We start from the raw sequence: 57,671 nt of genomic DNA, 5'->3' as shown, positions 1-57,671 counted from the left end.
GCACCGATGCCGCAACCAACAACGTGGACAGTGCCAGAACATGATTTAACTATCACAAACTACGCTAATGTTTTTTCAAGTGATAGTTTAGATATTGGCGGCCGCTTTTTATTAGATTTCATTCCATCAAAACCTCAATATCAAGACATTATCGATCTAGGCTGTGGTAATGGCGTTATTGGCATTAAAGCTGCACGTTTAAACCCACAAGCGAATGTTACCTGTGTCGATGAAAGTTTTATGGCGGCGGCATCTTGTCGAGAGAATGCACAAATAAACCTTTCCAGCATGGATAAATTTGACGTAATGGTGGCTAACTGCTTAGATAACTTTACGAATCAAAGTGCTGATTTAGTATTGTGCAATCCACCGTTTCATCAAAATAATACTATTACCGACCACATTGCTTGGCAAATGTTTTGTGACGCACAGCGGGTTTTACGTCCAAATGGTGAGTTAATCATTATTGGTAACCGCCAACTAAAATATCACGAAAAGTTAAATCGTATTTTTACTAAAGTAGATACTATTGGTAATAACGATAAATTTGTTGTGTTAAGAGCAACAAAATAAACCCATTATTATTGTCGTTCAAATAGATATTTAAACGGCAATAATGACTGATACTCACAGATAAGCAAAGGGAATGCTTTATGATTAAAAAATACGTTATTCTAGCATCAACATTAATACTCACTGCTTGTGCCGCTTCACAACCGCCACCACCATTGGCATTAACGCCAACAGCTGTATTTACCGCACAACCGTGGGCAAACCATAAAGCAATCAACCTCAGCAGCGCAGATAAAGCACCAAACAGTTATATTGCAGCGATTGATAGTGGCACTGAAAATGTACAAATAATTCAACCCCAAGAGCCTGTTTCAACAACACTACGCCAAGCTCTAGCGCAACAACTCGCAGGGCAAGGGTTTAGTATTACTGACAGCGCAACATCAACCATGGCGATTACCGTTGAAAAAGCCTTAGTTACCGTTAAACAAGGGTTGGTGAAATACAATATGCACAGTGAGTTACAATTACAGCTCACTATCAATACCCCTGACGGTCAGTTTATTAAACGTTACGCTGGCCGTTCTAGCCGTGAAGATGCATTAAAAGCGTCTGATAGTGATATTGCGATCAGCATGAATAAGCTCATGGATTCAGTACTTAATGAAATTGCCCATGACAATGAATTAAATAAATACCTTATGGAGAATGTATAATGTCACGTTTTTTATTAGCACTTTGCTTACTGGTTGCATTACCCGTTAGCGCCGCCACAAAAGTACTGGTTACCACCAATTTAGGCCCATTTACGATTGAATTAAATGAAGCCAAAGCCCCTATAACTACTAAAAACTTTTTACGCTACGTTGATGATGGTAGTTATGTCGGTACTATTTTCCATCGCGTTATTCCTGGTTTTATGGCGCAAGGGGGTGGCTTTGATCAAGCCTTAAAACAACGTCCAAGCTATCCACCGATTAAAAACGAAGCGGATAACGGCTTGCCAAATAATATTGCAACTATTGCAATGGCACGTACTCAAAACCCAAATTCAGCCACACGCCAGTTCTATATCAACCTCGCAAATAATGATTTCTTAAATACTCAAGGTAGCCGAACAGGCTATGCTGTATTTGGTAAGGTAATAAAAGGCTTTCCTGTGGTAGAAAAAATGGCAACGATACCAACAGCCAAAGATCCCCGCACAGGTATGAGTGATATTCCACAGCAGCCGATTATTATTGAAGCGATGAAAGTCATTAAATAATGTGGTTACGTCACCTGTACGTAATCACTCACGTTACAGGTGACATCTATGTTAACACTTGCTTATAATCGTCCAGCGATATCAGAACAAGAACAATATTTGCAACAATTTGTTGTCGATAATGCGCCCGTTTTAGCACTCAAAGCCATTGCAGCTAGCCATGGTGATATTACCTACGCCCAGCTACAAAACTTAGTTAATCATCAACTCGCACAATGGTGGCTACTTCCCCACGACAACCTATTACCAGCCAATCATTATGAAGCCAGTTATTGGTCTTTAGTACAAACAGTCAGTGGGATTAGTGATTACCAATTACTTGGCGATCGTTTTATTCGCCATAAAGTCGCCAGCCTCAGTTGTTATTTACTCAATATAGGGCCATCCCCTAACGTAGCAGCGATAAGTCGCCCCTAGTGTTATTTATTTATATAAATCTGCGATAAAACAGAATTAAATAGTAAAAAATTTGTCTGATAACCATCACGTCGATATTAACATTATTGTTTTTAATAGCAGCCCCTATTTAGAGCTGCTAAGCTTGAATTTTATAGTAAAAAATCTCAAATATTCAGTACGCTAGCGATGGGTATTGGTAGTTGGTTTTCAGAGGAAGATATGGATACAGCAACACCTCAACAACATCCACAAGGCTGGCGCGTTTACGCCAATCCAAAAGCTTTGATCATGTTAGCACTTGGATTTTCATCCGGATTACCGATCTTATTAGTATTTGGTACCTTATCATTTTGGCTACGTGAGGCTGATGTTAGTAAAACCAGTATTGGCTTTTTTAGCTGGGTCGCCTTAGCCTATGGCTTTAAATGGGCATGGTCACCTCTGGTTGATCGGTTTCCATTACCGATTTTTTCACGCTTATTTGGTCGCCGCCGTGGCTGGATGTTATTTTCACAAATTGTGATTATTTTATCGTTGTGCGGTATGGCATTAAGTAATCCGCAAACCGATTTATTCAAGTTTGCCATTTTTGCCATCATGGTCGCTTTTGCCTCTGCAACTCAAGATATCGTCATTGATGCTTTTCGTATTGAACTAGCAACAGAAAGAATGCAAGCGGCGTTATCGGCAACTTACTTAGCCGGTTATCGATTAGCGATGATTATGGCGGGCGCTGGCGCATTAGCCTTTGCAGCATGGTTTGGATCAGACACCGGTTATGATCCTAGTGGCTGGAAAAGTGCCTACTTCATTATGGCTGCAATGATGCTGATTGGTGTAGTGACAACACTTATCGTCAAAGAACCGACCATTGATAATAGCGCTATAAACACCATTGAAAAAGAATATAAACAGCAACTTATCGGCAAAGGCTATAACAAGCATTACGCTAATTTAAGCGCATGGTTTTACACTGCGGTTATTATGCCGTTTCGAGATTTCTTTCAACGCTACGGTAAAAATGCACTACTTATATTACTGTTGATCAGCTGTTACCGTATATCCGATATTGTTATGGGCGTGATGGCCAATGTGTTTTACGTCGATATGGGCTTCACTAAAAATGAAGTAGCTTCCGTTTCAAAAATTTTCGGGGTTATAATGACCATTGCTGGCGCAGGTCTAGGCGGAATTCTCGTCAGTAAATTTGGCACCCTTAAAATATTAGCACTTGGCGCGGTATTGTCAGCGATTACCAATTTACTGTTTATCGTCTTTAGCTATGTTGGTAATAATATCGAAATGCTAACCGTGGTTATATCAGCAGACAACCTTGGCGCGGGCATTGCGACAGCAGCATTTATTACTTTTATGTCAAGCTTAACCAATGTTGCTTTCTCTGCCACTCAATACGCACTCTTTAGCTCGATAATGGTGCTATTCCCTAAATTTATTGCTGGGTTTTCTGGGGTTTATATTGATCACTTTGGCTATAATGTGTTTTTCTTCACCACCGCGTTAATGGGTATTCCGGTACTGATATTAATTCGTCTGTTAGCAAATAATTCTGCACTGAATATTGTTGCTACTCCAACCCACCAGCCTTAACTGCTATTTTATAAAACACCTTCTAAGGAAGTTGGCGACTAATTGCTAACTTCCTTTTCATTCCTGTCTAAAAAATCTGTCTAATATTGCGGCAATCTTAGTCTATTCAAGCAATATAAAGTTCAGATTAGTAATTCATTAATGGATCAAGATCACACTTACCGCTCACTGCAATCGATTACATCAGATCGCGATCACAAATAGCAAAGGATTGCGCAATCGTTTCATTCCCAAACGTGAAATAAAACACTAGAATCAGCGCCAACAAAACGGGGCGGCCAAACTCCCACCATCTAGATCAACATGAGCGAGATATCAAGATGCGCAAATCACTAGTAGCATTAAGCGTTTTAGCAGCAACAGCACTACCTTCGTTAGCTAATGCAGCAGATTACTCTGACAACATCCATAAAAATGATTTCAAGTGGATGCAATTCAACTTAATGTACGCGCTAAAAGAATTACCTCGCCCTGCAGATGCACATTCAGGTCACGACTACTTGGAAATGGAATTTGGCGGTCGCTCAGGAATTTTTGACCTTTATGGCTACGTTGATGTATTTAACCTAACAAATTCTGATAGCAGCGATAAAGCATCTTCACCAGATAAAATGTTCATGAAATTTGCACCACGTATTTCACTTGATGCATTAACTGGTAAAGATTTATCTTTCGGTCCTGTAAAAGAATTGTATGTTGCGACACTATTTAACTATGGTGGTAATAACGGCGGCGTTAATAACTACTTCGTTGGTCTAGGTTCTGACATTGAAATGCCATGGTTAGGTAAAATGGGCTTCAATGTTTACTCATTGTATGACATGAACAAAAAAGATTGGAATGGTTACCAAGTATCAACTAACTGGTTCAAACCTGTTTATACTTTTGAAAATGGCACTTTCATCTCTTACCAAGGTTACCTTGATTACCAATTTGGTATGAAAAAAGAATACGCATCAGCAAGTAATGGTGGTGTAATGTACAACGGTCTTGTATGGCATACAGATCGCTATGCGGTTGGTTACGGCCTAAAAGCTTACTACAATGTATACGGTATTAAAGACTCTGCGGGTCTTAAATCAACAGGTGTTTCACAATACTTCAGCCTATCTTACAAATTCTAAGCTGACGCTATAACACCATAAAAAGGCGCTCTTAGCGCCTTTTTTGATCGTCGCAATTAACCACAATGTTATGATGTCCTAAATTAGGCTAATAACGGATTCAACTGTGAACATAACCTTGGTAGGTGCTGGTGCTATTGGCACATTATGGGCGGTAAAATTAACCCAACAGCAGCATAATGTGCAATTATGGACCAAAGATTCAACGCCAGAAACAACGGTGCATTTTAGTGAATTAAACTCACCAACACTCACTACTGATTACACTTTTAGTTGCAATGACTCGCATGCTCTCACTACCAGTGACATGGTTATCATTACTGTAAAAGCATTTCAAGTTACTGCCGCCCTGACGCCTATATTGCCTTATTTAAATACCAATTGTGTAGTGGTTATCATGCATAATGGCATTGGTAGCCAGCAACAAGTTCAACAGCTGTTACCCCATAATCCAATTATCTATGCCACCACTTCTCAAGCGGCTTTCAAACCCACCCCGACAACGATTCACCATACCGGATTAGGACAAACATGGCTGGGTGCAATTAATCAGCAAGCCCAATCTCAAGCCCATATTGCAGAGATGTTTAACAGTGCATTATCCCCTAGCCAATGGCATACTAATATCTATCAACCACTGTGGCAAAAACTGGCTATTAATTGTGCAATCAACCCATTAACAGCGCTTAACCAATGCCCTAACGGTGACTTAGCCCAAAGCTGTTATCAAGCCCAACTTGACGCTATTTGCATAGAAGTTGCCCAAGTTATGATTGCTGAAGGCGTTAGTACGACGTCACAACAATTACGGCACCAAGTCGATAGCGTTATTGCTGCAACCTCTGCTAATTATTCCTCAATGAATCGTGATATTTTCCATCACCGCTTAACCGAAATCGATTATATTAACGGTTATTTAGTCCAACAAGCTCAACGCCATCACATTGACACTCCAGTCAATAAACAATTGTGGCTGGCGATTAAACACATGGAGTCACAAGACCATGAATGAATTATGTCCTCGTATCGTCGTTTGTATTGCTCCCGGCACAGAAGAAATGGAAGCAATCAACACTATCGCTATTTTAAAACGGGCTCAATTTGATGTAACGGTTGCCAGCGCTGCTGAAGACGGCGCATTAATTGTTGATGGTTCTCGCGGCATTAAGTTGGTGGCAGATACCGCATTGATCGCTATTGCCGATGAACAATTTGATGCAGTGGTATTACCCGGTGGCGTTGCGGGCGCTGAACATTTTCGTGATAGCCCATTGGTGGTCGAGTTTGTTAAACAGCACCACTATGACGGTAAATTAATCGCCGCTATTTGTGCTACGCCTGCGATTATGTTTGCTGCTAATGATATGTTCCCTAACGCATTGATGACTTGTCATCCTGCTTTTCATCACCAAATTCCAGCGGCACAATTACGTCCTAAGCGGGTGGTGTATGACAAACAAGCTCGATTATTGACCAGCCAAGGCCCAGGTACAGCCCAAGAATTTGCATTAGATATTGTTACCCAACTGACTAACAAAGCCACAACAGCCACGATTGCTGAATCAATGGTGGTATGGCCAAACATGCATTACGACGTCATGCCTGAGCGCTAACGTCAGTTTTAAAATAAAGCCGACATAAAAAAAGCCCTCAATTGAAATCATCATATTGAGGGCTTTTTTAGTGCAGCGAATAGCTTAGTGTCGCTTAAAACAATAGCACTACTCGTTTGCTTAAATTAGCGTGGGCGATAGACTTTCACGTTGTCAAAGCCATTCTCTTTCAAGTATAAGGCTTGTAAACGACTCATCACACCGTGTGCACAGTAAAGTAAGTAAGTCTTTTCTTTTGGTAAGTCGCCAAACTGAGTCGCTAGCTTATAGAATGGAATATGCTTCACTTCTACGCCATCTAACTCAAGTGGGTTTTCATCTTCTTCATCTGGGCTACGAATATCAAGCACAATAGCATCCGTTGAGATTTGTTCAACCAGTTCAACTTCAGGCGCTTGTTCTTGGCTCTGCTTTTCGATTTCACGAATATCCATCACTCGTGCCTCGTCTATAACGCGATCCAGAATAGTAAAATCAAACTTCGCTTCTTCAATCTCAAGCTTTGATTTTACAGCTTTAACGGTCGGGCTCTTTGAGATCACACCACAGAATTCAGGCATTGTTGCCGCAAAATCTTCAGTACCAATCTGGCGAGATAAATCGATAATGTCTTCTTTATCCCAGTTAATTAGCGGACGCAGAATTAACGAATCAGTCACGTTATCAATCATGCGCAGGTTAGTCAGTGTTTGGCTAGAAACTTGGCCTAACGCCTCACCTGTCACTAATGCTTGAATACCAAATTTATCAGCAATACGACCCGCAGCACGCATAAACATACGTTTTAGGATCACACCCATTTGGCCATCATCGACTTTTTCTAAGATCTCACCTACAACGGGATCAAAATCAACCGCGATAAATTTAACTTTGGCAGATGAACCGTATTTTTGCCATAAGAAGTGAGCAACTTGCTTAACACCGATCTCATGTACAGGACCACCAAGATTAAAGAAACAGTAATGTACTTTACTGCCGCGTTTAATATGCAGATAGCTTGAAACGCCAGAGTCAAAACCACCTGAAATAAGGCTTAATACGTCTTCTTGTGTTCCTAGAGGGAAGCCACCTAAGCCTTTATGGCGGAATAATACTTGGTTAAGCAAATTATGCTCAATCTCGATATTAACCGTAACATCAGGCTTTTTCAGTCTTACTTTTGCAGATTCAATTGCTTGATTAAGACCGCCGCCGACATAACGTTCAGCTTCAATTGAAGTAAAATCATGTTGGCCAACACGTTTAGCGCGTACACAGAATGTCTTACCTTCAAGGCTCTCACCCACAAGTGCAAGAGTTTGCTCAAAGATATTATGAAGATCTGTAAATTCCGTCTGCTGAACTTCAAGTGTGTGGTGAATACCAGGGGTTTGCGTTAGAGCAGCAAGCACCATGTCACGTTTAGTTTCATCAGGTTCGTTCACTTCTAATGAGAAGCGGCGATTGTAAACACTAACAGACTCAGACTGACGCTTTAAAATAATGCGCAGGTTAGATTCAAGAATTTTGATAAAACGCTTACGTACTGAATCACTTTTAACAAAAATCTCTGGATGTGGTTTAACTATAAATTTCATAACACACTTCGCTTCACTGGGTCTAAAGTACCAAACAGAATAAAGTACCAAACGGAATTAAAGGCGCGAATTATACAGCAAGGTCTCTGTCACTGAAACAAGGATATGATAACAGCAGCACTTATCTTATCGAGTCACACCATTATTATTGGTATTTATATTGATTTACCTTAGTCACAATCTTTGTAACCAGCAAATATAGCCATTAAAAATTCAACGATTATTGTTCATCAGTGCTAATTTCTTCAGAGTAATGAGGCTTACCTTGAACAATTGAAATTTCAACCCGTCGATTACGACTCCGCCCTGCGGCGGTTTTATTATCGGCAATTGGGGCAGTATCAGCCATGCCAACCACTCGCATCCGCTTACGATCAAAGCCTTTTACTTGCTCCATTGCTTGAGCTACAGAAACCGCACGTTGAGATGATATATCCCAATTAGAACGATAGAGTTCAGAATCTAACGCTTGGTTATCAGTATGTCCACTAATACGAATAATACCGGGAACATCGTTAACTAACTCAGTAACCTGCTGAATAAGAGGAATAAATTTTGGTTGCAAAAAAGCCGAACCTTCAGGGAAAGCACCTTTTTCTTTAATTCGAATTACCAGTTGTTGACCAAATGATTCAACCTCGACCGTGTTATCGGTGATTTCTCGCGCCAAAGCTTGGGTTAATACTTGTGCGGCTTGTTGTTGAGCTTGAGTCTGTTGCGGCTGAGGCTGTTTGGTCGCAGTATTATCATTAATACCGCCATCTAATACGATGCTATCTTGACGTGAACCGCCTTCACGCTCAGCAACCCCATCATGAAAATCTAATGAACGTTTCGTAATATCAATTGTTTGCTGCATGATCACTTCAATCGGCGTTGGCTCTGGACGACCCGGACGAAATTCTTGCGCAATAACACTGGTGCCTTTAGGTATATCGTTAACATCCAATACATTTTGAACCCCAAACGCATATTTCATTGATCCTGCAATTTGTTTGAATTTCAGCACATCCATTTCAGAAAATGATAACAACAATACAAAAAAACACATTAATAGTGTCGCCAGATCGGCAAATGTTGCCATCCATGGTGGAGAGCCTTTTTTGTGTGGTGGAGGTAAAGAATCCATGCTTAGCTCTTATTCATCAAAGTTCAATCGACGCTTTTTCTCGTGCAGATAGTTCTTTAAATAACTATCAATCACGCGCGGATTTTGTCCCTCTTGAATAGCTAATACACCATCAAGAATCAGTAATCGGTTCAAGCGCTCTTCGTTTTTACGTAACATCAATTTATCAGCAATCGGTAACGCCACCATATTCGCCAAAATCGAACCATATAACGTAGTTAACAACGCTACTGCCATTGCAGGCCCTATCGATTTAGGATCATCCATATTTGACAGCATCGCCACCAAGCCAATTAGAGTACCGATCATTCCCATTGCCGGTGCGACATCACCAAGTGATGAAAATATGCTTGCACCCTGTTCATGGCGCTCATTGGTTAACGCAATATCTTTACGTAATATCATTCGCACCGTATCGGCATCATGACCGTCAACCAGCAAATCAATACCTTTGCGTAAAAACGGATTCTCTACTTCCATTTCTTCTAAAGCTAAAAACCCCCCTTTGCGGGCAGAATCAGCCATAGTGACAATCTGAGCAATAAGATCATCGGGTTTATCAGTCTTAAATATAAACGCTTTTGCCGCCACTTTCGCAGCCCCAAAAAACTGACTGACATTGTATTTCATCAACACAACAAATAAGCTGCCACCAATAACGATAAATACCGACGAGGTATCGGCAAACATCACCAAATCACCACCGACTAACATTGCCATCAAAATAAAAGCAAATGCACCTAATAACCCAATAAGTGTTGCCAAATCCACGCTGAATCTCCTTCACTGTCATGGTTAATTATTACCTTAACGATCTGACAGCTAATTAACATATAACAAGAATTTATAAGGATAATAGTGAGAGTTCATCAAACAGCAGTACCATACCGCCTTATAAAATTAACTTTGCGAGCTATAGGATAAAAACCATAGTGCTATCTACTGCAAGCTAACTCTTTATCGGCCATGATTAGGTTTCATTGAGGGTTTTATTACCACTTTTGAGTGATTTTTATTGCTTTCAACGATGAAAACTACTGTCTGTGGCACAGATTACTGTGACATAATTTGACCTTAGATAGTCACTACGTTATTTTTCTTGCACTTAGATAAGAGTGAAAATGATATGGCAGCAAAAAAACCAGAGAATATGGCATTCGAAGCCGCACTTGATGAGCTAGATGCCATTGTCAATGAACTAGAATCGGGTGATATTCCATTAGAAGATGCGCTAAAGAAATTTGAGCGTGGTATTTCATTAGCTCGTAACAGTCAGTTAAAGTTAACTCAAGCAGAACAGCGAGTAGAAATTTTATTACGTGCTGATGATAATGCACCACTAACAGACTTTGAGCCAAACCATGACGAATAGTGCATCGCTACCGCAGACGTTAAAAACGCTGCAACAACGCAATAACCAATGCCTCATGGATTGGTTAGCAAAACAACCTTTTTCAGACCAAACCCTGCTAAAAGCAATGAAGCATGGTACTCTGCTGGGCGGAAAGCGCGCGCGTCCTTACCTGACTTACGTGACTGGCGAAATGCTTGGGGTTGATTATGATGATCTCGACACCGCGGCAGCAGCAGTTGAATGTATTCATGCGTATTCATTAATTCATGATGATTTACCTGCAATGGATGACGATGCATTACGCCGTGGTCAACCAACTTGCCATATTGCGTTTGATGAAGCGATGGCTATTTTAGCCGGCGATGCTCTGCAAACATTAGCCTTTGAAATTATTGCCCAAGGCCGATTGAGTCCAGAAGGACATCAACAACGTATCGCGATGGTCAGTGAATTAGCACAAGCTTCTGGTGCTGCTGGCATGTGTCTTGGACAAGCGCTCGATTTAGAAGCTGAAGGTCAACATGTTGGGCTTGAGCAACTAGAATTAATACATAAACACAAAACAGGCGCATTGATCCGTTGTGCCGTTCGCCTAGGTGCACTAGCTGCTGGCGATAAAGGACGTCAAGTTCTGCCTCAGCTAGATAAGTATGCCGACGCTATAGGCCTTGCATTTCAAGTTCAAGATGACATTTTAGATGTAATCAGCGACACTGAAACGTTAGGCAAACCTCAAGGCTCAGATATTGAGCTTGATAAAAGTACCTACCCCGCACTACTTGGGCTAGAAGGCGCACAACAAAAAGCGCAACAACTTTATCAAGAGGCGCTACAAGCGTTAGCAGCGATACCTTACAATACCTATCAATTGGAAGTTTTTGCCCGATATGTTATCGAGCGCAATAACTAAAATCAGTAAAAGCGCCGAACAGTTATGACTTTGGATATCTCAAAATACCCGCATCTCGCATTAGCAAATACGCCAGATGAATTACGATTATTGCCCGCTGAAAGTCTGCCTCAAGTCTGTGATGAGTTACGTACTTATTTACTCAAGACGGTAAGCCAAACCAGCGGCCATTTTGCCTCCGGACTCGGTACAGTCGAACTGACCGTTGCGCTTCACTATGTCTATAATACTCCGTTTGATCATGTGATCTGGGATGTTGGTCATCAGGCTTACCCGCATAAAATCCTAACGGGCCGTCGCGATCAAATGTCAACCATTCGCCAAAAAGACGGGTTGCATCCTTTTCCTTGGCGTGGCGAAAGTGAATACGATGTGCTATCTGTCGGTCATTCATCGACGTCAATCAGTGCCGGTTTAGGTATGGCGATTGCTGCTGAAAAAGAAGCGTTAGGCCGTAAAGTTGTCAGTGTTATTGGCGATGGTGCAATTACCGCAGGTATGGCGTTTGAAGCCATGAACCATGCCGGTGATATACACAGTGATATGTTAGTCATCCTTAATGATAACGAGATGTCAATTTCTGAAAATGTCGGTGGTTTAAGTAATCACTTAGCCCACTTACTGGCAGGGAACTTTTACGCATCCATTCGCGAAGGGGGTAAAAAAGTCCTGTCTAATGCGCCGCCGATTAAAGAAATCGTTAAACGTGCAGAAGAACATATTAAAGGTATGGTTGTTCCAAGCACCATGTTTGAAGAGCTTGGTTTTAATTATATCGGCCCAATTGATGGTCATGATATTGATGAGTTAGTGAAAACACTTAAGAATATGCGTCACCTTAAAGGGCCGCAATTTCTACATATCATGACTAAAAAAGGCAAAGGCTATGCGCCAGCTGAAGCAGATCCAATTAATTACCATGCGGTACCTAAATTTGATCTAAGTGAAAAACCACTGCCTAAAGCTAAAAATGCTAGTCCAACGTTTTCTAAAATCTTTGGCGATTGGCTGTGTGATATGGCTGCCGTTGATGACAAACTGATGGCTATCACACCAGCAATGCGCGAAGGCTCTGGCATGGTACGCTTTTCAAAAGAATACCCAGACCAGTATTTTGATGTCGCAATCGCTGAGCAACATGCTGTTACCTTAGCAAGCGGTATGGCAATTGGTGGCTATCACCCAATTGTGGCGATTTACTCGACCTTTTTACAACGTGGCTATGACCAGTTAATCCATGATGTTGCGATTATGGATTTACCGGTGATGTTTGCTATTGATCGCGCTGGGTTAGTCGGTGCCGATGGTCAAACTCACCAAGGTGCATTTGATATTAGCTTTATGCGCTGTATTCCTAATATGGTAATTATGGCACCAAGCGACGAAAATGAATGTCGCCAAATGCTCTATACAGGTCATCAGCATCAAGGTCCGACAGCGGTACGTTACCCGCGCGGTTGTGGTCTTGGAACTGAGGTTGAAACCACCATGACAGCCCTTGAAATTGGTAAGGGCATCGTCCGTCGCCAAGGTGAAAAAGTGGCTATTTTAAACTTTGGTGCCATGCTAGGTTATAGCTTAGATGCCGCTGAAAATTTAAATGCTACTGTTGCTGACATGCGGTTTGTAAAGCCACTTGATGAAGCATTAATTCTTGAATTAGCCGCTAATCATGATGTGCTCGTCACCGTTGAAGAAAATGCGATTGCTGGCGGTGCTGGTAGTGGCGTGATTGAGTTCCTAATGCAACAGAAATGCATTAAACCAGTGTTAACGATTGGTCTACCTGATCGTTTCATTGAACAAGGCACTCAAGCTGAACTTCACCGTATGCTAGAAATCGATGGTCCAGGTATTGAGAAGCAAATTGTTGAATATCTTGCTAAATAACCACTAATTAGTCGTTATTATCATTAATAAAGATATAAAAAAAGCCATGAATAATAACCGATTCATGGCTTTTTTATTGACTGATTAACCGTAAAGAGGGCTTAAAAACCCAACCAGTAACCAACGAACCACAATGATATCATTGCCATAAATCCAGCTAGCACATCATCAATCATAATACCAAAGCCACCTTCAACATGTTTATCCAACCAGCTGATCGGCCATGGCTTTAGCATGTCAAAAAAGCGGAATAAAATAAAGCCGGCTAAGATCCATTGCCAAGATACCGTTGGCGCAACGGCCATGGTGATCCAAAAACCGACAAATTCATCCCACACGATGCTGCCGTGGTCATGCACTTTCATATCAGTTGAGGTTATATGACAAATACGGATCCCGATAATCGCAGCAACCAATACTGCCACTAAGTACCAACCAAAAGGTAATTGGGCAAGGATAAGGTATAAAGGAATAGCTGCGAGTGTTCCCATGGTGCCGGGAATATATTTAGCCAAACCACTACCAAAACCTGTGGCTAATAAGTGCCAAGGATTGTTCATTTTTAATAAATCTTTTGGATTAGTGCTCACGCGAATACCTTAGTTATCTTTAACAACAAAATGATCCCAACCAAACAGTTGCCATGTCAGTGGTTTACCGAATTGTAATAATGACAAGCCGCTACCTGCCTTTACTTTACCAATACAACTATATTTAACATTAGTATGCGCTAAAGCGGCTTTTAATGCATCTCGATTAGCTGCTGGGGCAGTAAAACATAGCTCATACTCTTCACCACTGGATAATGCCAGCTGCTGTGCTTGTTGGCGATCACCTTTACAAAATGCTAATAATTCAGCAGATAATGGTAATTGCTCGACCTCAATTTCAATGGCGATGTCTGATCGCTCTGCAATATGTTTTACGTCAGCGACCACACCATCAGAAATATCTAAAGCTGCCGAAGCAATACCGCGTAAAGCCTCACCAACACTGACTCGAGGTGACGCTTTAAAATGCCGCTCTATAAGGGTTGCTGCTAAATGAGCATCACAATCTTGTTGGCCTAATATCAAGGCTAATCCTGCAGCACTATCACCAAGGTAACCGGTGACATAGACATCATCCTCAACTTGAGCACCACTGCGGGTTAATGCTTGACCGCGTGGCACCAAGCCTTGCACGGTCAAAGTAATACTCAATGGCCCCTTGGTGGTGTCGCCACCAATTAATTGAATATTATATTGATTGGCAAGCTCAAAAAAACTATGGCAAAAAGGGGCTAACCACGCTTCATCAATAGTGGGCAATGTTAACGCCAATGACACCCATGCTGGGGTTGCGCCCATTGCAGCTAAATCACTTAAATTAGACGCCAACGCTTTATAAGCAACCGCTGCTGGATCAGCGTCAGCTAAAAAATGGGTACCAGCAACCAGTGAATCGGTACTCACTGCGACAGAATAATCAGCAGCTACATTCACGAGTGCACAATCATCACCAATCGCTAAAGCAACATCATCACGTTGCAATTGCTGCTGAGCGAAATAATGTTTAATGATATCAAATTCATTTTTTGCCATAGTTCTCTTTTTCCTCAATAAAAAAAAGCCAGCTAATAAGCTGACTTCTTTCATCGTACTCAACGCAATAAAAAATTACTTATCTTTTTTACGTAGAGATGGTGCAGCTTTATCTAACACACCATTGACGAATTTGTGGCTATCTTCGGCACCGAAGAGTTTCGCTAATTCGATTGCTTCGTTGATCACAACTTTAAATGGTACGTCTTCACGCTTAACCATTTCGTACATTGCAAGACGAAGTAGAGCAAGTTCCATCTGGTCTAGATCCTGAAGAGGACGAGACAAGTATGGGCGCATTTTGCTATCAAGTTCTTGATGGCTTAATACAACACCTGCAAATAAATCGCGGAAATAAGCAACATCAGTGTCTGGCGCTTTACATGCAGGCGCATCAGTTTGATGTTCTTCTTCTTCAAACTTATCGCCTGAAAGGAAATATTGCTCAATATCAGCAACATTACCTTTGGTAAGTTGCCAAGAGTAAACAGCTTGTACAGCAAATTGACGTGCATTACGACGCGCGGCTGGTTTCACAGTAACCCCCATTAGGATTCGATTTGGGACAGGACATTTACCATTTCGAGCGCGCTTAGTGCAGCCTCTGCCCCTTTATTACCAGCCTTGGTACCGGCACGCTCAATGGCTTGTTCTATAGAATCAACAGTCAACACACCAAAAGCAACTGGAGTATTATACTCTAGTGCAACTTGTGCTAGACCCTTGTTACACTCACCAGCAACATAGTCAAAATGAGGTGTACCACCACGAATAACTGAGCCTAATGCTACGATAGCATCATAGCGATCACTCTTCGCAACTTGCTGGGCAACAAGCGGTAATTCATAAGCACCAGGGCAACGAACAACAGTGATATTATCTTCACTAACCTGGCCTTGACGTTTCAGCGCATCTAATGCACCTGAAAGTAAACTTTCGTTAATAAAGCTATTAAAGCGTGCAATTACGATAGCAATTTTTGCGTTTGGTGCCGCGATGGCGCCTTCAATTACCTTCATGGGCCTTCCTGTGACTATGTCTTTCCGGTTTGAGAAACCGCGGGAGTCTAACACACTTTACGATATGTCTGCTATCCACATCCGTCGGTTTCAGAGGATTTGTTACTATTTATTGCGTATTCGTTGATGAACCAACCAATAAGCGCATGATCAATCGTTTGTTATTCGCAAATATATTCAACCACTTCAAGACCAAACCCAGACAGTGAATGGTAGCGTTGCGTGCTTGATGATAATAGGCGCATCTTACCAATACCAAGATCTGATAAGATTTGAGAACCGACACCCACTTGACGTGAAGGATTATATGGACTGACCTTCACTTGTGGACGACCTTCATTTTCAGCGGCAATATTTTTAACTTTATTAATAATACTATCCGTTGAATCTTGCTTGCTCAATACCACCAGTACGCCATTTTCAGCACTGATACGTTGCATTGCTGCAGGCAATGTCCACTGCGTTGCACCTGATTGTAAAATATCTTTAAAGGTATCTTGTAAATGCACTCGCACCAATGTCGATGCATTCGCTTCAATATCACCTTTACATAGCGCGTAATGAATTTGATCATCAATTTTATCGCGGTAAGTGATCATATCAAACTCACCAAATTCAGTATTGAGCTTACACTCACCAACACGCTCAATGGTAGTTTCATGGTGATTACGGTACTCAATAAGATCGGCAATAGTACCCAGCTTTAAGCCGTGCTTTTCAGCAAAAATTTCTAATTGAGGGCGACGTGCCATGGTGCCATCTTCGTTAAGAATCTCAACAATTACACTTGATGGTTCAAGGCCTGCTAAACGGGCAATATCACAACCAGCTTCAGTATGACCAGCACGAGTAAGTACGCCACCTTCTTGTGCCATCAATGGAAAGATATGACCAGGCATCACAATATCAGCAGAAGTCGCATCGGCCGCAACTGCAGCTTGTACGGTACGAGAACGATCAGCAGCTGAAATACCGGTCGTTACACCTGTTGCTGCTTCAATAGAAATAGTAAACGGCGTGCCAAATTGTTCAGTATTATCTTGAACCATCAATGGTAGGCCCAATTTCTGACAACGTGCCTTGCTTAAGGTTAAGCAAATTAAACCACGGCCATACATGGCCATAAAGTTAATCGCTTCTGGGGTGATTTTTTCTGATGCTATGATCAGATCGCCTTCATTTTCGCGATCTTCATCATCCATCAAAATAACCATTTTACCTTGGCGAATATCATCAATGATTTCTTTTGCACTACTTAAAGCCATAATACTACCCTTATTGTTATGTTGCTTTATTACCCATAAAGCAATGCTTAACCGAGAAACCCTGTTCTCGCCAATAAATCCATTGTCACTTGAGGTTGTTTTTCTGCGGCTTTATCACCAAGCATCAATCGTTCAAGGTAACGCGCGATAACATCAACCTCAAGGTTAATTTTACGACCAACACTAAAGTCAGCCATGGTGGTTTCAGCAGCAGTGTGTGGCACGATAGTTAATTTAAATTCATCACCACGCACAGCATTTACTGTCAAGCTAATGCCATCAACCGCCACCGAACCTTTCTCTGAAATATATTTTGCGAGCTGTGGCGGTACTTTGATCCAAAACTCAATCGCACGCCCCACATGCTGGCGCTCAATCACTTCAGCCACAGCATCAACGTGACCAGACACCATATGGCCACCAAAACGGGTGGTCGCTAACATGGCTTTTTCTAAATTAACCACTTGGCCGGCTTTGTAATTCGCAAATGCGGTGCGGTTAAGTGTTTCTAACGAAAGATCAGCGACATAACCTTTACCCGTTAATTTAACCACGGTAAGGCATACACCATTGGTGGCAATACTATCGCCTAACTTAACGTCCGTTAAATCTAAGGTTCCTGAATCAACGGTAACAGCAACATCAGCACCTTTAGGTGTTAGTGCAGATATTTTACCGACAGCTTCTATAATTCCAGTGAACATGCTCAGCCCTTAATTTCACTATTTTATTTATTATTTTGTACGGTTGCCATTATACGAATATCACAATCAATCATACAAACATCAGTAATAGTTAACAACGGCGTTTGTGCCATCGTTGTCAGTCCGCTAATATCAATTAGACCACGACTGTCGCTACCCATTAATTTAGGCGCTTGATATAAAATCAATTTATCCACTAACTGCTGTTGCAATAATGCGCCAGCTAAACGTGCACCAGCTTCGACCCAAATATGATTAATGCCGTATTGCGCCAAGCGCGACATTAATGCCACTAAGTCAAGCTGATGACTGTTAGTTTGAGTTGGAAGTTGCCATTGCTGAACAGAATCAGGCCATGCTTCGGTGCCGATAGACGTGCGAGCTAAGATAGTCTCACCAGGCAGGTGGAAAAGTTGATAATCAGGTGTGAGTCGATTCTGACTGTCAATGATAACCCGTATGGGTTGACGTAATGCCGCTTGAGGATAAGCGTGTTGAACAGCTTGGTCTAATTCACTCCAACGTACATTAAGCGATGGATCATCAGCTATTACGGTAGCACTGGTTGATAAAATCGCACCTGCCTGCGCACGAAAATGTTGCACATCAGCGCGAGCTTTAGGACCTGTGATCCACTTGCTGACGCCATTTGCTAATGCTGTTCGACCATCTAAACTCGCAGCAAGCTTTAATTCAACATATGGCATTTGTAGAGTCATTTGCTTAATAAAGCCAGGATTCAGTGCTTGAGCTTCCGCTGCGAGTACACCAACTTCAACATCGATACCTGCCGCTTGTAACATCGCAATACCACGCCCTGAAACGGCGGGATTAGGATCGACCATCGCACAAACAACCCGTGCAACGTTGGCATTAATTAACGCTTCAGCACAAGCTGGAGTTCGCCCGTAATGGCAGCACGGCTCTAAAGTCACATACACCGTTGCCCCTTGGGCGCGCTGCTGTGCCTGCCGTAATGCAAACACTTCAGCATGAGGCTGTCCTGCCTGATAATGATATCCCTCACCGACGATGTCGTTGCCATTTACTATCACACAGCCAACATTTGGATTAGGGGCGGTGGTATAACGGCCAAGCTTGGCAAGCGCTATGGCTCGCGACATCATTTTTTGATCAGTGTGTGTCATTATTGTTAGTCTTAACGATGCTGAGTGTTAACGTTCTAATTTGGCAATTTCCTCACCAAACTCACGAATATCTTCAAAACTACGATAAACAGAAGCAAACCGGATATAAGCAACTTTATCCAATTCTTTTAACGCTTCCATCACTAAATTACCAATCATCTCCGAAGGCACTTCACGCTCACCTGTCGCTCGAAGACAAGATTTAATACTATTAATTGCCCGTTCAATATCATCAGTACTTACGGGACGTTTCTCTAATGCTCGCTGAATACCGCCGCGTAATTTTTCTTCATTAAACGGATCACGGTTACCATTGGTCTTCACTACGCGAGGCATCACAAGCTCTGCCGTTTCAAACGTAGTATAACGCTCATTACACGCTAAACATTGGCGGCGTCGGCGTACTTGGTGGCCATCGGCAACCAATCGAGAATCGATTACTTTGGTGTCATTTGCACCGCAAAAAGGACAATGCATTTAGCCTCCTACATTCAATCGACTCAGTGTAACCCATTTCATCGCTTTAATAAGACTATCACCCCCTTTTTTCTAATAAATCGGCTTAAAAGTAACAATTATCATTAATAATGGTCGATTTACTTTATTTAAAAAATAAAAAAGGCTCACCTAGAAATAGGCAAGCCTCATCACAACTATTATAACAGCGCTTCAATTACGCTGTTATCGACTCAATTATGCGTATACAGGAAGACGCTTACAGATTTCAAGCACTTTCACTTTAGTGGCTTCAATCACAGCAGTGTCATTAACGTTATCCAACACATCACACATCCAACCAGCTAGTTGACGTGCGTCATCAGCATTAAAACCACGGCGAGTAATAGAAGGCGTACCAACGCGAATACCAGAAGTTACAAACGGGCTACGCGGGTCATTCGGAACGCTATTTTTGTTTACAGTAATGTTTGCTGCACCCAGTGCGGCATCCGCTTCTTTACCTGTAATGCCTTTATCAATTAAATCGACGAGGAATAAGTGGTTTTCAGTGCTACCAGAAACGATCTTGTAACCACGTTTGATAAACTCTTCAACCATGGCTTTGGCGTTGACAACCACATTCGCTTGGTAAACTTTAAACTCAGGTTCCATGGCTTCTTTAAACGCTACCGCTTTCGCTGCGATAACATGCATTAATGGGCCACCTTGACCGCCAGGGAATACTGCAGAGTTGAGCTTTTTGTAAAGCTCTTCACCTTCATTGGATAGAATCAAACCACCACGAGGGCCAGCCAATGTTTTATGGGTAGTCGTGGTAACAACATGCGCATGAGGGACTGGGTTAGGATAAACACCAGCGGCAATCAAACCTGCTACGTGAGCCATATCAACGAATAAATATGCACCTACTTTGTCAGCAATTTCACGCATTTTTTCCCAGTCAACAACTTGAGAATAAGCAGAAAAACCACCAATGATCATTTTTGGTTTATGCTCTAACGCCAATGCTTCCATTTCTTGGTAGTCAATTTGACCACTTTCATCAATACCGTAAGGAATGATGTTGTATAACTTACCAGAGAAGTTTACTGGTGAGCCGTGAGTTAAGTGACCGCCATGTGCCAAGCTCATACCTAATACTGTATCGCCAGCATTCAATAACGCCATGTAAACCGCATTATTTGCTTGAGAGCCTGAGTGCGGCTGAACGTTTGCATACTCAGCACCAAATAACTGACAAGCACGATCAATAGCAAGTTGTTCTGCTTTATCAACAAACTCACAACCACCGTAGTAACGCTTACCAGGGTAACCTTCAGCATATTTATTTGTCAGCTGAGAACCTTGTGCTTCCATTACACGCGGGCTAGTGTAGTTTTCAGAAGCAATCAACTCGATGTGTTCTTCCTGACGGGCTGTTTCTTCCTGAATAGCTGCAAATAGTTCCGCATCATAATCAGCAATGTTCATATCGCGCTTTAACATCTGTATCTCCTGACTCAGCTAAGTTTTATCCTATTTTAAGTAAAAAACGAAAATCCACAAACCTAGACGCCACGTAGACGCAAACGTTTTCGTTTTACTTTTTATCTGCTGACTATCTTACATAAATTGATCTAAATCAGAAAGTCCTAAATGTGCTTTTCTTTGTTGTAAAAAAAATCGATTACTAGACTGACTTCATGCTTCGACAGCTATTTATTAACATAAAATGAAGCCATAAAAAAGGAGCTGCATAATTGCAACTCCTCTTAATGTTTCATCATGATTTACCATCACAAATTAAATAGCATCTTCATCTTCTTCGCCGGTACGAATACGTACCACACGCTCAATATCAAACATGAAGATTTTACCATCGCCAATCTTGCCGGTTTGAGCGGTTTCTACAATGGTGTCGATACATTGTTCTGCAACTTCATCAGTCACTACAATTTCGATTTTCACTTTAGGTAAAAAATCGACCATGTATTCAGCACCACGATAAAGCTCGGTATGGCCTTTTTGTCGACCAAATCCTTTGACTTCCGACACTGTCATGCCCGTGATACCCACTTCAGCTAACGCTTCACGAACATCATCAAGTTTAAATGGCTTAATAATGGCTTCAATTTTTTTCATTGTCATCATCCTTTGCTGAGCAGAAGTTCGGGATCGCAATACTGATCACCGACTTGATTAAATTAGGGTTATTATCACAGATTCAATGCAGTAATTTAATCACATTTAATATTCTTGAATGTAATTAGTTTCCATTCGCCGCAAAAGCAGCAACACGGAATACAGTAATACCAAGCCATTGATTACCATAATAGCAATATCATGATATTTAGCAGGAAAAACATTAGGAATGAAAGGAATTAGACTAAATTGCAAAAATAATGTTACTGCGGGAATATAAAAATAAAGAGGAATAAATCCCCACTTTTCACCTCTAAATAAGCCAACACAAGCAACCACGCCAGAGATCAATACTAATAAAGTAACAATCACAGGCACCATACCCAGTAAATCGTACCTTAACGCATGCACCAATGTCTCAATATGTTGAATCAGACCGATTACCACGAGTACGGCGAGTAACTTCGTCGCACCAATAAGGCGATAATTGCTGGGAATATCCAATCCCATTATTGTTTCATCCTTGTAACGACACCGTGGCCATTTTTACTTATTCGTTATATTAATTATCCCAATGTTTTTTCAAGGTTAATGTGATCAATGTCAACTTCATATTTATTTTATAATTACCGTGGTTACACGATAAAAAAAGCTGCCAAAATTGACAGCTTTTTGATACTAACTAAATGATTGTTAACCGAGATTAACTCGTGCGTTACGGAACATACGCATCCAAGGGCTATTTTCGCTCCAATCATCTGGATGCCAAGAGTTGGCGACAGTACGGAATACTCGCTCTGGGTGCGGCATCATAATGGTGACGCGGCCATCTTGCGTGGTTAAGCCGGTAATACCGTTTGGCGAACCATTAGGGTTAGCAGGGTAGTTTTGAGTCACATTGCCGTAGTTATCAAGGTAACGTAGTGCAATCGTTCCTGACTGCTCAATCGCTGCCAAATGGTCGGCATTACGGACTTCAACTCGACCTTCGCCATGTGAAACCGCGATTGGCATCCGTGAACCTGCCATTTCATTAAAGAACAATGAATCACTCTTTTGTACTTCAACTAAACTAAAGCGCGCTTCAAAACGCTCTGATTCGTTACGCACAAAACGCGGCCATAAATCAGCACCTGGAATCAGCTCATGCAGATTAGACATCATCTGACAACCATTACATACACCTAACGCCAGCGTATCTGGGCGAGTAAAGAATGCAGCAAATTGGTCACGAGCAATATTGTTAAATAACACTGATTTTGCCCAGCCTTCACCCGCACCTAATACATCACCGTAAGAGAAGCCACCACAAGCGACTAAACCATTAAAACCGTCAAGCTGTACCTTACCGCTAAGAATATCACTCATATGAACATCTTTAGCTTCAAAGCCAGCACGATCAAACGCAGCCGCCATTTCAACGTGAGAGTTAACCCCTTGCTCACGTAGAATTGCCATTTGTGGTTTGGCACCAAAATTAATCGCAGGTGCAATAAATGGCGCTGCAACATCTTCATTAATATCAAATGTTAACTGAGTATGTAAGCCTGGATCTTGGGTATCTTTCTTGGCTTCAAATTCTTGTAATGCTCCAGCTGGATTATCACGCATCGCTTGCATTTGATAGGTTGTTTCAGCCCAGATTGCACGTAATTCAGTGCGATTCTGTTCAAGCACTAAATCATTGCCATTCCAAATACGTACAACATCTTCTTCAATCACTGTACCAATGATGTGACTGCATGCCGCTAAACCATTTGCAGCCAGTACAGATTGAACAACGTCAACATCATCACTACGAACTTGAATCACAGCACCCAGTTCTTCGCTAAATAACGCTGCTAGCACATCATCACATTCATCGGTTGCGGTAGTATTAATATCAACTTCAATACCCGTGTGACCGGCAAATGCCATTTCAGCTAAGGTAACATACAGACCACCATCACCTCGGTCATGGTAAGCCAATAACTTATCATCACGCACCAAGGTTTGCATTGCATAGAAGAAGCCTTTTAGTAATTCAGGGCTATCAACGTCAGCGGTTTTATCACCTAATTGCTTATAAACTTGTGCTAAAGCGGTCGCACCCAAACGGTTTTGACCACAACCGAGATCGATTAAGATTAAGCTAGATTCGCCTTTATCGGTGCGTAATTGCGGTGTCACGGTTTTACGGACATCTTCAACGCGACCAAAAGCAGTGATCACTAATGACAATGGTGAGGTGACTTCTTTTTCCTCACCATTTTGCTGCCACTTCGTTTTCATTGACATTGAATCTTTACCCACAGGGATAGTTAACCCTAATGCTGGGCATAGTTCTTCGCCAATGGCTTTTACTGCTTCGTATAAGCCGGCATCTTCACCAGGGTGACCCGCAGGTGACATCCAGTTAGCCGATAAGTTAATCCGCTTCATATCGCCGATATCAGTCGCTGCAATATTGGTGATCGCTTCACCAACTGCTAAACGCGCAGAAGCACCAAAGTTAAGCAGCGCAACAGGCGTACGCTCACCCATCGACATCGCTTCGCCGTGGTAACTATCATAACTTGCTGCGGTTACCGCACAGTTAGCCACTGGCACTTGCCAAGGACCGACCATTTGATCACGTGCAACCAGTCCGGTAACACTGCGATCACCGATGGTAATTAGAAACGTTTTTTCCGCTACTGCAGGCAGACGTAAAACACGTTGCGTGGCAGCTTCAATGGTGATCTCACTGCGATCAAGTGGCTGCCCAACCACTGTCAGCGTTTGTGCATCGCGGTGCATCTTCGGCGCTTTACCCAATAAAATATCCATTGGCATATCAATTGGAGTGTTGTCGAAATGACTATCTTCAAGGCTTAAATGACGCTCAGCTGTGGCTTCGCCTACGACTGCATAAGGTGCACGTTCACGCTGACAAATAGCATCAAATGTTGCCATGTTTTCAGGTGCAATCGCTAATACATAACGCTCTTGTGATTCATTACACCAAATCTCAAGTGGACTCATGCCAGGTTCATCATTGGGTACATCACGTAGCTGGAATTTACCACCACGCTCACCATCATTGACGAGCTCTGGTAAAGCATTAGAAATACCCCCCGCGCCTACGTCGTGAATAAAGGCAATCGGGTTGTCATCACCCATCTGCCAACAACCATCAATCACTTCCTGACAACGACGTTCCATTTCTGGGTTTTCACGCTGTACTGAAGCGAAATCTAAATCTTCTGCTGATTGACCAGATGCCATTGATGATGCAGCACCGCCACCGAGACCGATGTTCATTGCCGGACCACCAAGTACAATTAACTTAGCGCCAACAGGGATCTCTTTCTTCTGGACGTGATCGGCACGAATATTACCCATACCACCAGCAATCATGATTGGCTTATGATAACCACGGATTTCTTCACCCGCGTGAGAAGTGACTTTTTCTTCGTAAGTACGGAAATAACCTAATAAGTTAGGACGGCCAAATTCGTTATTAAATGCGGCGCCACCTAATGGGCCCTCAAGCATAATATCTAACGCGGTAACGATACGATCTGGCTTACCAAAATCGGTTTCCCACGGCTGTTCAAAACCAGGTACACGTAAGTTAGAAACCGTAAAGCCAACTAAACCAGCTTTAGGTTTGCCGCCAATACCAGTTGCGCCTTCATCACGAATCTCACCACCTGAGCCTGTCGCTGCGCCCGGCCACGGTGAAATTGCCGTTGGGTGGTTATGGGTTTCTACTTTCATCAAAATGTGATTATCTTCTTGATGATAAGTGTATTGACGAGATTGTGGATCTGGGAAGAAACGTCCCACATGCGAGCCTTCCATTACCGCAGCATTGTCTTTGTAAGCTGACAACACATGCTCATGGTTATGCTCATAGGTATTTTTAATCATTTTAAATAATGATTTTGGCTGATCGACACCATCGATAGTCCAATCAGCATTAAAAATCTTGTGGCGACAATGCTCCGAGTTCGCTTGAGCAAACATCATTAATTCAATGTCGTTAGGGTTACGACCGAGCTTAGTAAAGTTTTCAACCAAGTAATCAATTTCATCTTCCGCTAAAGCCAAACCTAAACTAAGGTTCGCTTGCGCTAATGCTTGGCGTCCGCCAGTTAAAATATCAACACTTTTAACTGGTGCTGGTTGAGCTTGAATAAATAACGCTGCTGCTGCCTCAACATTATCTACCACCACTTCCATCATGCGGTCATGAAGTAATGCTTTTAACTCACTCAATTGTGGTGCTGTTAGCGGCGATGATGATTCAACATAATAAGCACTGCCACGCTCAAGGCGTTTAATAGTGGTTAAACCACAATTACGAGCAATATCAGTCGATTTTGAAGACCAAGGAGAAATGGTGCCAGGACGAGGAATAACAAGTAGCAATAAACCTTTAGGTTCGTGCTCTGCAATCGTTGGGCCGTATGTGAGTAGACTTGTTAGTTTAGCTTGTTCATCAGCTGTTAACGTTGTCGCTACATCAGCAAAATGTGCAAACTCAGCATAAATACTGATAATTGGCAGATCTAACTCATGACAACGCTCAAGTAACTTATTAACGCGAAACTCAGACAAAGCGGGTGAACCACGCAAAATTTCCATGTGCAAAGGTCTCTCGATTAGCAGGTTAAAAAAAGTGGTATTGAGGTAAACTTCATCATCTAGAAGCCTATCTCAATAACACCTAATGCACCTTTGTGCTCTGCTGCACTACTAGGCAACGGTTAATGAGCGCCTAGTATAAGGGAATTTTTTTTGTGACGTAACACCTGACGCAACCGTTTGCGTGTTTTTTTTTCAATCTTTATAAAAATATCAAAAAAATCCCTATTACTGTTATTTTTGGGTCATTTTTTAACCATAAAATAGCGTAATGTTTGCTTAACTATTCCAATATCTAAATTATGATCATCAACTTAACAGTTCAACTTTGCGCAATTAGCAGGGTTTGATATAAATAGCCGTTAATTTTTACTGTGGGTCAGCTTAGTTGATAAATATACAATTCTTCACTCTACTACGTCGTATGATGAGCATTTTATTATTAATATTGCTAACTAACGGCTGCCAGTGGCAAGAAAACAAAACCACTAGCCTTGAAAAAATCCGCAAAAGTGGCGTATTACGGGTGGGAACGCTAAATAACCAACTGTCCTACTATATTGGTGCAGAAGGTCCAACGGGGCTGGATTATGAACTCGCACAAACTTTTGCTAAAAAGCTGGGAGTTAAACTTGAAATAACTGCCATGTTTACTTTATCAGAGTTATTTCCCGCCTTAGAGCGTGGCGATATTGATATTATTGCAGCCGGTCTTGCTGTAACGCCCGATCGCCTGCAAGATTTTCATCCGGCGCCAGCTTATTACTACGCCAGCCAAATTGTGGTGTATAAAAAAGGCCAACGTCGCCCTCGAGATCTCACTGAGCTGGCAAAAAATAATGGCCGTTTAGCCGTTGTCAGTGGATCTAGCCATGAACAAAAACTAGAGCTGATTCGTAAAAATCACCCAACACTGCAATGGCAATCAATGCCAGAATCAGACATTAACGATCTATTAATTAAAGTCGCCAACGGTGATCTCGATTATACCGTGGCTGATTCTGTTGATGTGGCGCTATTACAACGTATCCATCCTGATATCGCCGTTGCACTTGAATTAACTCAAGATGAACCTGTAAGTTGGTTTGTTAAGCAAAGCAGCAACGATAGTTTATATGCGCTTATCATTGAGTTTTTTGGGCAATTGAAACAAAACGGCACTATGGCGCAATTGGAAGAGAAATATTTTGGTCATATCGACCAATTTGATTATGTTGATACCCGTGCATTTTTACGTGCAGTGAACAACACACTGCCGCAATGGGAGGCGTTATTTAAACAATATGCTAATGGCTTTGATTGGCGTTTATTAGCGGCACTATCTTACCAAGAATCGCATTGGGATCCGCAAGCAGTATCACCAACCGGCGTTCGAGGCATGATGATGTTAACCCTGCCAACAGCAGAATCTGTCGGTGTCACCAATCGTTTAGATCCAGAACAAAGCATTCGTGGTGGCAGTGAATACCTGCGTAAGATGATTGCACGTGTACCTGACAGTATTGAAGAACATGAAAAAGTGTGGTTTGCACTCGCCTCTTATAATGTCGGCTTTGGTCACTTGATGGATGCACGTCGATTAACTAAGTCACAAGGGGGTAATCCCAATACTTGGGCTGATGTCAAACAACGACTACCATTATTAGGACAACGTAAATATTACACTCAATCACGCTATGGCTACGCGAGAGGTGATGAAGCGTTAAATTACGTCGAAGGTATTCGGCGTTATTATCAAAGTATTATTGGCTATGAGCGCGCTCACAGCGGTAAGTATGAAAATGAGCATCTAAAAATTATTGATGGTCTACAAACCATCAATACGCCACCAACACTGTTGGCACCGACAGCGTCACCATCAACGTCATCGGTACAGGTAACGCCATAATCATAACGGTAACCAGCAGCCATAAAAATAGCCATAGGAACCCACCTATGGCATGGCCACTATTTAGAGTAATCGTCTGATTTTTTACGCAATGAGAGTTTGATCAACCTTTGATCATCAACTGCTAAAGATTACTACCAATAGGTGCATTGTTATGCATAATGAAATTAACAACATTAAACAATGGCATTGCTAACGGTGGCTGCGAGGTTTATTCGCGGGCTGGTTGTTCTACCGTGATATCAACTCAATGGATGGATCCATGAAAGTAACCAAATTAAAATCAAAAACTCAACATATCGCCAAACGTATCACTTCAGCGGCAACACGCCGTAAACGCTTAAGCAGTAATGTGCGTAAAAAGATTCTATGGCGTCAACGTAGTTGTATGCTATCAGCAACCACAGAACACAGTTGCCCAAGCCACTAATATAACCAGCTCGGTATTATTTAATTGCTTGAAAATAACTACCGAGCCGATTTTATTTACTCCCCCCAACCTCAAACATCATTTGATGCTTGTCTTGCGGCAAGTTTGGCGGCTTTTTTCTCTGCTCGACGACGCTTAAAAAAAGCTTGTAGCTGAGCACGGCATTCACTAGCAAGAACATCACCTTCAAACAGAACATGATGATTAACGCCCTCATAGCTCAGTAAGTTCATGGTGCTACCTGCCGCGCCCGTTTTTGCATCGTGAGCACCAAACACCACTTTACCTACTCGGCTATGTACTATCGCACCTGCACACATTGGGCATGGCTCTAACGTCACATATAAGGTGGTATCAACAAGACGATAGTTTTGCAGTGTTTGTCCGGCTTGGCGCAGTGCCATCATTTCAGCATGTGCCGTCGCATCATGATGACCAATAGAACGATTCCAACCTTCACCAACAATCACGCCATTATGAACCACTACCGCTCCAACAGGCACCTCACCTTCAGCTTCTGCTTGCGCAGCCAATTCCATCGCACGACGCATAAACACCGCGTCAGCTGCTGCTGAAGATAACCTTTCTTGGTTTTTATTTGACATCAGTTATCACTACTTACAAATCATAATGACTAATATGCGGTAATTGCTCAGCAAGATAATCCACCAGCATTCTGACTTTAGGTGATAAATGACGATTATGTGGATAAAGCGCCCAAATACCTTCATCAGGCTCTTGGTAATTAGTCAAAATAGGCACGATGGCACCCGATTCTAAATCTTTATCAATATAATAGTCAGGTAGCTGCGCTAAACCGATACCTTTAATCACTGCATCTCGTAAACCATAACCACTATTACAGTTAAGGGTACCGCTCACACGAATACTTTTCTCTTTACCTGATTCTTGAAAACGCCAATGATCATAGTTACCAATTAAGCAATTATGTTGACGCAGCTCAGATAATGAATGTGGAATACCAAACTTTTGTAAATAAGCTGGCGATGCACAAACATACATGGTGCGGCTGGTTAAACGCTTCGCCATCATTGATGAGCTGGTCAAACGTCCTAAACGAATCGCGAGATCAAAGCTACCTTCCACCAAATCAACTTGGCGGTTAGTCATATCAATCGCGACTTCTACTTCAGGATACTGCAGCATGAAATCATTAACTAACGGCATAATGTACTTTTCGCCGTACGTTACTGGCGCGGTTAATTTGATCAACCCTTGTGGCTTACCACGTAAATTGCTGATAGCTCGCTCAGCATCTTCTAGTCCATCTAACACTTGACGACAATGTTGATAATAAACATTGCCTTCTTCTGTTAATGAAACCTTACGGGTAGTACGGTAAAATAATTTAGTATTAAGTCGATTCTCTAACGCACTCACTTGACGACTGACTTGTGCAGTAGATATGCCGAGTCGTTTTGATGCAGCAGTAAAACTTTCGGTTTCTGCTACGGCAACAAATTCTGTTACCCCTTCCCATAGAAACATTCTAAACACCTATTGATAATGTGATCGAACGTCAATATGACGCTTGCACCACTGATTATTACACATTCGTAAAAGTAATTTGCACTTTTAGGTAATTATCATTATTCGAGAAACAAATACAATAGCAACCATCGAAACGGGGCAAGAAAATAATAACTTTTCCCTTTCCACCCAATTTTCATCTACTTTTGATGAAGTAGACATAAATATAATTAGAGTGAAGATTATGACTGACAAATTTATCAAATCAAAAGCTGCTATCGCATGGGGTCCAAAACAACCTCTTTCTGTTGAAGAAATTGATGTAATGCTACCTCGTGCTGGTGAAGTATTAGTTCGCATCGTTGCAACTGGCGTATGTCACACAGATGCATTCACATTATCTGGTGACGATCCAGAAGGTATCTTCCCTGCAATCCTTGGTCACGAAGGTGGCGGTATTGTTGAAATGATTGGTGAAGGCGTAACAAGTGTTGAAGTTGGCGATCACGTAATCCCACTTTACACTGCAGAGTGTGGCAAATGTAAATACTGCCTATCTGGYAARACTAACCTTTGTCAGGCAGTACGTGAAACTCAAGGTAAAGGCCTAATGCCAGATGGCACAACCCGTTTCTACAAAGACGGTCAGCCAATCTTCCATTACATGGGCTGTTCTACTTTCTCTGAGTACACTGTACTTCCAGAAATTTCTTTAGCTAAAATCAGCAAAGAAGCACCACTTGAAGAAGTTTGTCTACTAGGTTGTGGTGTAACAACTGGTATGGGTGCAGTACTTAACACTGCGAAAGTTGAAGAAGGCAATACTATTGCTGTCTTTGGTCTAGGCGGTATCGGTCTTGCTGCTATCATCGGTGGTACTATGGCTAAAGCAAGCCGTATYATTGCGATTGATATCAACGAAAGCAAATTCGACCTTGCTCGTAARCTAGGTGCAACAGATTGCATYAACCCAATGAACTACGACAAGCCAATTCAAGAAGTGATTGTTGAAWTRACTGAYGGCGGCGTAGATTACTCTTTTGAGTGTATCGGTAACGTTAATGTTATGCGTTCAGCGCTAGAGTGTTGTCACAAAGGTTGGGGCGAATCAGTAATCATTGGTGTAGCTGGTGCAGGTCAAGAGATTTCTACCCGCCCATTCCAACTAGTGACTGGTCGTGTATGGCGTGGTTCTGCATTCGGTGGCGTTAAAGGTCGTTCAGAGCTTCCAGGTATCGTTGACCGTTACATGGCAGGTGAATTCCAACTTGATGACTTCATCTCATTCAACATGGGCCTAGACGACATCAATAAGTCATTTGACCTATTGCACGAAGGTAAGAGTATCCGTACGGTTATTCACTTCGATAAGTAAGCTTTTTATTCATAAGCTTTCTATAATAACGCTATAAAAAATGCGCAGAGCATCAACACTCTGCGCAAATTTAACAAGAGACCAAATCCAATGCCTTTAGAAAATATTAGCTGTAATAAAAGTGCTGGCGGCTGGCATAAGCAATATACTCACCGCTCAGAAGTCTTAAATTGTGATATGCGTTTTGCTATTTACTTACCACCACAATGTGCGGCAGGTAAAAAAGTACCGGTTCTTTACTGGTTATCAGGACTAACATGTACTGATGAAAACTTTATGCAAAAAGCAGGTGCACAACGTATGGCTGCCGAATTAGGTGTTGCTATTGTTGCTCCGGACACTAGCCCACGTGGCGAAGGTGTTGCTGACGACCCACAAGGTGCTTATGACTTTGGTCTTGGTGCTGGTTTCTATGTTAACGCAACAGAAGCGCCGTATAACCGTCACTACCACATGTATGATTACATTGTTAATGAATTACCAGCATTGGTTGAAGCTCACTTCCCTGTAACTGAGCAACGTGCAATCAGTGGTCACTCTATGGGTGGACATGGCGCATTAATGATCGCGATGCGTAATCCAGAGCGCTACAGCTCTGCATCAGCATTTAGTCCGATTACTAACCCAATGAATTGTGCTTGGGGCCAAAAAGCCTTCACTGGTTACTTAGGTACTAATACACAAAATTGGAAGCAATACGATTCATGTGAATTAATGCGTAAAGCAACCATCAAAATGCCAATGTTGGTTGATCAAGGTACACACGATAATTTCTACACCGAGGGGCAACTTCGTACAGAAAGCCTAGCTGAAGCGGCTGAAGCGAATGACTACCCAGTAGAAATCCGTATGCAAGATGGTTATGACCACAGCTACTACTTTATGGCATCATTTATTGACGATCATCTTCGTTTCCACGTTGAGAACTTCAATAAATAATGACTAAATTTTATTAAGCTCCTCTTTGCAGACAGGGTTTAATGGAATACAAAAAAGCCTCGAACAGTCTAACTGTTCGAGGCTTTTTATTGTTTAACGATAACTCTGTATTAATACTAACTATATTAAAGCTAATTACCGTTATTACAGCCTATTAATTACATGCTGTAAGTGTAAGGCGCTTGAACACCTAGTGGAATACCAAGAGTCCAGTACACTAATAGGAAGATAGTCCAACCTACAAGCATTGCAATTGAGTACGGCATCATCATTGACGCTAATGTACCAATACCAGAGCTCTTCACGTAACGCTGCATGTAAACCACCACTAATGGGAAGAACACCATCATTGGCGAAATAATGTTAGAGACAGAATCACCAACACGGTAAGCCGCTTGAGTTAATTCAGGCGAGATACCTACTGCCATCAGCATTGGTACCATGATAGGACCAATCAATGCCCATTTAGCAGACGCTGAGCCGACTAATAAGTTAACGCTTGCTGTAAGTAAAATCATACCAACAATCGTTACTTGGCCAGGTAAGTTCATCTGTTGCAGTAACTGTGCGCCAGAAAGTGCTAATAATGTGCCTAAGTTTGACTGAGTAAATGCAACGAGGAACTGAGCAATAAAGAACACCATTACCATAAAGCCAGCCATACCCGCCATGGTGGTCGACATTGCTTTAATGATATCAGCGCTTTGCTTAAACGTACCCGCCACTTTACCGTAAATAATACCTGGAATAACAAACAGGATGAAAATTAACGGTACGATAGATTGCATCACTGGTGCATTAAAGGCTGCCACTTCACCTGTTGGTGAACGTAGTGGCGAGGTTTCTGGCCATACTGCCGCAACAAGCAATGCAATACCTGCTAGCATAGTCCAGCCCGCGTATGAGAACGCTTTACTTTCTAATGCTGTAAAAGAACCCATATCAGGTGCTTCTTCAGCATCGGCATCAATTGCGGTTTTTTGTAAACGTGGTTCAATCACTTTATCAGTGATGTACCAGCCGATACCAACAATAATAAATGATGATAAACCAGTGAACATTAGGTTTGCTAACGGGTTAACAATGTAACTTGGATCCATAATACGCGCAGCTTCTTGGGTGAAGCCCGCTAATAATGGGTCGATACCTGAAGGAATAAAGTTCGCAGAGAAACCACCAGAAACACCAGCAAACGCCGCTGCAATACCTGCAAGAGGGTGACGACCTGCTGCGTGGAAGATAATACCACCTAGTGGAATAACCAATACATAACCTGCATCTGCTGCTGTGTGCGAAACAATCGCCACTAAAATTAGCATCGGTGTCAGCAGTTTAGCTGGTGTGACATTAAGCATTTTCTTAAGGCCAGTATTGATAAAGCCTGACGCTTCAGCAACACCAACACCTAACATTGCAACTAATACAATACCTAATGGCGCAAAACCAGTGAAGTTCTTCACCATGTTAGCCAAAAAGCTTGCCATTGCATCACCCGTTAGCAAGTTATTCACTTGCACAACATCTTTAGTTACTGGGTGCACAAGGCCAAAATCAAACTGTGATAGCACCGCAGACAAAACCCAAACGGTTACTAAACCCCAAAAGAACAGTAAAGCAGGATCAGGAATTTTATTACCTGCACGCTCAATACCATTTAAAAACTTGTCCATCGCACTTGTCGGTGGAGGTGGTGCTTGCTTAAGTGTTTTTTCGTTCATGGTAATTCCATGTCCTTATGTGGTTATGTTTGCAGTGCGGATCTACTTACATGTAGTCGATCTCATTTTTTTTCGCTCAAAATATGTCTGAATATTTGCTGAACGATTGTAATGAAATTACCACAACAAACAGTGTTATAGACCTACTTATAACGCTTACCTACCACAACATATTGTAACCAATCGTTAATATGAAACTTACAACGCACATAAAAAAAACAATTTATTAACAATAGCCACGCCCAAACCAAATCAACGCCAAATTGCAGCCATAAAAAAAGCACCCGTAGGTGCTTTTTATTAGGCAATTATTGCGAGCAAAATGGTGACTATTCCCACTCAATCGTTGCTGGCGGCTTACCTGAAATATCGTAAACAACGCGTGAAATACCGTTCACTTCATTGATAATACGATTAGATACTTTACCTAAGAAATCGTACGGCAAGTGTGCCCAATGCGCGGTCATAAAGTCGATAGTTTCTACCGCACGTAGCGATACAACCCAATCGTATTTACGGCCATCACCCATTACGCCGACAGAGCGCACAGGTAAGAACACGGTAAATGCTTGTGATACTTTATTGTAAAGATCAGCGTTATGTAATTCTTCAATGAAGATAGCATCAGCACGACGTAGTAGATCACAGTATTCTTTCTTAACTTCACCTAATACACGTACACCTAAACCCGGTCCAGGGAATGGGTGGCGGTATAGCATGTTATAAGGTAAGCCAAGCTCAAGACCAATCTTACGTACTTCATCTTTAAATAATTCACGTAATGGTTCAACCAAGCCCATTTCCATATCATCTGGCAAACCGCCAACGTTATGGTGTGATTTAATCACGTGTGCTTTACCCGTCTTAGATGCTGCAGATTCGATAACATCAGGGTAGATTGTACCTTGTGCTAGCCACTTAGCATTTTTCAGTTTCTTTGATTCTTCATCAAAGATATCAACAAATACGTGACCGATGATCTTACGCTTTGCTTCTGGCTCATCAACGCCAGCCAATGCTGTTAAGAAACGATCTTCTGCTTTAACGTGAACAATGTTTAGGCCAAATTTATCACCAAACATGTCCATCACTTGCTGGCCTTCGTTAAGACGAAGTAAACCATTATCAACAAATACGCATGTTAGCTTATCGCCAATTGCACGGTGAATCAGCATCGCAACCACAGATGAATCTACACCACCAGAAAGACCAAGGATAACTTCATCGTCACCCACTTGTTCTTTGATACGCTCAATCGCATCTTCAATAATGTTGGCTGATGTCCATAGCTTTTCACAACCACATACATTCATTACGAAGTTTTCAATTAACTTCATGCCTTGACGAGTGTGAGTTACTTCAGGGTGGAATTGCACGCCATAGAAGCGCTTGTCTTCATTTGCCATTGCCGCAAATGGACAGGTATCTGTTTCAGCAATTTTGACAAAATCTGCTGGAATTTCGACAACTTTGTCGCCGTGGCTCATCCACACATCAAGCAGTGGTGTACCATCAGCAGCAACAGCATCTTGAATATCTTTTAAGAAAGCAGTTTGCTCAACAATTTTAACTTGCGCATAACCAAACTCACGCTCATCAGAACCTGCTACTTTACCACCCAGTTGTTCTGCCATAGTTTGCATGCCGTAACAGACACCAAATACAGGAACACCCGCATCAAATACATACTGTGGTGCGCGAGGAGAACCCGCTTCAGTAACACTTTCAGGACCACCAGAAAGAATAATACCGTTTGGATTGAAATCACGGATATCAGCTTCATCAACGTCCCAGCTCCAAAGCTCACAGTAAACGCCGATTTCACGGATACGACGGGCAATTAACTGAGTGTATTGCGAACCAAAATCCAAAATAAGAATACGTTGGTCATGAATATTTGCGGTAGTGGTCATTATAGAGCTATCTCAAAAATTGAATGTATTGGGGGCTATATCTAGCCCCGATTTTATCTAACTTCTTCACTTAGGCAATCGTTTTCGTCAAAAGACTACTGACTGCCTAACAATTAACCCATACGGTAGTTAGGTGCTTCTTTTGTAATCGTCACATCATGGACATGTGATTCTTTCATGCCTGCACCTGAAATACGTACAAATTCAGCTTTAGTACGTAAATCTTCAATCGTTGCAGAGCCTGTTAGACCCATGCTTGAGCGTAAACCACCCATTTGCTGATGCACGATTTCTTTCATCAAGCCTTTGTATGCCACACGGCCTTCAATGCCTTCAGGAACTAGCTTGTCTGCCGCGTTATCTGATTGGAAGTAACGGTCAGAAGAACCTTTTGACATTGCGCCTAGTGAGCCCATACCACGGTATGATTTATATGAACGGCCTTGGTATAGTTCAACTTCACCCGGTGCTTCTTCAGTACCCGCGAACATTGAGCCAACCATTACACATGATGCACCGGCAGCGATGGCTTTACATAAATCACCAGAGTAACGAATACCGCCATCAGCAATAACTGGAATACCGTATTGATCTGCAACAGATGCCGCTTCTGAAATCGCAGTAATTTGTGGAACACCCACACCAGTAACAATACGAGTAGTACAAATAGAACCAGGGCCGATACCCACTTTCACTGCGCTTACACCCGCTTCAATCAGTGCACGAGCACCTTCAGCAGTTGCAACGTTACCGCCAACAATAGGTAGATTAGGGAAAGCTGCGCGTGTTTCACGAATACGTTGTAAAACACCTTCTGAGTGACCATGAGATGAATCAATAAGCAATACATCAACGCCCGCTTCAACCAATGCAGCAACACGTTCTTCGTTACCCGCACCAGCACCAACAGCAGCACCAACACGTAAGCTACCGCGCGCATCTTTACATGCATTGGGTTTACGTTCAGCTTTTTGGAAGTCTTTAGCGGTGATCATCCCTTTTAGACGGAAGTTATCATCAACTAGCAGTACTTTTTCAACACGGTACTGTTGCATGATAGCTTCAACTTCTTCGCGAGACGCACCTTCTTTAGCAGAAGCAAGTTTGTCTTTAGACGTCATCACTTCTTCAACTTTAATTGAAAGGTCGGTAACAAAACGAACATCACGGCCAGTAATAATACCAACTAATTCATTGTTATCTGTAACCACAGGATAACCTGCAAAACCATTTTCTAATGTTAAACGCTTAACATCTGCAATGGTGTTATTTGGCTTAACAGTAACAGGTTCTGCAACAACGCCCGCTTCGAACTTTTTAACCATGCGAACTTCAGCCGCTTGTTGTTCGATAGACATGTTTTTGTGGATAAAGCCAATGCCGCCCTCTTGAGCCAATGCAATAGCTAAGCGACCTTCAGTCACGGTGTCCATAGATGCTGATAGCATAGGAATGTTAAGAGCAATCTCTTTCGTGAGACGGGTGCGCAGATCGGCAGTGTTAGGTAGGACTGTAGAATGAGCAGGAACTAGCAATACATCATCAAACGTCAACGCTTCTTTTTTAATTCGTAACATGCAATATCTCACACCAATTTAAAGGTTTACAAAGAAGATTAAAATATTGCGAACGGATTATACGTATGAAGCAATCGTTTGGCTATATTTATTTTTTATTTTTTTATTGACAAAAAACATTTGCTGAGTAGTATATTTCGGTTAACTATCCGGTGATGCGGTCGACGAAATACGGCCAAGATCTGTCCATTGATCTGCCTAGGCGTTTTTCGTTCTATTTGATAGTTTTCTGACCGCCTGCCGCCACTCATTCGCTAGCAGGTACCTCACTTCGTGACTCTATTCGCTTCTCAAAGCCAATCTAACGATCGCATCTACACCGTTTCCAGTCTCAATGCCCAAGTTCGTCTGATCCTTGAAAATGAAATGGGAATTGTTTGGCTTGTCGGTGAATTATCAAATTTCTCAATGCCGGTTTCTGGTCACTGGTATTTCACTCTGAAAGATTCTCGTGCCCAAGTTAAATGTGCAATGTTCAAAGGCAACAATCGCCATGTCAGCTTTAAACCAAGCAATGGTAATCAAATATTAGTCAAAGCGCGGTTATCTATTTATGAACCTCGTGGCGACTATCAACTGATCATTGAAAGCATGCAACCTGAAGGTGATGGCCGTTTACAGCAACAATTTGAACAGCTAAAAATGACCCTTGCAGCAGAAGGTTTATTTGCTCAGTCATTGAAAAAAACATTACCACCACAACCACAACGCGTCGGTATTGTTACCTCTAAAACAGGTGCGGCTCTTCACGATATTTTACAGGTCTTAAAACGGCGCGATCCAAGCTTGGCAGTGGTTATCTACCCAACAATGGTTCAAGGTGATGGCGCTGCAATATCAATAGCTCAGGCGATTGGGCGCGCTAATGCAAGACAAGAATGTGATGTGTTAATTGTTGGTCGAGGCGGCGGCTCATTAGAAGATTTGTGGGCATTTAACGAAGAGATCGTTGCCCGTACTATTGCAGCCAGCCAGATCCCTATCGTCAGTGCTGTTGGTCATGAAGTCGATGTCACTATTGCCGATTTTGTCGCTGATATGCGAGCACCAACGCCATCAGCCGCTGCAGAGTTAATCAGCCGCGATAATTCAGCCCAAACAGCGACTATCGTTCACAAAAAAAGACAATTACAACATGCTGTTCAGCGCTATTTATCCAAGCAAAACCAGTCGATTAACCTTTTGAATCATCGATTAGAGCGTCAACATCCACAATTACGCTTAAATCAGCAACAACAGCATTTAGACGATATTAGCCGTAGACTACAGCAGATTATGCTGAAAAAGATTCAAATACAGCAACAACGTATTACTAAAAATACCTATAAGCTGTCACTTTATTCGCCGCAGCAACGTCTGCAGCAGGATAAAAACGCCTTAACAACTGCAACACGCAGATTATTTGATGCTATGGATCGTCAATTACTCAATGCTAACCATAAATTAGCATTAGCAGCCGAGAAACTCGATACGGTAAGCCCACTAGCAACACTCAGCCGTGGTTATTCGATTACTCGAGATGATAAAGGCAATGTTATTCGCCGTTGCGATCAAGTTAAAGCTGGAGATCAACTCATCACAACCGTGACTGACGGTAAAATTCATACTACTGTAAACCCTTCATAAACACTGCTTTTGATAGCCGCAATATCTTTCATTATTGCGGCATATATTTTTGCTATAACGCTAATCTGCAACGACATTAAAGACACTTTTAACACGTGATTTTGATTTTAATTCATTGCAATGATTACAGAAATAGCTTGCAGAACCACACGCTTGTAATTTTTCTAGTTGTTCTGAGCAATCAGGACAAAATGCTGTTTTTGATACTTTTTGTTGGCAGTAATCACAGAAATACCCCTGATCTTTCCAACTCAATTCACTCTCACATTGCGGACAAATATTTTCACTCACTCTATATAACTCCTTAATGAATTTGCTCTAGCATGCAAAATTATTCGCTGAGATGCTACTAAAATTAAAGCCACTCAGAATTTGGTACGATAGATCTTCAGCATTTTGAAACTACGCTTAACCAGTATTAACTTAGCCACTATGATCCCAGCAATGATCATTACCCTTATGGGTGATCATTGTGTTTATTAACCACGATCAGCGATCAGCTAGTAAAAGAATATTTATCAATACACATCCCGAAAGCATAAGTTACATATTCTGCATATGGATTTTTAACAGCATAAAATATTAACACTTTCGTACTATTACGGCTGTAAACAACATTTAATAAAACAACAAAATCATGGTAAACAAGATCAAACATCACCAAAATTAGACTTTTATTGCTATAGAGCAGCATTTAATTCAAAAAAAATCGCCCGAAGACGATTTTAAATAAGCGTTGCTAGCGTGCTCTAAAGAGGAATTGCAGTGGTGATCATCACGATCTCTTGCTCAGAGAGAACCTCAAATTTAACCGCTACAGATTGATACTCAGCCAGTGACGTTGCATGGGTACCGCCACAAGGAATTTCAATAATACCTTCACCGCCTAAATCACACTGCCAATAACGTGAATCAGTCAATGTTTCTCCTTCACGTCGCATCACTATTGGCGTTGCTAATTGGATCCATTGGGCAAGTTGTTGATTAATGTCTAAGGTTATTTGGGCTAAATTAGCCACCATCTCAGCACTATTTAAGCCTCGTTTACGTAAGGTCTTACCTAAGCGGTAATGGTCGGTACTGCAATTCTCACTGACAAGGCTCTTTTCTTGCGCATAACTGTGAAAATCGTAATAACCTAACTCATCACGGCGGCTAGGATCTTTGCGCCAAAAATCATGGTGCAGTACTTTATTTAATGCCAATGATGATAAATGACCACCACTGTGACCACGGCTTAATGCTTGCTGGTAGGCTTTATCAACCGTTAAAGTAACAGTTTCAGCTGGTGTAATCGCGATCGCAGCATCTATAGCGTGAACCACTACAAATACCCAACCTTCGGTGTCACGCTTAACAGGAATATCGCTAGCAATATACAATTGCTGAGTTGCGATTTCGATGGCACCAACAACACAATCGACAACATTATAGCGTTGGTCTTGATAACACAATTGACCACGATCAGCAGGATGATCTGGCCAAATATGGCTCACTGGATGAAACGGTGTTTGTACCGTTACTACCCATGTCGTTCCCTCTTTCTCACTCACAGCACAAATAATTGTGGTGTCTATTTGCCACTGCTGTTGAGTGAAAACGACCTTGGTTGGTGTAATCGAGGTTGGCATCGCAATCGTTGCTGTAATAGCAGACATGATATTTTCCTTATAAAAAAGCCCAACACTATGGTTGGGCTTTCACATCTAAAAACAACACATAATCGTCAAAAATTACTTTTTGCGATCATGTAACGCGTTGGTTAGACGCTTACGTTGACGCTCTTGAGAAACAGTCAACTTCTGCTTAGTTGTTTCAAATGGGTTTTCACTATTCTGGAATTGAATTCGAATAGGTGTACCCATCATTTCTAATGACTTACGGTAGTAGTTCATCAGGTAACGCTTGTAAGAACCAGGAAGGTCATTAACTTGGTTACCGTGAATCACAATAATCGGTGGGTTATAACCACCCGCATGGGCATACTTAAGTTTCACACGACGGCCACGAATCATTGGTGGTTGGTGATCATCTTGTGCCATTTGCATAATACGCGTTAGCAATGATGTGCTAATACGCTTAGTTGCTGACTTATACGCTTCAATAACTGATTCATATAAGTGACCAACACCCGTGCCATGCAATGCAGAAATAAAGTGAATACGCGCAAAGTCAACAAAACCAAGGCGACGATCAAGTTCAGATTTAACGCGATCTTTAACGTCGTTATCTAAACCATCCCACTTATTAATCGCAATCACTAATGAGCGACCAGAGTTCAGAACAAAACCAAGTAGGCTTAAATCCTGATCTGAAATATTTTCACGCGCATCAATAACTAACAATACAACGTTAGCATCTTCGATAGCTTTCAATGTTTGAATAACAGAAAACTTCTCAACTGCCATGCTCATATTCTTACGACGACGAACACCTGCGGTATCAATCAATACGTATTCTTGACCATCACGTTCCATTGGAATGTAAATAGAGTCACGTGTTGTTCCCGGCATATCGTAAACAACAACGCGTTCTTCACCAAGAATACGGTTAGTTAGGGTTGATTTACCCACATTAGGACGACCAATGATAGCCATCTTAATTGGTTGTTCTTGTAGACGTTTATACGCAGCTTCAGCATCTTCTTCAGAAAGGTTTGCTTTCTCAATGTCTGCAACTGAGGTTAAATCTTCAAGAGTAAATTCACCGTCTTCGCCATTTTCAGCTGCTAACTCTGCATTTAATTTATCAGAGAATGGTGCTAATGCACGTTCCATTAGTGCTGTAACGCCACGGTTTTGGGTTGCTGCAATTTGGAACATCGCATCAACGCCTAAGCGCCAAAACTCAGCACACGCAGTATCAGGGTCAATACCATCAACCTTGTTAACCACTAAAAATGTTGGCTTTTCACGGCTACGAAGGTGCTTTGCAATTGCTTCATCAGCCGATGTTAATCCCGCACGACCATCAACCAAGAACAGTACAACGTCTGCTTCTTCGATTGCCGCTAATGACTGTTCAGCCATTTTAGTTTCAACACCTTCCTCTGTGCCATCAATACCACCGGTATCAATAACAATAAATTCGTGCTCTTCTAACTCAGCTCTACCGTATTTACGATCCCTAGTTAAACCAGGAAAGTCTGCAACTAGTGCATCCCTCGTGCGAGTAAGACGATTGAACAACGTCGATTTACCCACGTTTGGGCGCCCGACAAGGGCAACAACAGGAATCATAATTACCTCTTACTTTTCATAGTCTTAATTGACATTTTACCGTTCATTCTTGCCTCAAATAAGCATATTTACTTATCTTCATCCGACAATAATATACACAACGGATATAACAACAACGGCTCCAACTGCATAAGACAGCTGGAGCCGACAAATTAATCTAGCGACAGTATACCGACTTATTTCGATATTTGCATTTTGTTGATTTCGCCATCACGAGTAACAACAATGAAACCATTGTTATCCAGCGCAACTGGCGGTACCGCAATTCCGCTACCATCAATCGATTCTTGTGAAACAAATTCACCTGATTGAGTATCTAACCAATGCAGGTATCCTTCCGCATCACCCGTTACTAAGTAGCCATCAATCACAGCTGGCGCACTCAGTTGACGATATTGAAGATCTTTGTTTTGCCATAGTTCAGTACCGCTACGGGCATCAACTGCGACAATATGATCTTTCGAGGTTACAAGGAACAATTCATTACCATCAACCACAAAATTTGTTGCTGATGAATAATTACGTTTCCACGCAATCTGACCACTACGAAGATCAATTGATACTAATGAACCATTATAGCCGATTGCGTAGAGACGATCGCCAGCAATCACTGGAGCCGCATCAACATCAACTAAACGATCAATTTCAGTTGAACCTTTAGGGGTTGAGATTGTTTGCTGCCATAGCACTTGGCCATTATTTAAAATAGCGCCTTCTAAACGGCCATTTGATAGGCCCCAGAAAACACCACCAGCGATAGCAACCGGTGAGCTTGTACCACGCAATGTTAAGGTTGGAATCTCATTGCTGATTTGCCATTTGCTTTTACCAGTATCAGCATTCAGTGCTTGTAACACACCGCTACTGGTATTAACGACCACAATACCACTATCAACTAAGGGCTTTGATAGCACTTCACCTGCAACTTTAGCACGCCAAACTTCTTTACCCGTTTCGGCATCTAAAGCAATAACATTGGCATTTTCGGTACCCATGAAAATTTTTCCTTCAGCTAATACTAAGCCGCCAGAAATTTTAACAGGAGTCTCTTTTTCTAAGTCATTTTCCCATAACACTTTACCGTTACTAGGATCCAAAGCCTCAACCAAACCATTACGATCGGCAACAAAGACTTTATTCTGACCAACAACAGGAGTCAGTTTTGAATAGTAGCCAGAAACGCCGTCACCAACACTGTGGCTCCAATCGGTTTTTGGTGTGAAGGTATTATCTACTTTTGGCAATGGTGCCATATGAATAGAATCAACTTCACTAGCACACCCCGATAGTACGCTCACGGCAACTGCTACGGCTAAAGCTCGTTTTAACACCTTATGCATCATGTCCGCCTTATTGAGCTAAGTCATTAAGCTTCATTTGCAATGCTGGTGATGAACCATCTTGCTGAGCTTCTATATATGCTTCACGAGCAGCTGAAATATCGCCTTTTTGTAGCAAAATATCGCCACGTAATTCAGCAATATTTTCATTCCAGCTTGGAATCGTTACTTTTTTAAGTTCAGTTAAAGCTAAATCAAATTTTTGTTGTTGGGCGTAAATACGTGCTAGACGCGTTACAGCCAACGGTAAAATAGCGTTATCTTTAGTGTTATTAATTACCCAATTAAGTTGCGTAATTGCACCATCAAGATCGTTATTCTCAACTTGAACTTTCGCTAATTGTAAGGCTGTAAGAACAGCGTATTGGCTGCCTTTATTAGCTTCAATGAACGTTTGCGCTTCAGTGACAGCAGTTTTACTATTATTGTCGAGAGCTGTAACTACTTGAGTATAGGAATCTGATGCTAAATGCTTCGCAGCATGGACTTCAGACTGGTAGTAACGCCAGCCTAATAGACCGCCTAAACCAATCACGGCGCCTAGAACAACGGCTTTGCCGTTATCTTGCCACCACGATTTTATCGCTTCAACCTGTTGTTCTTCTGTGGCGTACTCGTTCACTTCCTGTCCTCTCTTAAATCAACGCTGCCAATTTAGCGGCAACCTCGTCCTGTGCCATGGTTGTTTGTTCACCGCCATGGAGATCTTTAACCACAACCGTGTTTTGTGCAATTTCATTTTCACCAAGAACCAGGGCAATAGCTGCACCTACGTTATCAGCTCGTTTAAATTGCTTTTTAAAATTACCGCCACCAAAGTTAGACATAATGCGTAACTGTGGTAATTGATTACGTAATTTTTCTGCAAGCAGCATACCAGCAGTTAATGTACCTTCTCCGGCAGTTACCACGTAAACATCAACCGAGCGACGTACATCGTCTTGCTCTAGTGCTTCCATTAGTAATACCAAACGCTCAAGGCCCATTGCAAAACCTACTGATGGGGTTGCTTTACCGCCTAGTTGTTCAACTAGACCGTCGTAACGACCGCCACCACATACTGTACCTTGTGCACCTAAGCTATCTGTGATCCACTCAAATACAGTACGGTTATAATAATCTAAACCACGTACAAGGCGCTCATTTACTTGGTATTTGATGCCAGCAGCGTCTAATAGTTCACATAATCCAGTAAAATGTTGCTGTGATTCTGGATCGAGGTAAGCTGACAGCATTGGCGCATCAACAAGGATTGCTTGAATTGCTGGGTTTTTAGAGTCAAGTACACGCAGTGGATTAGTGTACATACGACGCTTAGCGTCTTCATCTAATACATCCATATGCTGTTCAAGGAATGCAATTAACGCGGTGCGGTACTCTGCACGTGCTTGCAGTGAACCAATAGAGTTTAACTCTAGACGAACATGATCATTAATACCAAGTTCACGCCATAAACGGGCGGTCATCATAATTAATTCTGCATCAACATCTGGGCCTTCAATACCAAATACTTCGACACCAACTTGGTGGAATTGACGGTAACGACCTTTTTGTGGACGCTCATGACGGAACATTGGACCCATGTACCATAAACGTTGTTCTTGATTGTAAAGTAGACCATTTTCGATACCAGCACGCACACAGCTTGCTGTACCTTCTGGACGCAATGTCAGACTATCGCCATTACGATCATCAAAGGTGTACATTTCTTTTTCAACAACATCAGTAACTTCACCGATTGCACGTTTAAACAAATGTGTCGACTCAACAATTGGCATACGGATTTCATTGTAACCATATGCACTGATCACTTGTTTAACTGTACCTTCGACTTTTTGCCAAAGAGGAGTTTGTGTTGGTAGGCAATCGTTCATGCCTCGAATTGCTTGAATTTGTTTCGCCACGATTATTCTCAGTTTTCGATGGGGATTTAAATCGAATATATAATTTATTGCAGAAATAGTGAACCATGCTGCCACAATAACAGCATGGTTTTTACTATTTTATGTTATTGCGTAATATCAATACGATTGTTTAGGTCTAACATTGAAGCTTTTGCTCGGATTTTAGCCTCAAGTTGATCAATGACGTTATCGTTATCAAAACGTTCTTTTTGACGAATACCGTCTTCATAGAAGGCACTTTTACGATTACCGCCAGCAATACCTAGATGCGAAGCTTCAGCTTCACCCGGGCCATTAACCACACAACCGATAATAGAAACATCCATTGGAATCACGATATCTTCTAAGCGTTGCTCTAATTCATTAACCGTTGCGATAACGTCAAACTCTTGGCGTGAACAAGTTGGACAAGCAATAAAGTTAATTCCACGCGAGCGAATACGTAGCGATTTTAAAATATCAAATCCTACTTTGATCTCTTCAACCGGATCTGCCGCTAATGAAATACGTAACGTATCGCCAATGCCTTCGGCTAATAACATTCCTAAGCCTACTGCTGATTTCACCGAACCTGCGCGCGCACCGCCCGCCTCAGTAATACCTAAATGCAATGGCTGAATAATTTGCTTCGCTAATAGGCGATAAGATTCAACCGCAAGAAACACATCAGAAGCTTTAACACTGACTTTGAATTGATCAAAGTTAAGACGATCTAAAATCTCGACATGGCGCATCGCTGATTCAACTAACGCAGCCGGTGTTGGCTCACCGTATTTTTGTTGAATTTCTTTTTCTAACGAGCCGCCATTAACGCCAATTCGAATGGGAATATTATTATCACGCGCACATTCAACCACTGAGCGAATACGATCTTCACGACCAATATTACCAGGGTTAATACGCAAGCAGTCAACGCCGTATTCTGCCACTTTCAATGCAATACGGTAATCAAAATGAATATCTGCAACCAAAGGAACATTGACTTGTTGCTTGATCAACTTAAACGCTTCAGCAGCATCCATCGTCGGTACAGAAACACGAACGATATCGGCACCTACTTTTTCTAGCGCTCGAATTTGAGCAACCGTAGCCTCAACATCTGTGGTACGGGTATTGGTCATCGACTGCACAGCAATCGGAGCGCCATCGCCAATAGGCACATTACCGACATAAATTCGGCTTGATTGGCGACGTATAATGGGTGATTCGTTATGCATGTTTATTATTCTCTATTACTACGGCAACGTTAACGTTACAGGTCGACCCGCCGGATAACGACTAAGATCGAAAGGTTGCCCTTTAATTTCTATTTTAACGGCGCTCGGGGCACCAAGTCGTACTCGAAACGGTGCCTTACCATCAACAGCAAGTGTTTGACCGGCAGTCTTGAGCCCACTTTCAAGGCGTTTACCATTTGCATCACGAATATCAATCCAACAATCGGCAGCAAACGTAAGCGCTAATGCCGGTGCTACTGTAACATCTACTCCTGCAACATCTGCTGTTGCAGTCGGTGTTACTGCCGCTGTTGAAGTGTCTGTCGTAATGGCAGCTACAGGTTTTATTACTGTTGCTGCCTCTGTTGCTGCCTCTGTTGCTACTGCTGGCGTTTGCACCGTATCGGTGTTGATTGCAGCTGGTGTAACATTTGAAGTCGTTACATCTGTTGGCGTTGGCGTAACATCTGTTACCGCTGTATTGGTGGTCGCTGTTTCAGCCGTTACCGTCGCAGCTGATGGTTCAACCACAGCAGATGTATTATCCGTTAGCGCTGACGATTCAATATTAGCAACATCCACCGCCGGTGTAAGATCGCGATCTAAATGGCTATTTTGCCACCACCATACCGCCGTCACACCCACAAAAATCACCGCTAAAATCCATGTTAGCCCCATTATACGGCTATCATGCGCTTCACGGTTAGTGCGGCGTGAGAAACTTTGCATTTCTTGGGCTTTCGGTTTTGAGTGGCCATAATCGTCAAGTAAACCGACCACGGCAACGTCATCTAAACCAACATACTTTGCATACGATCTCACATACCCGCGAGTAAATGTCGATATTTTCTCACTATCAAAGCAGTTACTTTCAATATCATTGATAACAGATAATCGAAGTCGTAATCGATTAGCGATATCTGCTTGTGAGTAACCTAGTTGTTCGCGCGCCTGACGAAGCATATCGCCCGGTCGTACAACATTGTTTGGTTGAGGTGAATCGTTATGTTCAGTATTCATTGGCTAGATAATTCTGATATTGCTGAGAATCAGGGAATTGTTCTTTTAATAAGTTAGCGTATTTAGTGACCAAAGTTAACCGTCCAGTCTGGTTTTCTAACTGAATAAGTAACAGCAAGCTATTTGCTGTATACCCATATCGCTTATTAAATTTAAACAACAGCACACGAGCGTCTTTGTAATTATTAGCGTCTAATTGTAGTCGTGCCAGTTGTAACATTGATTTCGGACGATATGGATCATGAGAAAGTGCTTTTTCAAAATAATCTATCGCTTGTAAGTCATTGCCCTGTTTATCACTACATAAACCTGCATTTTCATAACTTGCCGAAATAAGGTAATAGTAAGGTTGATCGATAGCTTTAACAAAAGCACTGATGGCTTCGTCATAACGCCCTTCGCTACATAAAAACACCCCGTAATTATTCAGTACATCACCATTTTTAGGTGAGTCCTTTAGAGCCTTTTTATACATTTTTTCAGCAGCAGCGTTTTCACCTACCTTTTGATAATAATAGGCCATGGCATTTTGGACACGATAATAATCTGGCGCATAGTCTAATGCTTGTTCCAGATTTTCACGGGCACGTTGCCATTGACCTACTTTTAAATAACTTAACCCCAATGTCATGCGGGCTTCTGCCGCATCAATGGCATTGAATTGTTCAGCGTTATTTTCTACTTTCACAGTGGCACAGCCGGCCAACAGCAAACAAGAAAATAATGGATAATGTATCCATCGTATCATTTTTACTCACCTTAACATCCATGTTAAACCGCGAAGAGATTATAATCGCTAATCTAATTTAGAGGGTTTTCACTGCAATAGGTTCACCCGCTGGTAATTTAGCTTGAGTGCGTTTAGTTCGATCAATAACATCACCCACTAATTGGCCACACGCTGCATCAATATCATCACCACGCGTTTTACGTACAGTTACTGTGTAATCATACTCCATTAGCGTTTTCATAAAGCGATCTATACGTGAATTACTAGGTTTTTTATACGGAGATCCCGGATATGGGTTAAATGGAATCAAGTTAATCTTCGCTGGCGTGTCTTTTAATAGACGACCTAACTGACGAGCATGCTCCATATCATCATTAACATGATCAAGTAGCACATATTCAATCGTTACACGACCGCGGTTAGCATTGGTTGAATTAACGTAACGACGCACAGCATCAAGAAACGTTTCAATATCCCACCGATCATTAATTGGCATAATTTGCGAGCGTAATTCATCGGTTGGTGCATGCAATGAGATAGCCAGTGCAACGTCAATGGTACCGATCATTTGTTCTAAACCTGAAACCACACCAGAGGTTGATACGGTAACGCGACGCTTAGACAAACCAAAACCTAAATCATCAAGCATAATTTCTAATGCTGGAATTAAGTTTTTCATGTTCAGTAATGGCTCACCCATACCCATCATTACGATGTTAGTAATAGGGCGACGACCGGTTTCTTTTTGCAGACCGATCTCTTTTGCTGCACGCCATACCTGACCAATAATCTCAGATACACGTAGATTACGGTTAAAGCCTTGTTGGCCTGTTGAACAGAACTTACACTCTAACGCACAACCAACTTGAGAAGATACGCATAATGTTGCGCGATCTTCATCAGGAATGTAAACGGTTTCTACGTCTTGATCGCCAACACGCATTGCCCACTTAATGGTGCCATCATTTGAGTATTGCGCATTAGAGACTTCAGGTGCACGAATTTCAGCAACACGCTGTAATTTTTCGCGCAACTTTTTATTAATATTGTTCATTTGCTCAAAGTCATCACAACCGAAATGATAGATCCATTTCATTACCTGATCTGCTCGGAACGGCTTTTCATTTAGCTCTTCGGCAAAGTATTTACGCAGACCTTTGCGATCGAAATCCAGCAGATTAATTTTGACAGTTGTCATCGGTTGGTGCCTCACTAAAAATGACTATTGCTGCGCCTTTATAACTCGGAGATCTGCAATTGGCAGTCTCATCATAGCTATCAGGGTTTAAGGCGCGAAATTGTACAGCCTTTAGGCGCGGGTTTCCACCTGTTCACTGTATGGTTATTTTAGCGGTTATCACTATCTTGGCGCATAAAATAACAAAGGGAAGCCTGAGCCTCCCTTTAGTATTTGGTTTTGCTTATTTTTTCATCACAACGTAATCATTCACTGCGAGGACATAATTCATCAGCGGCAAAAAAGTAGCCAATCTCACGCTCTGCTGATACTGGGCTATCTGAACCATGGACCGAATTATAACGTAAGCTAATAGCAAAATCGGCACGAATAGTCCCGCATGCTGCTTCTTGAGGATTGGTTTTCCCCATGAGCTCTCGATAACGAACAATCGCATCTTCGCCTTCTAGCACTTGCACCATCACCGGGCCAGATGTCATAAAATCAACTAATTCGTCAAAAAAAGGTTTACCTTCATGTTCAGCATAAAAGCCTTGAGCTTGCTCTTTTGTTAGCTGTAACATTTTTGCCGCTACAATGTTCAAACCTGCATTTTCGAAACGTTGATAAATAGCGCCAATTAAATTTCGTTTAACAGCATCCGGCTTTACGATTGAAAAAGTTTTTTCTATTGTCATTATTATAGTTCCTTTTGAGTCTAGTTGCCGTCCATTTAGTTGTATCTACTGATAGGCAGGATTACTTTACAACAGTAATCCTGCAATATTAGCAATACCTAAGCCTGTTGCACCGACTGCCCAACGTGGATCAGCGCTATCACGATAACATGCTGCTAGATCGAAATGAATCCAACGACTATTATCGGTATCAACAAAGCGCGATAAAAATCCAGCTGCATTTGATGCGCCACCCATGCCGCCACCTTTTTGAACACGACTATTGGCAGTATCTGCAAATGCAGACGGACAATAATCTTGATGCCACTTTTCAAGTGGTAATGGCCACGCAGGTTCATTGACTAATTCTGATAACTGTTGAGCGCGGGCTAACAATGCTTTATCAAAACCAAAAATCGCATTGTAGTCGCTACCGACCGCCATCATTGCAGCACCCGTTAATGTTGCTGCATCGATGATTAATGGGGCTTTGGTTGCCGAAGCAAGCAATAAACCATCGGCTAACACTAATCGCCCTTCAGCATCAGTATTTACTATTTCAACAGATACTCCATTGTTATACGTTAACACATCACCAAGTTTATAAGCATCGCCTGAGACCATATTTTCAGCACAACAAAGAATAAGTTTGACCCGTTGAGCTAAACCTTGTGCAATCGCGTACCCTAAAGCAGCAGTAACCGTTGCCGCACCTCCCATGTCACATTTCATGCTGACCATGCCAGCACTTGGCTTTAAGCTATAACCACCAGAATCAAATGTGATCCCCTTTCCCACCAAACAAGCACTAATGGGTGCATCAGGATCACCAGTAGGATTATAATCAAGCTCTAACAACACCGGAGGGTGCTGACTACCACGGCCAACACTATGAATACCAATCCAGCCGTCAGCGAGTAATTCATCACCCACAATCATTTGCGCACTAATATGATCACCACCTATCTCAGATAAAAACTGCACTGCTGCTTGAGCTAATTTTTGTGGATAAATGCTATCAGGACCAGTATTAATCAAGGTTCGCGCCCAGTCATGGCTATGTCGACGCGCATTTAATAGTTCAAGTTCATCTTCATCAATCGACGCCCACTGGATCGTGACGCTATCCATGGTCGCTGCAAAGCCGCAATAGAATGCCCATTGACGCTCATAGTTCCAACCATCACCTTTTAAGCTCACAGCAGTGATCGATTGAGTCTGAATTTGACGTCCTGCTTGCTGAATACGACGCAAACCAAATGCATCACCATAATGCACAGTGACACTGTCAGTTTGGTAACTGATTAAGGCATTAATACCCCAAGGAGCGCGTGCGGGCTCTTTTGATAAATTTACTGTCAACATTATTGATAACCTCTTGTTTTATTTATAGTCTATATTTTTCATTTGACGTAATTTAAATATAAAAAAAGCCCTCTTAAACGCTTTAAGAAGGCTTTTTGTTCGCAAAATAATTATTGCGCTAGAATACGAGCCAGTGTTTTAACACCCATTCCTGTTGCGCCTGCAGCCCATTGGTCATTACCGCTCTTACGGAAAGTACCACTGGCATCAATGTGCATCCAGCCTTGTTGATAATTATCAACAAAATAGGATAAGAATGCTGCAGCTGTACTTGCTCCAGGCATAAAGTCACCACTTGAAATATTGGCTAAATCAGCAAAATTCGATGGCAACATATTACGGTGAATATCAGCCAATGGCAGTGGCCACATGCCTTCGCCTTCTTGTGCTGCTGCAGCTAAAGCTTGGCGCGATAAATCTTGATCAAAACTCAATAATGCATGGTAGTCATTGCCCAACGCCATTTTGGCTGAGCCAGTTAACGTCGCACAATCAATGATCAACTCAGGATGTTGGCTATTGGCATACATTAAACCATCAGCTAACACTAATCGGCCTTCAGCATCGGTATTAAGTACCTCAACTGTTTTTCCGTTTTTATACTTAATGATATCGCCCAGTTTTAATGCACGGCCTGAAATCATATTCTCAGCACAACATAGAACCAGTTTAATTCGCTTATTAAGCCCACGCGCCATCGCTAACGCTACTCCTCCCGTAGCTAACGCTGCACCGCCCATATCTGCTTTCATTGCTGTCATACCTGCCGAAGGCTTAATGCTGTAGCCACCGGAATCAAAGGTAATACCTTTACCAACAATACAAGCAAACACTGGCGCATTTGCATCACCGGTTGGATTGTAATCTAAACGTAGCATCGCAGGGCGGCGATCAGAACCACGACCAACGGCATGAATACCGTTCCAACCTTCATCTAATAAATCGTTACCTTTCACGATTTTATAGGTCACATGTTCAGGAGCTAATGACTTGATAAATTCACCAGCACGCGCGGCTAATTGTGAAGGCGCAACCACATCAGCGGGTTGGTTAATAATATCGCACACCCAATTAATGGTTTTAATTCGTGCTTGTAATTCTGCTTCATCAAGCGCTGATAAGGCTGGCCACTGCACAGTATTATCAGCTTTAGGGTTACGGTAGCCTTGTAAGAACGCCCAAATAGCATCTAAGCCCCAAGCCATGCCCGTTAAATTAACCGCTTTAATGCCTTGTGCATCCAACCGACGACCAGCACGTTGAATATCGCCTAAAATATCATTGGTAGTAGCATGGATCACACAGCCTTCAGCACCAAAACTAATTAACGCATTGGTTCCCCACTGTGAACCTGCTGCTTGATGAGAAAGACCCACCGCCATTATGGTAGACATTGATACGCTCCTTGATAAATATCACACAGCCAAAGCAATGAAACAAAGCTAACTACTGCGTTGTTGTTATTCTACTTTTATTGTTAATAAGACTATGCTCATCACCCCTGAGAGGCAACCATAAAACAGGCTTTTTCGGTATTGTGATTATTGCTCGTCAATCCAACACATTTGTACTGCTTCTAAAATCTTTTCATTGCAGTGATCAATATCATCGTCAAATTCATCTAAAGCAATGATCCACTCACGAAGATCAGTAAAGCGAACTTGGGTTGGATCAACATCAGGATGAAGTTCAATCAATTCAATCGCAATATCGCGCGAATCAATCCATTGTAAACTCATAATAAACCCTCATTTTTGAATACAATTAACAAATTAACTTAACTATCGCTTCAATAAATAGCCATATTTATTAATCAATAGCTAAAAAAATAGGCCACCACAATGGCGACCTATTTAGCTGTTTCAATTAATGTGCTTCAGAAGCAAGATTGACGGTATAGCGTGGAATATCGACCACTAAGTCATCATCAGCTACACGCGCTTGACAACTTAATCGAGATTCAGGCTCAAGCCCCCATGCCTTATCAAGCATGTCATCTTCAAGTTCATCGCTTTCATTTAGAGAATCAAAGCCTTCACGAACAACAACATGGCATGTAGTACATGCACAAGACTTTTCACACGCATGCTCAATTTCAATGCCATTGCGCAATGCTACATCTAGGATTGTTTCGCCAGATTGTGCGTCTAAAATTGCGCCTTCAGGGCAATGTTCTTCATTGGGTAAAATTATAATCTTAGGCATGCCTAAACCTCATCAATAGACTGACCAGCTAACGCTTGACGAATAGATTGATCCATTCGGCGTGACGCAAATTCTTGGCTGGCCTTATCAGTTTTCTTAATTCCTGCTTCAATTGCACGAGTATCTCCACTCTGACGTAATTGAACCAGTTCCATCATTACAGTTTCTAACTCATCACGCTCTTGAACACTTAGTAAGGTCTCACCATCGGCAGCCAATGCTGCGATTAAGCCTTCAAGTACTCGATCGGCTTCAACCTGTTGTTCCGCTAATGCACGCGCATCTTTATCATCTTGAGCAAAGGTCATTGAATCGCGTAGCATGGTTGCAATTTCATCATCAGAAAGACCATACGATGGCTTCACTTGAATTGATGATTGTACACCGCTACTTTTTTCCATTGCTGTTACCGACAACAAACCATCCGCATCCACTTGATACGTGACACGAATATGAGCAGCTCCTGCTGCCATCGGTGGAATACCACGCAAGGTAAATCGCGCTAATGAACGGCAATCACTTACCATTTCACGCTCACCTTGAACAATATGGACCGACATCGCTGTTTGGCCATCTTTAAAGGTGGTAAATTCTTGAGCACGTGCAACTGGCAAGGTGGTGTTACGCGGAATAATTTTCTCGATCATGCCGCCCATCGTTTCAATGCCTAATGACAATGGAATCACATCAAGTAGCAGCATATCTGCGTCAGGTTTATTACCCACCAGAATATCAGCTTGAATAGCCGCACCAATCGCAACCACCTGATCAGGATCAATCGAGGTTAATGGTGTTTTACCAAAGAAGCTTCCGACTAATTCACGCACTAACGGCACTCGAGTAGAGCCACCGACCATCACAGTTTCAATCACGTCATCAATAGTGATATCAGCATCTTTTAACGCACGACGACACGCAAATAAGGTTTTCTTAATTAATGGCGTTACTAACGTATTAAATTGCTCGCGAGTGATGTCCCCCTGCCAACCAAGTACATTGATGACAACGCTATCAGCGTCACTCAACGCCACTTTCGCTTGTTGAGCGGCATCATGTAATTGACGACGTTGTTGCGGGGTTAATGTTTCTGTTAACTGAGCTTGAGTTAATATCCAGTCAGCAATCAACTGATCAAGATCATCGCCACCTAATGCAGAATCTCCGCCAGTCGCTAATACTTCAAACACACCTTTAGACAGACGTAAAATCGAAATATCAAAGGTGCCACCACCGAGATCATAAACAGCAATAACCCCTTCTTGACCGGAATCAAGACCATAAGCAATTGCCGCGGCTGTTGGTTCATTAAGTAAGCGCAAAACATTCAAATTGGCTAACTTAGCCGCATCTTTTGTACCCGCTCGCTGAGCATCATCAAAATAGGCTGGCACGGTGATCACGACACCTTCAAGATCGCCGCCTAAGCTTTCTACTGCACGCTGACTTAATGATTTTAAAATTTCAGCAGAGATTTGTACCGGGTTCATCGCACCTTGGCGAGTTACTAACTGCGGTAAGCCATTGTCTGATGCGGTAAATTGATAAGGTAATTGCGGGTAACGCTGCTCAATATCAACTAATGAGCGTCCCATAAGACGTTTTACCGATAAAATAGTATTGATAGGATCACGTTGTGCATACGCACGCGCAGTATCTCCTGTTAACACATGTTTGTCAGTATAGTGAACCACTGAGGGTAAAATTGAACGTCCTTCAGCATCTTTTAATGTTTCTGCAACGCCACTACGGACAGTTGCCACTAATGAGTTTGTCGTCCCTAAATCAATGCCAACCGCTAATTTTTGTTGATGCGGGGCTGCACTTTGACCGGGCTCAGAAATCTGTAAAAATGCCATTATCGTTCCTGTCTAAATAACGCAAGTTGATGATTAGTCAAATAATGATTCTTCAAGACGTTCGACTTCATCACGCAACTTAACAATAAACTTTAACTTACGTACTGCATCTGCAGCTTCAAACCAATTTTCTTGATTGAGCAATTGTGCCAGTTTATGTAACTGTTGTTGATACATAATTGCGGCTTGTTGTTCAAAATCTACTAATGCAGATTCTGGATCAGCACACTCAGAAATTGCTTCTAACGCTTCACGCAGCTCCATTTGTTGCATCAAGAAATCCATATCTTGTAATGTCTTTTGCTCACCACGAATATCTTCATCGCGTTCGGAAAGCATATATTCAGCACGGGAGACAGGATTTTTTAGCGTTTGAAAGGCATCGTTAATCTGGGCTGCTTTTTGTACCGACAATAACCGATCACGTTCGGATGCCGTTGCAAAGTTATCCGGATGGAATCGACGTTGTAATTCACGGAATTGTGTTGCTAATAAACCGCCATCAACATCAAACTGAAACGGTAATCCAAATAATTCGAAATGATTCATAATCGCAACCATATATAAAAAATAAACCTGACAACTCACTCGCCATAATGGCGGCCAGCAGCCAGGTTTAATAAAACACTATGCGCAATTACACGTTGAAGCTTTCACCACAACCACATTCGCTAGACACGTTAGGGTTATTAAATTGAAAACCTTCATTGAGGCCTTCTTTGGCAAAATCAAGCTCAGTACCATCTAAGTAAACCAAGCTTTTTGCATCAACGATAATTTTTACACCTTGCTCTTCAAAGACTTGGTCCCCTTCGTCAAGGTTGTCGACGAACTCAAGGATATACGCCATACCCGAACATCCTGAAGTGCGAACTCCGAGACGCAAACCGATACCTTTGCCACGGTTGGCTAAAAAACTCGATACGCGACTTGCTGCCGCTTCAGTGATAGTAATGGCCATACTTCAAACCTCAGAATTATTTTTGTTCGTGTTTCTTCTTATAATCGCTAACCGCTGCTTTAATTGCATCTTCTGCAAGAATCGAGCAGTGAACCTTAACTGGCGGTAACTCAAGCTCTTCTGCAATCGCAGAGTTCTTAATTGATGCTGCTTCGTCTAATGTTTTACCTTTCACCCACTCGGTGATCAGTGAACTTGATGCGATAGCAGAACCACAACCGTAAGTTTTAAACTTTGCATCTTCGATGATGCCATCTTCAGTTACTTTGATCTGAAGTTTCATTACATCGCCACAGGCTGGTGCACCCACCATACCGCTACCAATGTTTTTATCGTCGTTGTCAAATGAACCCACGTTACGCGGATTTTCATAATGATCGATGACTTTTTCACTATATGCCATGATAAATTCCCTCGAATAATGTCTAACCGCAGATTAGTGGTGTGCCCACTCAACCGTATCTAAATCAATGCCGTCTTTGAACATATCCCAAAGAGGTGACATTGCACGTAGCTTGTCGACTGCTTCTTTAATTTGAACTACAGCGTAATCAATTTCTTCTGCCGTTGTGAAACGACCAAAAGAGAAACGAATTGAACTATGTGCTAGTTCATCATTTAGACCTAATGCACGTAGTACATAAGAAGGCTCTAGGCTTGCCGATGTACATGCAGAGCCTGATGATACTGCAAGATCTTTCAATGCCATTAATAATGACTCACCTTCAA

56 protein-coding genes (2 of these 56 cut by a window edge) are annotated in these 57,671 nt (G+C 42.1%); 16 read left to right on the top strand and 40 right to left on the bottom strand.

Annotated features, from left to right (window positions below):
• The 8 genes from G6R09_RS05980 to G6R09_RS05945 all read left to right on the top strand — a co-directional run.
• A protein-coding gene (locus G6R09_RS05980; protein WP_065166534.1) for a methyltransferase crosses the window boundary here: on the top strand, positions 1–573 show its 3' portion. Its footprint begins 552 nt before the window's first position; 573 of the gene's 1,125 nt are visible here — the last part of the coding sequence; its start codon lies beyond the left edge, outside the window; it ends in the stop codon at positions 571–573.
• An 80-nt stretch (positions 574–653) separates the two neighbouring features.
• On the top strand, positions 654–1,229 hold the full coding sequence (locus G6R09_RS05975) for a YajG family lipoprotein (protein ID WP_240345705.1): 576 nt from the start codon (positions 654–656) through the stop codon (positions 1,227–1,229).
• Complete coding sequence (locus tag G6R09_RS05970) at positions 1,229–1,780, top strand: peptidylprolyl isomerase (RefSeq protein WP_065166535.1); 552 nt, start codon at positions 1,229–1,231, stop codon at positions 1,778–1,780. Before G6R09_RS05975 ends, G6R09_RS05970 begins: the two co-directional genes overlap by 1 nt.
• Positions 1,781–1,828: 48 nt before the next feature.
• On the top strand, positions 1,829–2,197 hold the full coding sequence (locus tag G6R09_RS05965) for a hypothetical protein (RefSeq protein ID WP_163921198.1): 369 nt from the start codon (positions 1,829–1,831) through the stop codon (positions 2,195–2,197).
• Positions 2,198–2,398: 201 nt separating this feature from the next.
• Entirely contained in the window at positions 2,399–3,787 is a 1,389-nt protein-coding gene (locus G6R09_RS05960; protein ID WP_163921197.1) for an MFS transporter, read from the top strand.
• A gap of 320 nt (positions 3,788–4,107) precedes the next feature.
• The gene (locus G6R09_RS05955) at positions 4,108–4,911 is read left to right on the top strand and encodes an outer membrane protein OmpK (RefSeq protein ID WP_163921196.1); all 804 of its coding nucleotides are present in this window, start codon (positions 4,108–4,110) and stop codon (positions 4,909–4,911) included.
• A 106-nt stretch (positions 4,912–5,017) separates the two neighbouring features.
• The gene (gene panE / locus G6R09_RS05950) at positions 5,018–5,923 is read left to right on the top strand and encodes a 2-dehydropantoate 2-reductase (protein ID WP_163921195.1); all 906 of its coding nucleotides are present in this window, start codon (positions 5,018–5,020) and stop codon (positions 5,921–5,923) included.
• Entirely contained in the window at positions 5,916–6,524 is a 609-nt protein-coding gene (locus G6R09_RS05945; protein WP_065166539.1) for a DJ-1 family glyoxalase III, read from the top strand. The genes panE and G6R09_RS05945 overlap by 8 nt, the downstream gene beginning before the upstream one ends.
• A gap of 125 nt (positions 6,525–6,649) precedes the next feature.
• Here the strand turns inward: G6R09_RS05945 and thiI are convergent, their stop codons facing one another.
• From thiI to pomA, 3 genes are all read right to left on the bottom strand, one after another.
• The gene (thiI, locus tag G6R09_RS05940; protein ID WP_065166540.1) at positions 6,650–8,101 is read right to left on the bottom strand and encodes a tRNA uracil 4-sulfurtransferase ThiI; all 1,452 of its coding nucleotides are present in this window, start codon (positions 8,099–8,101) and stop codon (positions 6,650–6,652) included.
• 220 nt (positions 8,102–8,321) lie between these two features.
• Positions 8,322–9,230, bottom strand: a complete 909-nt coding sequence (locus G6R09_RS05935; RefSeq protein ID WP_163921194.1) for a flagellar motor protein MotB — start codon at positions 9,228–9,230, stop codon at positions 8,322–8,324.
• A 9-nt stretch (positions 9,231–9,239) separates the two neighbouring features.
• Positions 9,240–10,001, bottom strand: a complete 762-nt coding sequence (gene pomA / locus G6R09_RS05930; RefSeq protein ID WP_065166542.1) for a flagellar motor protein PomA — start codon at positions 9,999–10,001, stop codon at positions 9,240–9,242.
• Positions 10,002–10,356: 355 nt separating this feature from the next.
• Between pomA and xseB the strand changes: the two genes are divergently transcribed.
• From xseB to dxs, 3 genes are read left to right on the top strand one after another with little or no spacing between them, the layout of a single operon-like run.
• On the top strand, positions 10,357–10,602 hold the full coding sequence (gene xseB, locus G6R09_RS05925; protein ID WP_060999473.1) for an exodeoxyribonuclease VII small subunit: 246 nt from the start codon (positions 10,357–10,359) through the stop codon (positions 10,600–10,602).
• The gene (ispA, locus tag G6R09_RS05920; protein WP_065166543.1) at positions 10,592–11,494 is read left to right on the top strand and encodes a (2E,6E)-farnesyl diphosphate synthase; all 903 of its coding nucleotides are present in this window, start codon (positions 10,592–10,594) and stop codon (positions 11,492–11,494) included. The genes xseB and ispA overlap by 11 nt, the downstream gene beginning before the upstream one ends.
• A gap of 24 nt (positions 11,495–11,518) precedes the next feature.
• Positions 11,519–13,384 (top strand): 1-deoxy-D-xylulose-5-phosphate synthase, encoded by a 1,866-nt coding sequence (dxs, locus tag G6R09_RS05915; protein WP_065166544.1) that lies wholly within the window; start codon positions 11,519–11,521, stop codon positions 13,382–13,384.
• Positions 13,385–13,485: 101 nt separating this feature from the next.
• On the opposite strand, the gene pgpA is transcribed toward dxs, so the two are convergent.
• The 12 genes from pgpA to purL all read right to left on the bottom strand — a co-directional run bounded on the left by pgpA (position 13,486) and on the right by purL (position 26,294).
• A complete protein-coding gene (gene pgpA, locus G6R09_RS05910; RefSeq protein WP_082732193.1) occupies positions 13,486–13,974 on the bottom strand; it encodes a phosphatidylglycerophosphatase A in 489 nt (162 codons plus the stop codon).
• A gap of 9 nt (positions 13,975–13,983) precedes the next feature.
• On the bottom strand, positions 13,984–14,967 hold the full coding sequence (gene thiL / locus G6R09_RS05905; RefSeq protein ID WP_163921192.1) for a thiamine-phosphate kinase: 984 nt from the start codon (positions 14,965–14,967) through the stop codon (positions 13,984–13,986).
• Between the two features lie 75 nt (positions 14,968–15,042).
• Positions 15,043–15,516 carry a transcription antitermination factor NusB gene (nusB, locus tag G6R09_RS05900; protein ID WP_065166546.1) on the bottom strand — a complete coding sequence of 158 codons (474 nt, stop codon included), beginning with the start codon at positions 15,514–15,516 and terminating at the stop codon, positions 15,043–15,045.
• On the bottom strand, positions 15,516–15,986 hold the full coding sequence (gene ribE, locus G6R09_RS05895) for a 6,7-dimethyl-8-ribityllumazine synthase (RefSeq protein WP_036795804.1): 471 nt from the start codon (positions 15,984–15,986) through the stop codon (positions 15,516–15,518). Before ribE ends, nusB begins: the two co-directional genes overlap by 1 nt.
• Before the next feature lie 161 nt (positions 15,987–16,147).
• Positions 16,148–17,251 (bottom strand): bifunctional 3,4-dihydroxy-2-butanone-4-phosphate synthase/GTP cyclohydrolase II, encoded by a 1,104-nt coding sequence (gene ribBA, locus G6R09_RS05890; protein WP_065176656.1) that lies wholly within the window; start codon positions 17,249–17,251, stop codon positions 16,148–16,150.
• Between the two features lie 47 nt (positions 17,252–17,298).
• Positions 17,299–17,955, bottom strand: a complete 657-nt coding sequence (locus G6R09_RS05885; RefSeq protein WP_060999461.1) for a riboflavin synthase — start codon at positions 17,953–17,955, stop codon at positions 17,299–17,301.
• A 23-nt stretch (positions 17,956–17,978) separates the two neighbouring features.
• Positions 17,979–19,103 (bottom strand): bifunctional diaminohydroxyphosphoribosylaminopyrimidine deaminase/5-amino-6-(5-phosphoribosylamino)uracil reductase RibD, encoded by a 1,125-nt coding sequence (ribD, locus tag G6R09_RS05880; protein ID WP_200813366.1) that lies wholly within the window; start codon positions 19,101–19,103, stop codon positions 17,979–17,981.
• 27 nt (positions 19,104–19,130) lie between these two features.
• Positions 19,131–19,580, bottom strand: coding sequence for a transcriptional regulator NrdR (nrdR, locus tag G6R09_RS05875; RefSeq protein WP_045031203.1), 450 nt, complete (start codon positions 19,578–19,580; stop codon positions 19,131–19,133).
• A 216-nt stretch (positions 19,581–19,796) separates the two neighbouring features.
• Positions 19,797–21,047, bottom strand: coding sequence for a serine hydroxymethyltransferase (glyA, locus tag G6R09_RS05870; RefSeq protein ID WP_065166549.1), 1,251 nt, complete (start codon positions 21,045–21,047; stop codon positions 19,797–19,799).
• A 297-nt stretch (positions 21,048–21,344) separates the two neighbouring features.
• A complete protein-coding gene (gene glnB / locus G6R09_RS05865) occupies positions 21,345–21,683 on the bottom strand; it encodes a nitrogen regulatory protein P-II (protein WP_006646656.1) in 339 nt (112 codons plus the stop codon).
• Positions 21,684–21,788: 105 nt separating this feature from the next.
• Positions 21,789–22,193: a hypothetical protein gene (locus G6R09_RS05860; protein WP_163921189.1), complete on the bottom strand. Its 405-nt coding sequence runs from the start codon at positions 22,191–22,193 to the stop codon at positions 21,789–21,791.
• A 183-nt stretch (positions 22,194–22,376) separates the two neighbouring features.
• A complete protein-coding gene (gene purL, locus G6R09_RS05855; RefSeq protein WP_163921186.1) occupies positions 22,377–26,294 on the bottom strand; it encodes a phosphoribosylformylglycinamidine synthase in 3,918 nt (1,305 codons plus the stop codon).
• A gap of 391 nt (positions 26,295–26,685) precedes the next feature.
• Between purL and mltF the strand changes: the two genes are divergently transcribed.
• Complete coding sequence (gene mltF / locus G6R09_RS05850) at positions 26,686–28,182, top strand: membrane-bound lytic murein transglycosylase MltF (protein ID WP_082967938.1); 1,497 nt, start codon at positions 26,686–26,688, stop codon at positions 28,180–28,182.
• A 262-nt stretch (positions 28,183–28,444) separates the two neighbouring features.
• Positions 28,445–28,612 (top strand): hypothetical protein, encoded by a 168-nt coding sequence (locus tag G6R09_RS19845; protein ID WP_181314982.1) that lies wholly within the window; start codon positions 28,445–28,447, stop codon positions 28,610–28,612.
• 71 nt (positions 28,613–28,683) lie between these two features.
• On the opposite strand, the gene tadA is transcribed toward G6R09_RS19845, so the two are convergent.
• Both tadA and G6R09_RS05840 read right to left on the bottom strand, forming a co-directional pair.
• Positions 28,684–29,217 carry a tRNA adenosine(34) deaminase TadA gene (gene tadA / locus G6R09_RS05845; RefSeq protein WP_065166553.1) on the bottom strand — a complete coding sequence of 178 codons (534 nt, stop codon included), beginning with the start codon at positions 29,215–29,217 and terminating at the stop codon, positions 28,684–28,686.
• Positions 29,218–29,230: 13 nt separating this feature from the next.
• Positions 29,231–30,121, bottom strand: a complete 891-nt coding sequence (locus tag G6R09_RS05840; protein ID WP_065166554.1) for a LysR substrate-binding domain-containing protein — start codon at positions 30,119–30,121, stop codon at positions 29,231–29,233.
• A 226-nt stretch (positions 30,122–30,347) separates the two neighbouring features.
• Here G6R09_RS05840 and G6R09_RS05835 point away from each other — a divergent pair, with 226 nt between their 5' ends.
• Both G6R09_RS05835 and fghA read left to right on the top strand, forming a co-directional pair.
• A complete protein-coding gene (locus G6R09_RS05835) occupies positions 30,348–31,478 on the top strand; it encodes an S-(hydroxymethyl)glutathione dehydrogenase/class III alcohol dehydrogenase (protein WP_163921183.1) in 1,131 nt (376 codons plus the stop codon).
• 90 nt (positions 31,479–31,568) lie between these two features.
• Positions 31,569–32,417 (top strand): S-formylglutathione hydrolase, encoded by an 849-nt coding sequence (fghA, locus tag G6R09_RS05830; RefSeq protein ID WP_065167427.1) that lies wholly within the window; start codon positions 31,569–31,571, stop codon positions 32,415–32,417.
• 158 nt (positions 32,418–32,575) lie between these two features.
• On the opposite strand, the gene G6R09_RS05825 is transcribed toward fghA, so the two are convergent.
• The 3 genes from G6R09_RS05825 to guaB form a co-directional block, all read right to left on the bottom strand.
• Positions 32,576–34,135: an AbgT family transporter gene (locus tag G6R09_RS05825; RefSeq protein WP_163921180.1), complete on the bottom strand. Its 1,560-nt coding sequence runs from the start codon at positions 34,133–34,135 to the stop codon at positions 32,576–32,578.
• A 329-nt stretch (positions 34,136–34,464) separates the two neighbouring features.
• Positions 34,465–36,048: a glutamine-hydrolyzing GMP synthase gene (guaA, locus tag G6R09_RS05820; RefSeq protein WP_065167425.1), complete on the bottom strand. Its 1,584-nt coding sequence runs from the start codon at positions 36,046–36,048 to the stop codon at positions 34,465–34,467.
• Between the two features lie 113 nt (positions 36,049–36,161).
• Complete coding sequence (gene guaB, locus G6R09_RS05815; RefSeq protein ID WP_065167424.1) at positions 36,162–37,625, bottom strand: IMP dehydrogenase; 1,464 nt, start codon at positions 37,623–37,625, stop codon at positions 36,162–36,164.
• Positions 37,626–37,898: 273 nt separating this feature from the next.
• Here guaB and xseA point away from each other — a divergent pair, with 273 nt between their 5' ends.
• Positions 37,899–39,251 carry an exodeoxyribonuclease VII large subunit gene (gene xseA, locus G6R09_RS05810; protein ID WP_163921177.1) on the top strand — a complete coding sequence of 451 codons (1,353 nt, stop codon included), beginning with the start codon at positions 37,899–37,901 and terminating at the stop codon, positions 39,249–39,251.
• A gap of 60 nt (positions 39,252–39,311) precedes the next feature.
• On the opposite strand, the gene G6R09_RS05805 is transcribed toward xseA, so the two are convergent.
• The 20 genes from G6R09_RS05805 to G6R09_RS05710 form a co-directional block, all read right to left on the bottom strand.
• The gene (locus G6R09_RS05805) at positions 39,312–39,542 is read right to left on the bottom strand and encodes a zinc ribbon domain-containing protein (RefSeq protein ID WP_065167422.1); all 231 of its coding nucleotides are present in this window, start codon (positions 39,540–39,542) and stop codon (positions 39,312–39,314) included.
• Between the two features lie 458 nt (positions 39,543–40,000).
• Positions 40,001–40,909 carry an alanyl-tRNA editing protein gene (locus G6R09_RS05800; protein WP_235859655.1) on the bottom strand — a complete coding sequence of 303 codons (909 nt, stop codon included), beginning with the start codon at positions 40,907–40,909 and terminating at the stop codon, positions 40,001–40,003.
• A gap of 75 nt (positions 40,910–40,984) precedes the next feature.
• On the bottom strand, positions 40,985–42,490 hold the full coding sequence (der, locus tag G6R09_RS05795) for a ribosome biogenesis GTPase Der (RefSeq protein WP_065177077.1): 1,506 nt from the start codon (positions 42,488–42,490) through the stop codon (positions 40,985–40,987).
• A 176-nt stretch (positions 42,491–42,666) separates the two neighbouring features.
• Positions 42,667–43,830, bottom strand: coding sequence for an outer membrane protein assembly factor BamB (bamB, locus tag G6R09_RS05790; RefSeq protein ID WP_065167420.1), 1,164 nt, complete (start codon positions 43,828–43,830; stop codon positions 42,667–42,669).
• A gap of 10 nt (positions 43,831–43,840) precedes the next feature.
• A complete protein-coding gene (locus G6R09_RS05785; RefSeq protein ID WP_163921174.1) occupies positions 43,841–44,452 on the bottom strand; it encodes a YfgM family protein in 612 nt (203 codons plus the stop codon).
• Between the two features lie 13 nt (positions 44,453–44,465).
• Positions 44,466–45,734, bottom strand: a complete 1,269-nt coding sequence (hisS, locus tag G6R09_RS05780; protein WP_163921172.1) for a histidine--tRNA ligase — start codon at positions 45,732–45,734, stop codon at positions 44,466–44,468.
• A gap of 104 nt (positions 45,735–45,838) precedes the next feature.
• On the bottom strand, positions 45,839–46,951 hold the full coding sequence (gene ispG, locus G6R09_RS05775; RefSeq protein ID WP_065177076.1) for a flavodoxin-dependent (E)-4-hydroxy-3-methylbut-2-enyl-diphosphate synthase: 1,113 nt from the start codon (positions 46,949–46,951) through the stop codon (positions 45,839–45,841).
• An 18-nt stretch (positions 46,952–46,969) separates the two neighbouring features.
• A complete protein-coding gene (gene rodZ / locus G6R09_RS05770; RefSeq protein WP_163921169.1) occupies positions 46,970–47,971 on the bottom strand; it encodes a cytoskeleton protein RodZ in 1,002 nt (333 codons plus the stop codon).
• Positions 47,961–48,719: a type IV pilus biogenesis/stability protein PilW gene (gene pilW / locus G6R09_RS05765; RefSeq protein ID WP_065167415.1), complete on the bottom strand. Its 759-nt coding sequence runs from the start codon at positions 48,717–48,719 to the stop codon at positions 47,961–47,963. The genes rodZ and pilW overlap by 11 nt, the downstream gene beginning before the upstream one ends.
• Positions 48,720–48,777: 58 nt before the next feature.
• Positions 48,778–49,899, bottom strand: coding sequence for a bifunctional tRNA (adenosine(37)-C2)-methyltransferase TrmG/ribosomal RNA large subunit methyltransferase RlmN (locus G6R09_RS05760; protein WP_065167414.1), 1,122 nt, complete (start codon positions 49,897–49,899; stop codon positions 48,778–48,780).
• 245 nt (positions 49,900–50,144) lie between these two features.
• Complete coding sequence (gene ndk / locus G6R09_RS05755) at positions 50,145–50,576, bottom strand: nucleoside-diphosphate kinase (RefSeq protein WP_163921165.1); 432 nt, start codon at positions 50,574–50,576, stop codon at positions 50,145–50,147.
• A gap of 66 nt (positions 50,577–50,642) precedes the next feature.
• Entirely contained in the window at positions 50,643–51,920 is a 1,278-nt protein-coding gene (gene pepB, locus G6R09_RS05750; protein WP_107204563.1) for an aminopeptidase PepB, read from the bottom strand.
• Positions 51,921–52,030: 110 nt separating this feature from the next.
• Complete coding sequence (pepB, locus tag G6R09_RS05745; protein ID WP_163921163.1) at positions 52,031–53,314, bottom strand: aminopeptidase PepB; 1,284 nt, start codon at positions 53,312–53,314, stop codon at positions 52,031–52,033.
• Between the two features lie 147 nt (positions 53,315–53,461).
• Complete coding sequence (gene iscX / locus G6R09_RS05740; protein WP_060999007.1) at positions 53,462–53,659, bottom strand: Fe-S cluster assembly protein IscX; 198 nt, start codon at positions 53,657–53,659, stop codon at positions 53,462–53,464.
• A 127-nt stretch (positions 53,660–53,786) separates the two neighbouring features.
• Complete coding sequence (gene fdx, locus G6R09_RS05735; RefSeq protein ID WP_065167411.1) at positions 53,787–54,125, bottom strand: ISC system 2Fe-2S type ferredoxin; 339 nt, start codon at positions 54,123–54,125, stop codon at positions 53,787–53,789.
• Between the two features lie 2 nt (positions 54,126–54,127).
• Positions 54,128–55,981: a Fe-S protein assembly chaperone HscA gene (gene hscA / locus G6R09_RS05730; protein WP_163921160.1), complete on the bottom strand. Its 1,854-nt coding sequence runs from the start codon at positions 55,979–55,981 to the stop codon at positions 54,128–54,130.
• 33 nt (positions 55,982–56,014) lie between these two features.
• A complete protein-coding gene (hscB, locus tag G6R09_RS05725) occupies positions 56,015–56,530 on the bottom strand; it encodes a co-chaperone HscB (protein ID WP_065167429.1) in 516 nt (171 codons plus the stop codon).
• Between the two features lie 88 nt (positions 56,531–56,618).
• Positions 56,619–56,942, bottom strand: a complete 324-nt coding sequence (gene iscA, locus G6R09_RS05720) for an iron-sulfur cluster assembly protein IscA (protein ID WP_065167409.1) — start codon at positions 56,940–56,942, stop codon at positions 56,619–56,621.
• A 16-nt stretch (positions 56,943–56,958) separates the two neighbouring features.
• Positions 56,959–57,345, bottom strand: coding sequence for a Fe-S cluster assembly scaffold IscU (gene iscU, locus G6R09_RS05715; protein ID WP_036795849.1), 387 nt, complete (start codon positions 57,343–57,345; stop codon positions 56,959–56,961).
• Positions 57,346–57,378: 33 nt separating this feature from the next.
• Positions 57,379–57,671, bottom strand: the final stretch of a protein-coding gene (locus G6R09_RS05710) for an IscS subfamily cysteine desulfurase (RefSeq protein ID WP_163921157.1). 922 nt of this gene lie beyond the right edge of the window; 293 of the gene's 1,215 nt are visible here — the last part of the coding sequence; the start codon falls outside the window, past its right edge — the gene reads right to left on this strand; its stop codon occupies positions 57,379–57,381.

The sequence above is a fragment of the Photobacterium sp. Alg240-V54 genome, assembly GCF_900537155.1.
In the GTDB taxonomy this organism is placed as follows: domain Bacteria; phylum Pseudomonadota; class Gammaproteobacteria; order Enterobacterales; family Vibrionaceae; genus Photobacterium.
This window is presented reverse-complemented; position numbering and strand designations above follow the sequence as displayed.

What these genes read in the sequence shown, in the direction of transcription:
- G6R09_RS05975 (WP_240345705.1), top strand. Translation starts at nt 654, where the DNA reads ATGATTAAAAAATACGTTATTCTAGCATCAACATTAATACTCACTGCT.
- G6R09_RS05970 (WP_065166535.1), top strand. Translation starts at nt 1,229, where the DNA reads ATGTCACGTTTTTTATTAGCACTTTGCTTACTGGTTGCATTACCCGTT.
- G6R09_RS05965 (WP_163921198.1), top strand. Translation starts at nt 1,829, where the DNA reads ATGTTAACACTTGCTTATAATCGTCCAGCGATATCAGAACAAGAACAA.
- G6R09_RS05960 (WP_163921197.1), top strand. Translation starts at nt 2,399, where the DNA reads ATGGATACAGCAACACCTCAACAACATCCACAAGGCTGGCGCGTTTAC.
- G6R09_RS05955 (WP_163921196.1), top strand. Translation starts at nt 4,108, where the DNA reads ATGCGCAAATCACTAGTAGCATTAAGCGTTTTAGCAGCAACAGCACTA.
- G6R09_RS05945 (WP_065166539.1), top strand. Translation starts at nt 5,916, where the DNA reads ATGAATGAATTATGTCCTCGTATCGTCGTTTGTATTGCTCCCGGCACA.
- thiI (WP_065166540.1), bottom strand. Translation starts at nt 8,101, where the DNA reads ATGAAATTTATAGTTAAACCACATCCAGAGATTTTTGTTAAAAGTGAT.
- G6R09_RS05935 (WP_163921194.1), bottom strand. Translation starts at nt 9,230, where the DNA reads ATGGATTCTTTACCTCCACCACACAAAAAAGGCTCTCCACCATGGATG.
- xseB (WP_060999473.1), top strand. Translation starts at nt 10,357, where the DNA reads ATGGCAGCAAAAAAACCAGAGAATATGGCATTCGAAGCCGCACTTGAT.
- ispA (WP_065166543.1), top strand. Translation starts at nt 10,592, where the DNA reads ATGACGAATAGTGCATCGCTACCGCAGACGTTAAAAACGCTGCAACAA.
- dxs (WP_065166544.1), top strand. Translation starts at nt 11,519, where the DNA reads ATGACTTTGGATATCTCAAAATACCCGCATCTCGCATTAGCAAATACG.
- thiL (WP_163921192.1), bottom strand. Translation starts at nt 14,967, where the DNA reads ATGGCAAAAAATGAATTTGATATCATTAAACATTATTTCGCTCAGCAG.
- nusB (WP_065166546.1), bottom strand. Translation starts at nt 15,516, where the DNA reads ATGGGGGTTACTGTGAAACCAGCCGCGCGTCGTAATGCACGTCAATTT.
- ribE (WP_036795804.1), bottom strand. Translation starts at nt 15,986, where the DNA reads ATGAAGGTAATTGAAGGCGCCATCGCGGCACCAAACGCAAAAATTGCT.
- ribBA (WP_065176656.1), bottom strand. Translation starts at nt 17,251, where the DNA reads ATGGCTTTAAGTAGTGCAAAAGAAATCATTGATGATATTCGCCAAGGT.
- G6R09_RS05885 (WP_060999461.1), bottom strand. Translation starts at nt 17,955, where the DNA reads ATGTTCACTGGAATTATAGAAGCTGTCGGTAAAATATCTGCACTAACA.
- ribD (WP_200813366.1), bottom strand. Translation starts at nt 19,103, where the DNA reads ATGACACACACTGATCAAAAAATGATGTCGCGAGCCATAGCGCTTGCC.
- nrdR (WP_045031203.1), bottom strand. Translation starts at nt 19,580, where the DNA reads ATGCATTGTCCTTTTTGCGGTGCAAATGACACCAAAGTAATCGATTCT.
- glyA (WP_065166549.1), bottom strand. Translation starts at nt 21,047, where the DNA reads ATGTTAAAGCGCGATATGAACATTGCTGATTATGATGCGGAACTATTT.
- glnB (WP_006646656.1), bottom strand. Translation starts at nt 21,683, where the DNA reads ATGAAAAAAATTGAAGCCATTATTAAGCCATTTAAACTTGATGATGTT.
- G6R09_RS05860 (WP_163921189.1), bottom strand. Translation starts at nt 22,193, where the DNA reads ATGGGATTGGATATTCCCAGCAATTATCGCCTTATTGGTGCGACGAAG.
- purL (WP_163921186.1), bottom strand. Translation starts at nt 26,294, where the DNA reads ATGGAAATTTTGCGTGGTTCACCCGCTTTGTCTGAGTTTCGCGTTAAT.
- G6R09_RS19845 (WP_181314982.1), top strand. Translation starts at nt 28,445, where the DNA reads ATGAAAGTAACCAAATTAAAATCAAAAACTCAACATATCGCCAAACGT.
- tadA (WP_065166553.1), bottom strand. Translation starts at nt 29,217, where the DNA reads ATGTCAAATAAAAACCAAGAAAGGTTATCTTCAGCAGCAGCTGACGCG.
- G6R09_RS05840 (WP_065166554.1), bottom strand. Translation starts at nt 30,121, where the DNA reads ATGTTTCTATGGGAAGGGGTAACAGAATTTGTTGCCGTAGCAGAAACC.
- fghA (WP_065167427.1), top strand. Translation starts at nt 31,569, where the DNA reads ATGCCTTTAGAAAATATTAGCTGTAATAAAAGTGCTGGCGGCTGGCAT.
- G6R09_RS05825 (WP_163921180.1), bottom strand. Translation starts at nt 34,135, where the DNA reads ATGAACGAAAAAACACTTAAGCAAGCACCACCTCCACCGACAAGTGCG.
- guaA (WP_065167425.1), bottom strand. Translation starts at nt 36,048, where the DNA reads ATGACCACTACCGCAAATATTCATGACCAACGTATTCTTATTTTGGAT.
- guaB (WP_065167424.1), bottom strand. Translation starts at nt 37,625, where the DNA reads ATGTTACGAATTAAAAAAGAAGCGTTGACGTTTGATGATGTATTGCTA.
- G6R09_RS05800 (WP_235859655.1), bottom strand. Translation starts at nt 40,909, where the DNA reads ATGTCTGCTATTACAGCAACGATTGCGATGCCAACCTCGATTACACCA.
- der (WP_065177077.1), bottom strand. Translation starts at nt 42,490, where the DNA reads ATGATTCCTGTTGTTGCCCTTGTCGGGCGCCCAAACGTGGGTAAATCG.
- bamB (WP_065167420.1), bottom strand. Translation starts at nt 43,830, where the DNA reads ATGCATAAGGTGTTAAAACGAGCTTTAGCCGTAGCAGTTGCCGTGAGC.
- ispG (WP_065177076.1), bottom strand. Translation starts at nt 46,951, where the DNA reads ATGCATAACGAATCACCCATTATACGTCGCCAATCAAGCCGAATTTAT.
- rodZ (WP_163921169.1), bottom strand. Translation starts at nt 47,971, where the DNA reads ATGAATACTGAACATAACGATTCACCTCAACCAAACAATGTTGTACGA.
- pilW (WP_065167415.1), bottom strand. Translation starts at nt 48,719, where the DNA reads ATGATACGATGGATACATTATCCATTATTTTCTTGTTTGCTGTTGGCC.
- G6R09_RS05760 (WP_065167414.1), bottom strand. Translation starts at nt 49,899, where the DNA reads ATGACAACTGTCAAAATTAATCTGCTGGATTTCGATCGCAAAGGTCTG.
- ndk (WP_163921165.1), bottom strand. Translation starts at nt 50,576, where the DNA reads ATGACAATAGAAAAAACTTTTTCAATCGTAAAGCCGGATGCTGTTAAA.
- pepB (WP_107204563.1), bottom strand. Translation starts at nt 51,920, where the DNA reads ATGTTGACAGTAAATTTATCAAAAGAGCCCGCACGCGCTCCTTGGGGT.
- pepB (WP_163921163.1), bottom strand. Translation starts at nt 53,314, where the DNA reads ATGTCTACCATAATGGCGGTGGGTCTTTCTCATCAAGCAGCAGGTTCA.
- iscX (WP_060999007.1), bottom strand. Translation starts at nt 53,659, where the DNA reads ATGAGTTTACAATGGATTGATTCGCGCGATATTGCGATTGAATTGATT.
- fdx (WP_065167411.1), bottom strand. Translation starts at nt 54,125, where the DNA reads ATGCCTAAGATTATAATTTTACCCAATGAAGAACATTGCCCTGAAGGC.
- hscA (WP_163921160.1), bottom strand. Translation starts at nt 55,981, where the DNA reads ATGGCATTTTTACAGATTTCTGAGCCCGGTCAAAGTGCAGCCCCGCAT.
- hscB (WP_065167429.1), bottom strand. Translation starts at nt 56,530, where the DNA reads ATGAATCATTTCGAATTATTTGGATTACCGTTTCAGTTTGATGTTGAT.
- iscA (WP_065167409.1), bottom strand. Translation starts at nt 56,942, where the DNA reads ATGGCCATTACTATCACTGAAGCGGCAGCAAGTCGCGTATCGAGTTTT.
- iscU (WP_036795849.1), bottom strand. Translation starts at nt 57,345, where the DNA reads ATGGCATATAGTGAAAAAGTCATCGATCATTATGAAAATCCGCGTAAC.